The organism is Novosphingobium pentaromativorans US6-1, from assembly GCF_000767465.1.
Taxonomy (GTDB): Bacteria; Pseudomonadota; Alphaproteobacteria; order Sphingomonadales; family Sphingomonadaceae; genus Novosphingobium; species Novosphingobium pentaromativorans.
Map to the genome: position 1 here is coordinate 1 of NZ_CP009294.1, position 57138 is coordinate 57138.

Sequence of the window (57138 nt, forward strand, 5' to 3'; positions counted from 1 at the left end):
ATGGAAAGTGAAGCTGGCCAAATAGCCGAAGCTACTGAAGTGGACGCGGAGGAAGTATCGCCCGGCCGTGCCATGCGCGTCGCTGCAGCTCTGAAGGCGAAGGGCGGAGATGAGTTCGCCAAGCCAGGCAGCATCATTGAAATAAAATTCGTCAAAGGTGAATCGCTCAGTCTTACGGCGTCTCGGTTACTGGCCTTGATGATCTTGACTGCTGGAGGAGATGCTTGGGAGGATCGACCACACCGAATCCGGAAAGCTGACATTCGGCGCGGCCATAAGGGCAATGAGCGGATCACCGACATGCTCCAGGAATTGCACCGAACGCTCTTCGCCGTTGACGACAAATCGTGGCGTGGGAAGAAGGCGACGCTGCTATTCTCGTTGATCTCTCGATCACGCGAGGAAACGGAGGAAGAGGGCGGGGAAGCTGGCTGGATTGAGTGGGAGTTCACGCCCGATGCGCGCAAGCTCATTCAAGCGTCAGAGACCTATGCCGTCCTCAACAGACAGGCAGTGCTTGGGTTTCGTTCGAATTACGCTCTCAAGCTTTATGAACTTGGAGCGCTTCGGTTGCATCGTCGCCAGGCGACGTGGCGAGGCGATATGCAGGCGCTTCGAGCAGCCCTTGGCATTCCCCCCGATGTCTACACCGATTTTGCCCAGCTTCGCCGTAAAGTCCTTGAAAAGGCCAAGTCAGAGATAGACCAGTTGGCGCACTTCCGCGTTGAATGGCGAGAGATACGCCAGGGCAGAACGGTTACCGAGATCGAGTTCCGGTTTGAGCCGAAGGGTGCACCCGAGGTCATTGAAACAGTCGACGAACTGGATCGTCATTCAGCGGGCCGCCAAGCGCGCCGGGATGGAGCAGTTGAACGAATCTCCGTAGGGCAGGGGGCTATTCCGGCGCCGCGGAAGGCTGTCGCACGGAGTAAGCCTACGGAGACCAGCTTTCCGACGGGATCGCTACGTTATGGCGAACATGAGGCCGAGTTCCGCTCGATCGGCCGGCAGTATGGCGGCGGTTGGGATGTGGATATGATCGCCGATGGCTTTCGCTCGCAGATGGGCGAGCGATTGGAAAAGCTTCGTGGGGCGAAGTTGGCCGCTGCGTGGAAGGGGTTTTGCGAGGGCTGGGTTAATCGTCGCGGTCGACCGCAATGACTGGAAATTGCACGCGTGCAATTTCGACATCCCCCACCGAGTCAGGTTGGAGGCGCATAAGGGCAGTTTGAACCCTTTTTGATGCCCCCACTTTCGAAATTTGTGAATTTCTTGACCCAAAAGCGCAAGTGAGTGTAGCACACGCTCAGTTGCGAAAGGTGGGTATGTGTCGAAAGGACTTCAAATTGAGGAAGCGGAGCGCTTGGTGTCGGTCGCAACGCTGGCCAGTCGAACCTCATCGGTGCTCGAAAAATTGCGGGATTCGGCCCGGAGCGCCCGGTCGGATGACCGCCGCGAGCCGACGTTCACGATCGGCAAGGCTGCCGAGCTTGTAGGACGAACCCCAGCTGCGATTCGCGATGCTGAGAAGGACGGTCGGCTTCCCGAGCCTGCCAGGAATGACAACAACAGGCGCGAACGATATACGTTGGCGCAACTCAACGACATGCGGGGCGTCTTCGGAACGAGGCCGTACCGGGCTGTGGGCGACCCTTGCTGTGTCGTAGCGGTTCAAAACTTCAAGGGCGGCGTCGGTAAATCCACCGTGGCGGTCCATTTAGCCCAGTATCTTGCCATTCGAGGCTACCGCGTAGCTCTAGTGGACTGCGACAGTCAGGCATCGGCAACAACGCTTTTCGGCTACGTCCCTGATCTCGATCTTACCGAAGATGACACCCTTTACCCGTTTCTTCGCGAAGGCGAACGATCGTCCCTCGATTATGCACTCCGCAAGACCCATTTCGATGGCCTGGAGCTGATCCCGGCAAATCTTCGTCTGTTCAACTCCGAGTACGAACTTGCAGCGCGGATGGCTCAAGGGAATGCCTCTCTTCTCGACCGATTGAAGGAGGGCATCGAAAGTATCTCGGATCGTTTTGACGTTATCGTGATGGATCCACCACCGGCCCTAGGCGCGATCTCCCTCTCAGTGTTGCGTGCGGCGAATTCGCTGGTTGTGCCGGTGCCGCCAACCGTTATGGATTTCTCATCGACCGCGGCATTCCTCTCGATGTTGGATGAGACGATTGAGCAACTTGCTGACCGTGGGCTCGCGCCAGAACTGAATTTTCTCCGCTTCGTTGCGTCAAAGGTCGACGAGAATAAGTCGATGCAAAAGGAGCTGATACAGCTCATGCGGACGCTGTTCGGGCATACAATGGTCCGAACGCCGCTGAAGGATTCTGCCGAGATCGACAATGCAACCGCGCGTTTGATGACGGTCTATGAGCTCGATGGACCTGCCACCAGTTCGGCTGTGCGTAATCGCTGCCTAAACTATCTTGATGGCGTGAACGCTGAGATCGAAGTCGATATCCGTTCGATGTGGCCCAGCCATCACAAGCGCCTGCGCCAGGAGGCGTTGGCATGAAATCCGGGAATTGCACGCGTGCAATCCGACGTGGAAATCACGTGATTTCTGAAAATTGCACGCGTGCAATTCAGCTAACGGGAGGGTCGCATGAGTAAGAAAAATAGCGGTTTTGCGGCTGATCTGGCCGCAGGCATCGACCTGACCGATGCTGGCGCGGCGCCCCGTCGATCGAGCATCGCATCGAATGTGCTTACCGGGCGTTCGAACCGTTTGGCCGACCTAGCATCCGGAGCGATTGTAAATCGGACCCATGAGTTAGTGGACCCTGCAAGGTGCCGGATGTGGGCAGGTCACAACCGTGATTACGCCCTCCTAAACGAAGAACGGTGTTCGGATCTTATTGAAAGCATCAAGGCACAAGGCCGGCAGGAAATACCAGCGATTGTTCGCCGTTTGTCGGGTGATGAAGAATATGATTTTGAGGTTATCTGTGGCGCCCGGCGACATTGGTCGATCAGCTGGCTCAGGACCCACAATTACCCTGACTTCAAATTTCTTGTCGATGTACGGGAGATCGGTGACGAAGAGGCATTCCGGCTAGCAGACATAGAGAACCGTGCCCGAGACGATCTTACCGACCTTGAAAGGGCGAGGGACTATCTGCGGGCGCTCACAGCCTACTATGACGGCCGCCAAAAAACGATGGCCGAGCGCCTGAAGGTCTCAGAAAGCTGGCTTACGAGGTATCTTGATCTGGCCCGCCTGCCAGAGCAACTTACCAGGGCTTTTGCCGATCCCCAGGAACTCGGCATCCGAAACGCGATCGCTCTCAAAGCACTTCTGAAACCAGATGACCGCCGGGAACGCGCATTCCGAGAGGCCGCGCGTTTGGCCGAGGAGCGCGAGGCAACCGGCCGGTCGATGTCAGTGATCGATGTGATCAAGGCGCTATCACTGGCTGTTGACCCCCCCAAGAAGTCAGGAACCCCCAAGAAGTCAGGAAAGGCCGAAACAGTTGCGAGTCCGAGCGGCAAGCCGGTGCTTCGGATCGAGGGCGCAGATCGAAAGGGCATTCGCCTCACTCTCCTGAGCAAGGGCGGAGCGACGCGCCAAGAGGCGGAAGAAGCTGTGCGCGCGGTCTTGGACCAGTACTGGATGTGAAGTCTGCTGGTTTCGGGGGATCGATCGGCGAGTTCGCATGCTGACTGCTCGGAACGGAGGGGCGGGGGAGGGGTCCTATGCCTGCTAGGACGACGCTGCGCCGCAGGGCGGCTCAGGAGGCTCTGTGAGCGCGTTTGGGGGCCAGGACATGGTCTCCGGGGCGCAGCGTCGCCAGATCGGCCTTCTCGAGCGCCTGGGCGGCTTGTGAGGCGGTGCGGCGGGTCACGCCGAGCGCTCGCGCCAGTTCGGCGCGGGTGAGGGGACCCAACCCACCAATCAGCTGCCACATCGCAGGCGCCTGCGACGAGGCATAGAGGCCAGCGAGGCGTTCCTCGCCTCGCGCAACCATGGCCGTGACGGCCGAGAGGTCCGTTGCCACGTCACCGGCCGCGGCGCCAATTGCACTAGCCAGCAGGGCGGGGAGGGAGCGTTCGGGTTCGGCGCGGAACAGCTCACGCGGGGCGAGCTCGGCGAGCGCAAGCGGCGCCGCGCCCAGGGCGAACAGCTGCGGGCGCATTGCCGCGGCGAGCGAGGCGGCCCAGGCACTCCCGCGCGCGGCGAACCGCTGGAACACGCGGCCCTCGATCAGCACCTCCTCGCTGCCGCCCTCGAGAAAGTCGACTTCGTGCTCACGCAGCTGGCAGAGCCATTCGGTGAGGGCTGTCAGGGGCTCACGCGCCGGCAGCAGGGCATCGAGCCGTTCGAGCGCCCGGTCGGCGGCCGCAAAGGGGCCTGAGAAGCTCTCGCGTGCTGTCGGCTGCCAAAGTTTATGGCAACCGAATTTATGCACTAAGTATCAATGCATTAGCGCGATACCGGGAGCAGCAATTCTGGCAGGCCGGAAATACATGTCGGGCGCTCTGCCAGAATTGATGTCATCGAACGGGTCGATTTTCGGCCGGGGGAGGGCGGGTGATCGAGCGGAAGCCTCAGCCGGCGAAGGCCATCTCAACCGAGGCGCTGGCGACCGGTGCCGAGCTATATCCAATCTTCAGGCGCCATGTTCCGCTCGATGGATCGATATCCGCACGGGTCATTGCGGAAGTTTCAGCCGCGTCAGGCCTCAGCGCGCGCCAGGTGCGGCGTTTGGCGGCGAAATTTCGCGCAAATCCGGTGGCCACGAGTCTGGCCCCGACACCGCGTGGCCCCCGGATTGGCAGCCACCGCATCGCCGATCCGGTAAGAGCGGCAATCGAGCGGCTCACCCACGAAATATTCCTGAAAAAACCGCCGCCATCGGCGGCTTTGGCGGCCCGCGAAATCCACGGATTGCTGCTTGCGGAGGATGGGGAGTTCCGCTTCTCACCGGGCGTGGTCCCGAGCGAGCGCACACTGATCCGCCTGATCGGGGAGATTTCGGAGCCGCAGCGGGCAAAATCGAGCATGGGCTCGAAGCAGCGAAGCGCCCACGAACCGCATCCTGGCGAGTATCGGAGCGAGGGTTTGCTCGATCTGGTCCAGATGGATCACACCCGCGCCGACGTGATTCTGGTCGATAGCACGCATCGCGAGGAACTCGCCCGCCCGTGGATCACGCTGTTGGTGGAGGTTTGGACCCGCGGTATTCTGGGCTTTTATGTGAGTTTTGGGGACCCCTCGATCTTCCGCTGCGGCCGGGCGGTCGCTAATGCCCTGTTGCCCAAGGAACCGCTGCTTGAGGAACTGGGCGTCGATGTTTCCTACCCGATGCACGGGCAATTCCACCGACTACATGCCGACCACGCCGCTCCGCACCGGGCCGAGAGCTTCCGGCGTGCTTGCCTGGCCAATGGTATCGATCCGGACATCCGACCGCGGGGTCCGGCGCACTTTGGCGGGCACATCGAGCGGCTGATCGGCACCATGGTCGGCAGAATGTGCCTGCTGCCGGGTGCGACCGGCGGAAATGTGACCCAGCGTGACGGCTACGATGCAGGGAAGGCGGCGGCGATGACCCTGGCGGAGTTCGAGCGCTGGCTGCTGCTGCAGATTGCCATCTACCACAATACGCCGCACAAGGGGCTGGGTGGACAATGCCCTGCGCAGGCTTGGAAAATAGCGGTTTCGGGCCATCTGCCGCTGGTCCCGGCCTGCCTCGATGTCGAGCATCTCACCCGCCAGTTCCTGCCCGTGCGGCAGCGAACCGTGCAGGCCTATGGTGTGCAGATCCTGCATCGCCGCTATTGGCACCCGGTGCTCGCGCACCGGATTGGCCAGCAGATTACCGTGTATCACGACGAGCGCACGTTGCAGGAGGTTTACGCCGAAATCGACGGACAGTTCGTCGTCCTACCAATGGTGGGCCACTATCCCGACGTCAGCGAGCCCGAATGGGAAGCCGAACGGCAACGCCTGCGGCGCGAAGGGTCAGCGTTCCAGGCTGACGGCGCGCAGGCGGCGACCGCGCGTTATATCGAGGCCGCGCGGCGCGAAGTCGTCGCGGCCCGGCAGCGCACGGCCAGCAGTCGGCAGGAACGCAAGCGCCGGGAGCAGGAAGGGGTATCGCACTCGCCCCAAACGAAAGGCCGGATCGAGAGGGCCGAGGTTCGCTGGCTCCCGGCAGCCGATCTGCCACAGGATGACTGGCTCAAATGGCGCAAATGAGCGGACATTCGGCCTTCTGGATCGATTTCGACGAGGCGCGCCGCGCGGTCGAGACGCTTGTCGAGCTGGCGCATGACGAGCCGGACGAGCGGCCACCCTGCGTCCTGCTGGTCGGCCAGTCGGGCATGGGCAAGACCTCTATCCTGCGTGAGACCCAGCGCCGGATCGCGCTCGCCTTTCCCGAACCCGAGGAATGGGGCGAGGCGCGTTACGAACCGATGCTGCGCACGGTGATCCCTTCGGGTTCGACCGCGCTCAAGATCAACCTGACGCTGCTGTGGAAGCAGGGCTGGCCGATTACCGGCAAGACGCACCGGATCGCCGATCTCAAGGTCGTCGAGCTGTTGCGCCGCCAAAGGACGCGGCTTGTGGGGATCGACAATGTCCATGCGATCCTCACCGCCGGCGGGAGGGCGCGGCGCGACACGCTCGATGCCTTCCGCTTCCTGATGAGCGAGGGCAATGTGCCGATGGTGGTGGCCGGGCTTGACGTTGCGGCGGACATCTTTGCCGAGGATGTCGAACTGGCCTATCGCTCGATCATCGTGCGGCTCAATCCCTGGCCGCCGGGAGAGCCATCGCAGCGGCTGATCCGGGTTCTGGGGCAGGGGATGCAACTGATCGAGCCTGAGCGGCTTGCCTGGGCGGTGCAATGCGAGAAGGAGCGGATTTCCTCCACATTTCTGGCTTGCGAGGCAAGCGCCCTGCTGCCGCGCGGATTGCGCCAGTATGCCTGTGCACGGTGCTGGTACGAGGCGCGGCGGGCGGGGAAGCCCGAATTCATCCGGCGCGAATGGATCCTGCGGGCGAGCTGGCGGTGCCGGGAGCACGGCCTGCCACTGAGCGATATGGGCAAAGTGCCAGGCGAACCGGGCGGTCGGCTATCGTTGGCGCAATTGGCGAGCTTGGTGGTTCTGGCCGAACGCTCGCTTGCGGTGGCGAGGCCATCGCAGAAGACAATCCGGCGCAATTCCGCGGCTCTTGCCGAGTTGGCCCGGCAGTCGGAATGGCAGAGGCACCGGGCCATCGACCATGCCTACCGGGACCGCTTTGCCGCGAATGTGTTCCATTTCAGCGCGGATCGCATCGCCGTGCTGGCCCTGGCGCTTGGTCGGCGCGATGCGGCCCCTCGGCGTTTCGAGACCCTGATTTCGCAAGCTTTGCCCGAGAGGCCCACGCCGGACGGCGGCAGCCTGGCCGATCAGAAACCGCCCTATCGCCTGCAAGCCGCTTTCAGGACCAAACTGCGCTCGCACTGGATCGCTCCTGACTTGCTGAGCCTGCTTTGCGCCTATGGTGCGCTGCGGGCCCGGCAAGGTCGGGAGGCGGTGCTCCAGGCCGCCTAGGAAGCTGTCTCGTGCCGCCAGTCGGGCAGGGCCATGGGGATCGTGATGGCGCAGACAAACGGCGCGAAGGGGCCGTGAGCGCGGGCCAGGTGCCGGGATTCGAGTTGCCGCAGCAGCTTGGCGGCGCCGGCCTTGGTGGCGGGGAGCGCGCGGGCGAGCTGGGCGGGGGTCAGTCCGCCAAGGCCGAACAGCAACATCCAGGCGAGATAGAGCCGCGAGTTCGAACGCTGGTTCGGAAACTCGCGCGCGAAAATGTCGGCCGCGCGCGGCATGCGGGCCACGTCGCAGGCGGTGCCGTGGAGCGCGGCAAGCAGGCTTTCGCGGCCGTCTGTGCGCCGTTCGCCAGCGTCACGATCGGCGCGGAACAGCCGGCGGTGGACGACGCCGACGAAGGGCAGGGGGGTGTCGCTCAACCGGAAGGCTGACCCAAGCGCCACAGCCGCCAGGTTGATCGCCCAGCACGGCGTTCGGGCGGTTGCCGACAGGGCATCGCGCTCATCGCCGCTCGAATAGCGGAACCGGTCGACGAGCGTGAGCAGCCGTTCAAGCGGTGCCTGCGGCAGCTTGGCCTGGTCCAATTCACCCAGCACCGCATCGAGGTCGCCCGTGCTCGCGGCGACGATGGCCTCGGCGTCGGCGGCCTCGCTGGCCATCGGCCGGATGGCGATTTTGCGCACCGTGCGGATCGCCTGGGTGAGCGGCTTTTCGCGGGGGCACAGGGCGCGTTCGAGCAGGGTGAGGAAGGCGTTGCGCTCGGCGGCGCATTCGGCGCCGATCAGGGAGGCCCCGAGTGTGATCGCCCGGTCCTGGCGGTATTGCTCCCAGGCGCGCGAGAGCCAGTGGAGCGCCAGCGAAGCGCGCATTTCTGGGGAATAGAGGGCATGGGACGCGAGCAGGCACTTGGCCAGAGTGTCGATCTGGCCGATACGATAGGCAATGGGGCCGGCGTCGATCGCGCTGCTCAAGCGAATGACCTTCCTTGCTGCGGTTCCGAATTGGCTACCTGCGCCGGGAATCAGGGTCAAATACAAAGTTTACCTAAAGTGCAGTTTGGTATCCTATCTTTCCGACTGTCGAAAACGCGGATTTTCCATAATCGGGACTTATGGTAAAATCGGTGTTGCCGAAAGGGCCGATTTTGTCCAAAAAGACCCGGTGAAACCCACCGGAAACTCCCATGCTCGCCGCAACTGATGGGCCGTTCCCGTCTTCGGTCGAGCTGGTCTTGCGCCGTTACGCGCCGCTGGTCGATGCGCGCGGCGCCAGTTCGGTCGGGTTCGAGGCGGCGGTCGCGGCGATGGCGCCGGCGACCAAGGCGGCGATCACCGCCGACCTCAAGTGCTTCCTCGCCTGGTGCAAGTCGCGCCGGCCCGTCGCCACCGCGGTTCCCGCCGAACCCGAGACGCTCGTCCACTACCTGCGCTGGCTGGCCAAGGGTTCTGATACCCGGACACCGGCAAAGCCCGCGACGCTTGCGCGCCGGATCGCCAGCATTGCCCGGGTGCATCGCATGCTCGGGTTCGGCGATTCCGAGCCGTTGCCCACCCAGGCCGGGATGGTCCGTGATACCTTGAAGGGTATCCGCCGCGACAAGCGGCATCGCCAGCGCCAGGCAGGGCCGCTCCGGCTTGGGGACGCCATGGCCGAAGGGCAGGGGGCTCCCGAAGGCGTGACGGTCAAGGCGCTGCTCGCATCCTGCAGCACCGACATCATCGGTCTGCGCGATGCGGCGCTGATCAGCCTTGCCTATGACGCTGGTCTCAGGGTCTCGGAATTGGTCGGAACCGAGGTTGCTGATCTGCGGCAGGTTGGCGACGGCAGCGGCCGCCTCGAGATCGGGCATTCCAAGACCGACCAGCTGGGGGAGGGGGCTCTGGCCTGGCTGTCGCCAGAGACGATGGGTCATATATCAGCTTGGCTGCTTGCCAGCGGAATTGGCGAAGGCCCGGTGTTTCGGCGGATCAATGTGCTGACCAGTCCGCCGGATCCTGCCGGACAGCAGATCGTGCGGCACTACATTGGCGCCAAGCCGCTCACCCGCCAAGGTGTGGTCGCGATCCTGCGCCGCCGGGTACTGGAGGCGATCGATCTCGGCCATGTCGAGCTCGAGCCAGGCATGGAAGGCGACACCGTCCGGGCCTTGAGTGCTCATTCGTTTCGGGTCGGGTTGACCCAGGACCTGTTCGCGGCCGGGGAGGATGGTGCGGGGATTGCGCTGGCGCTGCGCTGGTCGTCGCAGACAACGGCGCTGCGCTACGCACGCGAGCTTGCTGTGGGCAGCAATGCAGCGGCGCGGGTGCTGGGCAATTTGCGGCGCGGGTCAATTTTGCCCAAGAATGATTGCCAAGCCATCGACGGAGATTGCGCGAGCGGTTGAAAGTGTTCCTCATCCGACTGGGTAAACCCGGATTGTCTTGCCGCAGCGCCGATGTTAACCGACGTGTCATGCCAAGATCGGTTCTTCTCCTGATCGCGATAGCAACCCTGGTGATCTGCAACTTGCACTCGCCTTCGATGCTGCACGCCGAGGAAGCCGGACACGACGATCACGCGACGCTCTTCGCGAGCGATCACCACGATTGGACTTCCGATGCGGTGCCCGATGTCGATCATGGCACTGTGGCGCACGACCATCATGGACCGACAGCCATGACGGTGGCGGCTGCGCGGATGGAAATGCCGGTGCCGGTTCCCTCGGCGCTTCATCATTTGGCCGAAGCGTCCAAACTGGCATCCTGGGCCACCGCGCCGCCAATCGAGCCCCCGGCAGCCTGATCGAAGCCGCTAGGCGTGCGCAATTGCGCGCGCCCATTGCGTTTCGGATCAGGAGAGACTTCATGTCACGATTGTTGGCAGCCGCCCTTTTGGCGGGTGCGCTGTATTTACCGGCAGGGCGGGCCGGCGCTGAGCCGCTGACGCTTGAACAGGCGATCGCGCGCGCCAGTGAAGGTGCGCCGCGATTGCAGGCGGTCGAAGCGGCTGTCGAAGCTGCCCGCGCCAGCCAGACCCAGGCAGGGGTGCGTCCCAATCCCACTGTAACGGTGACCGGTGAGAACATCGCCGGGAGCGGTCGTTACGGCTTCCTGCCCCAAGCCGAGATCACCGCAAGCTATTCCCAGATGCTCGAACGCGGCGGCAAGCGCGACGCGCGCACCGCCTGGGCACAGCGCGACGTTGGCGTCGCGGAAGCCTCGACTCGCGTCACGCGCCTCGATCTCGCCGCACGGGTCGAGCGGGCCTGGTTCGATGTCATCATCGCCGACGAAGTGGTCTGGGCGGCGAAATACCGGCTCAAGACCGAACGCGAAATGCAGGCCGAGGCGCTGCGACGGGTGCGCGGCTACAAGGACCCGCTGTTCGTCGAGACCCGTGCGGCCGCCCGAGTGGCGCAGTCGGAGATCGCGCTGCATGAGGCCAAACGCCGAGAGGTGGCGGCGCGCAATGTGCTGGCATCCTTTTGGGGCGGAAGCGGCGAGGGGCTTGAGGTCGCAGGCGGTGTCTTGACCGAGGTTAAAAGCCCGCTTGCGATTGCGCCATCCGACGAAGCCTTCGAGACAGCCAAGATCGCCCGTGCGCAGGCTGCCGTCACGCTTGAGCAGTCGCGCGGCGTGCAGGATTACACGGTTTCGGGCGGGGTGCGATACCTGCGCGGAACCGGCGATGTCGCGCTCGTCACCGGGATCACCATCCCCATCGGCCGCTTCGATCGAAATCAGGGCAATATCGAACGCGCCCAGGCCGAGCGCCGCCGTCTTGAATTTGAGGCCGAGGCTGACCGGCTCGAGCGGTTGCGGCGGCTCGCCTCGCTGCGCGCCGAGGCCGATGCCTCGCGCCTTCGCGCCGACGCCATCCGCATCGAAGTGCTGCCGAAAGCCGTGCGCACGCTCGATCAGGTGCGCGAGGGCTATCGGCGCGGCGGCTTCACTTTCCGCGACGTTCAGGACGCGGCCGACGCGATCGTAGAGGTCCAGGAACAATGGATCGCCGCCGCCAACCAGTGGCGCGACCTTCAGACAGAAATCGACCGGCTGTCGGGACGCTTCGATGCGTCCGCCCGGGGGGAGACAGAACAATGACCCATTCCAGCAACATGACCCGTATCCTCGCAACCCTCTTGGCGGTGATTCCGCTCGCCGCCTGCGGCGGTGGCGCGGAAAAGCCCGCTGGCGAGCATGGCGAGGCTGCCGGTCCCGAGAAGGGGCAGCACAATGGCCGGATGCTGCGCGACGGCGACTTCGCGCTCGAAATGACGGTGTTCGAGGACGGCGTGCCGCCGATGTTCCGCGTGTTCCCGACCATGGGCGGAGAGAAGCTCGATCCTGCGAAGGTCGATCTGACCGTGACGCTGCGCCGCCTCGACGGCGAGGTGAACGTGTTCAAGTTCAAGCCGAACGGCGAGATGCTGGACGGCCAGGGCACGGTAGTTGAACCGCACAGCTTCGACGTCGAAGTCGTTGCTGTGGTCGCTGGCAAGCGTCACCAGTGGAAATACGCCAATCCCGAAGGCCAGACGAAAATCCCAGCCGAAACCGCCAGGGCCAACGGCGTGGTGATCGAAACGGCCGGTCCGGCGGTGATCGGCGAGACGCGCGAGTTGTATGGCACTGTCCAACTCGCCAGCACCGGCCGTTCGGAAATTCGCGGCCAGTTTCCGGGACGCGTGGTCTCCGTTACCAAGGCAGTGGGAGACTACGTCCAGCGCGGGCAACTGCTGGCGCGCATCGAATCGGGCGAGAGCCTGCAGGTCTATCCGGTCTATTCGACGGTCAGCGGCGTGGTGGCCGAACGCAACGGCAATCCCGGTGACGTGACTTTCGACCGGCCGCTCTATGTCATCACCGACCCGGCCCAGACCACGGTCGTGTTCAACGTCTTCCCGCGCGATCTCGCTCTGGTACGACCCGGCCAACGGGTAAGCGTCGAGACCATGGACGGCCAGGCGGTCGCCGGCGCCAGGCTCGGCGACTACCTTCCCGAAGGCAATGCCGCCGCAGGTACGGCGCTGCTGCGCGCAATCCTGCCCAATCCGGGCGGGCGGTTCCGCCCCGGCATGGCGTTGCGGGGCAAAGTGACCGTGAATGCCGTGACGGTGCCGCTGGCCGTGCGCACCGAAGCGCTCCAGCCGTTCCGCGACTTCACCGTGGTCTATGCGAACTTTGGCGACAAGTACGAGGTCCGGATGCTCGAATTGGGGCGCAAGTCGCCCGAGTGGACCGAGGTGCTCGGCGGACTCAAGCCCGGGACGCGCTATGCCGCCAAGGGTTCCTTCCTGATCCGCGCCGACATCGAGAAGTCCGGCGCGAGCCACGATCACTGATAGGTGGGAAGGAACAGAACCATGCTCGCCAGTATCATCGGCTTTTCAATCCGTCAGCGCTGGATGGTGCTGGCGGTGGTCGCCATGCTCGCAGGTCTTGGCGCGTGGAGCGCGACGCGCCTGCCCATCGACGCCGTTCCCGACATCACCAACGTCCAGGTCCAGATCAACACCGAGGCCGAAGGCTATTCGCCGCTCGAAGCCGAGCAGCGCGTCACCTTCCCGGTGGAGACCGCGATCGCCGGCATTCCCAACCTCGATTATACGCGCTCGGTCTCGCGCTATGGCCTCAGCCAGGTGACTGTGGTGTTCAAGGACGGCACTGACATCTATTTCGCCCGGCAACTTGTCAACGAGCGCATTCAGGCGGTGAAGTCCCAGCTTCCGCCCGGCATCAAACCCGCAATGGGGCCGATCGCCACGGGCCTCGGCGAAATCTTCATGTACTCGGTCGAACCCAAGCCGGGAGCGAAGAAGCCCGACGGCAGCGAGTGGACGCCGATGGACTTGCGCACACTCAACGACTGGGTCGTGCGCCCGCAGATGCGCACCATCCCTGGCGTTGCCGAGGTTAACTCGATCGGCGGTTATGCGCGGCAATATCATGTCACGCCCGACGCCGGGCGGCTCGCCGCGATCGGCCTGTCGCTGACGGACGTGGTCGAGGCGCTGGAAGCCAATAACGCCAATCGCGGCGCCGGCTACGTCGAGCGCGCGGGCGAGCAGATACTGATCCGTCTACCGGGCCGTGCCGAGAACGAGGTCGACATTGCCCAGATCATCGTCGCCACGCGCGGAGGTGTGCCGATCCGCATCGGCGACGTGGCTGAAGTTTTGATCGGCTCCGAACTGCGGACGGGTGCCGCCACCCAGAACGGCAAGGAGATCGTGCTTGGCACCATCTTCATGCTGACCGGCGAGAACCCGCGCATCGTCGCGCAGGCCGCCGCCGAACGGCTCAGCCAAGTCCAGGCATCTCTCCCTTCGGGCGTGATCGCCCAGCCACTGTATGATCGCACTGAACTGGTCGACCGCACCATCGCGACAGTCGAGAAGAACCTTGTCGAAGGCGCAATACTGGTCATCGCCGTGCTGTTCCTCCTGCTCGGCAATATCCGTGCAGCGCTGATCACGGCGGCGGTGATCCCCTTCTCGATGCTGATGACGCTGACAGGCATGGTCCAGGGGCGGGTTTCAGCCAACCTGATGAGCCTAGGCGCGCTCGACTTCGGGCTGATCGTCGACGGAGCGGTGATCATCGTCGAGAACTGCCTCAGCCGACTTGGCGAGGCCCAGCACCGGCTGGGCCGGCTGCTCGACCGCGACGAGCGCTTCGGGCTGGTTGCCAAGGCAAGCGCCGAAGTGATCCGCCCGAGCCTGTTCGGCGTGGTCATCATCACGGTGGTCTATCTGCCGATCTTCGCTCTCACAGGGATCGAGGGCAAGACGTTCCACCCGATGGCGCTCACGGTCGTGCTCGCGCTGACCGCTGCCATGCTCCTCTCTCTCACCTTTGTGCCGGCCGCTGTCGCTCTGTTCGTCACCGGCAAGGTCGAGGAGAAGGAAAATCGCGTCATGGCGTGGCTCAATGCCCGCTATGCTCCGCTGCTCGACTGGGTGATGCCCCGCGGGCGGTTGGTCGTCGGGAGCGCCTTCGCCCTTGTCGCGCTCAGCGCGATTGGCGCGACAAGGCTTGGTTCGGAGTTCAACCCGAACCTTGAGGAAGGCGACATCGCACTTCACGCTCTGCGCATTCCCGGAACCAGCCTCAGCCAGGCGATCTCCATGCAGGAGGGGTTGGAGGATCGCATCCGCAAGTTCCCCGAGGTCGAACGCGTCTTCGCAAAGATCGGCACAGCCGATGTGGCGACGGACCCGATGCCGCCTTCGGTCGCCGACAATTTCCTGATCCTCAAGGATCGCTCCGAGTGGCCCGATCCGAGGAAGCCACGCGAAAAGCTCGTAGAGGAGCTGAACGCTGCGGTTCGTCAGATTCCCGGCAACAACTATGAGTTCACCCAGCCGGTGCAAATGCGCATGAACGAGCTGATCGCCGGCGTGCGCGCCGATGTGGCGATCAAGCTGTTCGGCGACGACCTCGATCAGCTTCTCGAAAGCGGAAAGTCGATCGAAAGTGTGGCCAAGGGCATCGACGGCGCAGAAGACGTCAAGCTTGAGCAGGTTACCGGCCTGCCGGTGCTATCGGTGACGCCCAAGCGCGAAATGCTTGCGCGCTACGGGATCAGTGTCACCTCGGTGCAGGATGCGGTCGCCACGGCTACGGGCGGACGCAAGGCTGGCGAGGTTTTCGAAGGTGATCGACGCTTCGACATTGTGGTGCGGCTGCCGGAGGCGAACCGCACCAACCTTGACGCCCTGGGGCAACTGCCGATCGGTCTGCCAGGAGAAGGCGCGGGCTTTGTGCCCCTTTCGGAACTGGCCGATATCGAAATGTCGGTCGGCCCCAACCAGATCAGCCGCGAGAACGGCAAGCGGCGCGCGGTGATCACCGCCAACGTGCGAGGCCGAGACCTCGGCTCGTTCATCAATGAACTGCGCGAGACGGTCGATGCTGAGGTGACGGTGCCCGAAGGCTATTACGTGGTCTATGGCGGCACCTTCGAGCAGCTTCAGTCGGCAGCGACCCGGTTGCAGATAGTCGTGCCCTTGGCGCTGCTGCTGATCTTTGGCCTGCTGTTCGCGCTGTTCGGTTCGGTTAGGGACGCAGCCGTAGTCTTCTCGGGCGTGCCACTGGCGCTGACCGGAGGTGTCGCCGCCTTGGCCTTCCGCGGGATACCCATGTCGATCTCGGCCGGGGTCGGGTTTATCGCCCTGTCCGGCGTGGCGGTGCTTAACGGTGTGGTCATGCTCTCGTTCATCCGCGACCTTCGGACACGCGGCATGGCACTCGACCTGGCGATCCGCGAAGGCGCGCTGACCCGCCTCAGGCCGGTGATGATGACCGCGCTGGTCGCCTCCCTGGGCTTCGCGCCAATGGCGCTCAACGTTGGAGCCGGCTCCGAAGTACAACGCCCGCTGGCAACCGTGGTGATAGGGGGGATCATCTCCTCGACGATCCTGACGCTGCTGGTCCTGCCCGCGCTTTATCGGATATTCCACCATCCTAAGGAACGACCCGAGACCAGCGCGAAGACTAAAGGCGGGGAACCCAACAGGGCGTCATGACAGACTGTCGCAGGTACACTTATTCAAGTGCCGCAATGCCATTAAATTTGACACGGCAATGATCGACGAGATTTGGTGATTGTCATTAACTCTGGCAGCCGACAACCCCGTCGCAGCGGCATCCTCGGCCGTCTTCGATCCCCTGTTGCAGGACGAGATTGCGGCGGCCCGTTCCTACCGCACCCAGGCCAAGGCCGCCAACACCATTCGTGCCTATGCGAGCGATTGGGCGCAGTTCGAGGGCTGGTGCTGGGAACGAGACCTCGATCCCTTGCCGGCGTGGCCCGAAGCGGTGGCGACCTATCTGGCCGCGCTGGCCATGGCGGGCAAGGCCGACAGCACCATCGCGCGGCATCTCGCGGCGATCGGGTGGAAGCACCGCCAGGAGGGGTTGGTCGCGCCGGTGCAGCGCGACGAGCGGATGGTGATCGCCGACACGCTGGCCGGAATCCGCCGCGAGCAGCGCGCGCGGCCGTCGCGAAAGAAGGCAGCGGTTAGCGCCAAGGACCTCGCGGCGATGATCGCGAGCGCCGATGGCGAGGGGACGCGCTCCATCCGTGACCGGGCGGTGCTGGCGCTGGGGCTGGCTGCGGCGCTGCGGCGGTCGGAGCTGATCGGGCTTGAGTTACGCGATGTTCAGTTCGTGCCCGAGGGGCTGCGGCTGACGATTCGGCATTCGAAGACCGACCAGGAAGGCGAGGGGCAGGTGGCGCGGCTCCAGGCCTGACTGGCGGTTCGAGGCTCGGCGCCGGGGCCGCTGCTCTGGCAGATCGACCCGCAGGGCAGGGTGGTCGACAGGGTAATGTCCGATCGCTCGGTGGCCAGGCTTGTGCAAAAATATGCGGCCAGGGTCGGGCTCGATCCGGCAACGGTTGGGGGGCATTCTTTGCGGGCGGGGCTCCTGACCGAAGCCGCGCGTTCGGGCGCCTCGATAGCCAAGATGCAGGAGGTATCGCGGCAGAAGAAGGTCGAAGTGCTGCTCGGCTACGTGCGTTCAGCTGAATTATTTGGTGACCACGCGGGCAAGGGCTTTTTGTAGTACTCGCAAAGATTTGGAACATCGTTCCAGAATGGGTCAGCTTCGATCTTGCCAGAATCCTCTCATTCCAACCGGATACATTTTCGGGACAGGGTCACATTCGGCAAAATCACTGAAACCGTTGTCTTGGAGCACCTCGATCGGCATATCGGCCAGCAAGCCGACGCTACAATCGTCAGACCCGCGGATCGTGCTCTCTACTCGATTGAAATGAAGCAGGTCAAACGGCTATCGTCAGCTGCATGTTCAATAGCCAGTTTGAGGCGAGTGGTAGTGTTGGCGTCCAAGGCGGTTGCAAGATTCTGGCTGGCCTCCTAGCGTGGCTATTGAGCCAAGGCTTGCCTCCTTCCGAACGCGAAGGTTCGGATAGCATCTGGCTCTGTTGCAAATTCTGACGCGGTCGCCATGGTTTGGTTCGAGGGCTTTCAAGGTCGGTTGCGATGAACGATTTCAAAGGGCGGCATTTTACCGGCGAGGTCATCCTGTGGGCGGTACGCTGGTATTGCCGGTACGGCATCAGCTACCGTGATCTCGAGGAAATGCTAGCCGAGCGTGGCATCAATGTCGATCACACGACCATCTATCGCTGGGTGCAGCGCTACGCGCCGGAGATGGAGAAGCGGTTGCGCTGGTTCTGGCGGCGCGGCTTTGATCCGAGCTGGCGTCTCGATGAGACTTACGTCAAGGTCCGGGGTAAATGGACCTACCTCTACCGGGCGGTCGACAAACGGGGCGACACGATCGACTTCTACCTGTCGTCGACCCGCAGCGCCAAAGCCGCGAAGCGCTTTCTAGGCAAGGCTCTTCGTGGCCTGAAGGACTGGGAAAAGCCGACGAAACTCAACACCGACAAGGCACCCAGCTACGGCGCCGCGATCGCCGAGCTGAAACGAGAAGGGAAGCTCGCCCCGGAAACCGAACACCGGCAGGTGAAATACCTGAACAATGTGCTCGAGGCCGACCATGGCAAGCTCAAGATGCTGATCAAGCCTGTGCGCGGTTTCAAATCGATGCCCACGGCCTACGCTACAATCAAGGGCTTCGAGGTCATGCGCGCCCTACGCAAAGGGCAGGCCCGGCCGTGGTGCCTGCAGCCGGGGTTCAAAGGAGAGGTGCGCCTGATCGAAAGATCATTTGGCATTGGTCCCTCGGCCATGACCGAGGCCATGGACATGCTCAATCAGCATTTCGCCGATGTTGCCTGATCCCAAAAAAGGCGCGGTGTCGTTCGGCGGTCCCAAATGTTTGCAACAGAGCCTAGCATCTTAATTTAGCAGGTTTGCTGGGAATTGAATTGGCTCGTGAAGCACAGGTGGGAAAATTGGGTATACCAAAATCCAAGGGTGATGAGATATCGAGTGTCGATATTTCCGAGAGTGGCAATCAGCGGAAGTCCATTCAGTCCGTAGAAATTGGGGCAAGGGTCCTTCTTGCCCTGTTGAAGGCGGACCCAGGTGGTGCGTTTCTTCGAGATGTTGCGTCCAGCTCAGGGCTTTCGCGCAGTCAGGCACATCGATATTTACTTGCCTTCGTCAACACCGGAATGGTCGAACAGAATGCGTCCAGCGGGCGGTATTCGCTTGGCACGCTCGCTGTACGCCTGGGCCTGGCGGCTATGGCCAGGCTAGACCCCGTACGCATCGCTACCGGATACCTCGAGGGCCTGCTGGATGAGTTGAAAACGACCGGGCTGCTCAGTGTTTGGGGCGACTATGGGCCAACGGTAATTCGCTTGATCGACGGCGGCGTCCCCCTGTTCACGTCAATGCATGTTGGTTCCACCTTGCCTTTGCAAGGCTCCTCCACCGGCACCCTTTTCCTGACCTATTGTCCGCCTGCGCAAACGCGCGATCGCGTTGAGCGGGAGAGGGCCGAGGGGATTGTTGTCGACGATGGGGAATTGGCTGAGCAAATCGAGTCCGTTCGCAAACTCGGATATGCGAGAACTTATGGGTCCGTGGTGCCGGGTCTTGCCGCAGTATCGGTGCCGATTTTCGATTCGCAAAATCGGCTGGTCGCGACAATGAGCGTTCTTGCCCGTTCACAGGACAAGGCTTATTTCAGCAAGGCAAAGATCGGACGCATTTTGCAGCAGGCGCGGCAAGCAAGCGAAGCGATCGGTTGGCCAGGCCCAGCTTGACCCTTTGTATCGATATGCGTAATGCGTTGCACAATAAGGGCGGCGCCTTCCTTTAACTCCTGACAGCGTGTTGCGGGTTCGATCCGGCCCTGTGGCAGCTTCAGGAGAGCACGGTTCAGTGAACCTTCAAAGTCCCACGACGGAAGCCGGCATATGCCGGCGTGAATTCATCGCCATGATGGCGATGATACAGGCGCTCCAGTCGCTGGCCTTCACATCGCTGCTGCCGGCTCTCGGACACATCGCTGCCGATTTTGAGGTTGCCCAATCGAACCAGCGCCAACTGATCATCAGCGTTTTCCTGATCAGTTCGGGATTGAGTTCTCTGATACCCGGAACAATCTCCGATCGCTATGGGCGCAAGCCGGTCCTGCTCGGCTACATGGCGTTGTTCGTAATCGTCAATGCGGTGTCGGCGCTGGTGCGTGACTTCAACGTGCTTCTGGCGCTGCGCGGGATATTGGGGTTCGCATCGTCCGGGCTGACGGTGCTGCCGCTGGCGATCATCCGCGATCGCTATGAAGGTGCCGGCATGGCCAAGCTGCAGGCGGTGGTGGCGATGCTGTTTATGGCGGTGCCGACCTTCGCGCCCAGCCTGGGCTATGCGATTCTCGAGCTCGCGGGATGGCGGGCGATCTTCCTGGTGATCGGTGCTTTGGCGCTGGTGGTGACGGGCTGGTTCCTGCTCAGAATGGAGGAAACCAATCCGAAGCAGAACCGGCAGTCGCAGCGCTCGGGCAATTTGCTGGGCAATGTTGCAACGGTGCTCGGGAACCGGGCGTCGATCGGCTATGTCATTGGCATGTCCTTGATTTTCGGCGGGCACTTCGGGTTCATCAACAGTTCGCAGCAACTGATCGGCGAGCATTTCGGCGCAGGCTCGGCCTATCCGCTGATCTTCGGCTCGATGGCGGCGACCATGGCGCTGGCCAGCCTGGTCAATTCGGCGATCGTCGAGCGCTTTGGCACCCGGCGGATCGGCCATGCCGCAATTTTCTGCCACCTTGCGGCATCGGTGGGACAATTGTTCCTGGCCTCAGCTCCCGGCGAAACCCTGGTCCAGTTTGTCGTCCTCATGTCTCTCAACATGTGCCTGCTGATTACCGTCTTCGTCAATTTCACTGCAATTGCCTTGCAGCCATTCGGGCATATCGCCGGTGCCGCGGCATCGGTTCAGGCATTCTTCCGGCTGGTGCTGGGGGCTGGGCTCGGCGGCCTGATCGGTTATGCCTACGATGGCACACCGCTGCCGCTCGCGATTGCGCTGGTCATGGTCGGGTCGCTGACCTTGGCCCTTGTTCTGTTCAGCGAACGGGGCAAGCTGTTCTAGCGCCTCAATTCGCCGAGCCGATAGGAGCTTGCCTCAGGATGAGGTCAATGGCTCCTCAAGCGTTTCGGGGATGCCGGGCGCCGCAATATCCGAGACCATCCGCACCCCGTCGAATACGATGGGACTGGCGACCCCGGTGCGCTGTGTCCGCCGTCAGCACCAATGGCACAGATTTGAGGTTGTGATTTAAGGAGGATTTGGGCTTCGTCGTAGTGACGAAGGAACGAAGATGAAGCCCAAATCCTCCTATTCAAAATCGCCGTCGAAGGCCCCTGCGGAGCAGGTGGTGAAGGATATCCGGCGGCAGACCCGGCGGCACTTCTCTGCCGAGGACAAGATCCGCATCGTGCTTGAAGGCCTTCGCGGCGAGGACAGCATTGCCGAGCTGTGCCGCAAGGAAGGCATCGCGCAAAGCCTGTACTACACCTGGTCGAAGGAGTTCATGGAAGCGGGCAAGCGCCGCCTGGCGGGCGACACTGCCCGTGCCGCGACCACCGGCGAGGTGCAGGATCTGCGCCGCGAAGCGCGTGCCCTGAAGGAATGCGTGGCCGACCTGACACTCGAAAACCGTCTGCTGAAAAAAAGCATGATCGCGGATGGGGGCGACGACGAATGAGGTATCCCGCATCCGAAAAGCTCGAGATCATCCGGATCGTCGAGCAGTCGCACCTGCCCGCCAAACGCACGCTGGACAAGCTCGGCATCGCCCGCCGGACGTTCTACCGTTGGTATGACCGTTATCTTGGGGGCGGGCCGGAAGCGTTACAGGATCGGCCATCGGCGCCGAGCCGCGTGTGGAACCGCATCGGTGACGACATCCAGAACCAGATCATCGAAATGGCGCTGGAAGCCGACGCGACCAATCTCAGCCCTCGCGAACTGGCGGTGCGCTTCACCGACGAGAAGCGCTACTTCGTATCGGAATCCACGGTTTACCGCCTGCTCAAGGCGCACGATCTGATCACCAGTCCGGCCTATGTCGTGATAAAGGCCGCCGATCAGTTCCACACCAAGACTACCCGCCCGAACGAGATGTGGCAGACCGACTTCACCTACTTCAAGATCATCGGGTGGGGCTGGATGTACCTCTCGACCGTGCTCGACGACTTCTCGCGCTATATCATTGCCTGGAAGTTGTGCACCAACATGCGTGCCGAGGATGTAACCGAAACGCTGGACCTCGCCTTGGCGGCTTCCGGCTGTGACAGCGCCACGGTGCTGCACAAGCCCCGGCTGCTCAGCGATAACGGCCCCAGCTACATCGCCGGCGAACTGGCCGAATATATCGAGGCCAACAAAATGAGCCATGTCCGCGGCGCTCCCATGCACCCGCAAACCCAGGGCAAGATCGAGCGCTGGCACCAGACCCTGAAAAACCGCATCCTGCTGGAGAACTACTTCCTGCCCGGCGACCTCGAAGCCCAGATCGAGGCCTTCGTCGAACATTACAATCACCAGCGCTATCACGAGAGCCTAAATAACGTGACGCCCGCCGACGCCTACTTCGGCAGGGCCCCGGCCATCATCGAACGACGAGAAAGGATCAAGCGACAGACCATCGAATATCGGCGCTTGCAGCACCGCAAGCTCGCCGCCTAACATCAACCCCCAGACGAGGCCCGCACTCCGCTAATCTACGCCGCGAGTTGTGCCGAATGTTCTGACGACGAACAGCTATGTCCTTCGGGGCTTCTCCGCTTCAATCGCAGGCTGCGGCGGCAAGCCGAGACTTATGGCCTTGAGTTCCAGGAATTCGTCGATCCCGTGACGCGATCCCTCGCGCCCCAGTCCCGATTCCTTGACCCCGCCGAAAGGCATGGTTTCCGAAGAAATGATGCCGTTGTTGAAGCCGACCATGCCAACCTCGAGTCTTTCGGCAAGGCGCCAGAACCGGTCCATGTCGCGGGTGAATGCGTAGGCGGCCAGGCCCGAGCGGGTGCTGTTGGCCAGGGTCAGGGCTTCGGCCTCGGTTTCGAAGCGGAAGAGGGGAGCGACCGGTCCGAAGGTCTCTTCCAGCGCCAGCCGCATGTCGGGGTTGGCGCCGGTCAGGACCGTGGGCTGGTGGAACAGCTCGCCGGCTTCATGCCCTTCGCCTCCAGTGACGATTCGGGCGCCGCGCCCCACGGCATCGCCGACATGTTCGCGCACCTTGTGCAATGCTGCGGCGGTGATCAGCGGTCCTTGATCGGTCTCGCCTTCCAGGCCGTTGCCGACGCGGAAAGCCGCGACTCTGGCGGCCAGCGCTTCGGCGAACCGGTCATGGATGCCGTTCTGCACCAGGATGCGGTTGGCGCAGACGCAGGTCTGGCCGGTGTTTCGGAACTTTGAAGCGATCGTGCCCGCCACGGCGACATCGATATCGGCATCGTCGAACACGATCAGCGGAGCGTTGCCGCCCAGCTCCATCGACACCCGCTTGAGCGTCGTCGCGCACTGCGCGGTCAACAGCTTGCCAACCGCGGTGGAGCCGGTGAAGGTGAATTTGGCAACGCCGGGATGGCTGGTCAGGACCGACCCGATCGCCGGCGCATCGCCGGCGATGACATTGAAAGCGCCTGCCGGAACACCCGCCTCGAGCGCCAGCCGGGCCAGCGCGAAGGCCGTGAGCGGGGTGAGTTCGGCGGGTTTGAGCGTAACCGTGCACCCCGCTGCCAGGGCGGGCGCGACCTTGCGCGTGATCATCGCCGCGGGAAAATTCCATGGCGTAATCGCGCCGACCAGGCCCACCGGCTGCTTGAGAACCAGGACCCGGCGATCGCGCTGGGCGGGGATGATCTCGCCATTGATGCGCCGGGCTTCTTCCGCGAACCATTGGATGAAGCTGGCCGCATAGTCGATCTCGCCCAGCGCTTCGGCCAGCGGCTTGCCCTGCTCGGCCGTGAGCAGCATTGCCAGATCGTTGCGGTTTTCGCGAACGAGCGCGAACCATGCGTGCAGAATGGCGGCGCGTTCGGCGGCCGAATGGGCCCGCCATTCCCCGAAGGCTCTGGCGTTGCTTTCGACGGCGCGGTTCGCCTCGACCGCACCCAGGAGGGGGATTTCCGTCAGCGCCATCCCCGTCGCAGGATTGATCACGGCAATCGCCCGCTCGGCAGTGGCTATGGCCTCGCCATCGACGACCGGCAGGCCTTCAGCGAATTCTGGCCGGGACAAGAATGGGTGGGAAACAGGCATGGCGTGAAACCTTTGCGCGCGGGTGGGAAATTCAAGGGATTCAAACGAAACGGGGCGGAACCGCCGGAACGGATCAACCCCGGAATCGATAGAGTGACCTTACGGTTACCCCAAGGAGAGCCGTCAGTACTTGTAGGCGACCTTGAGGAACCATTCGCGCGGCCGCGAATAGGTTGCCTGGGCAACGCCCGATGAGTCCAGCTGGACAAACCCACCTTGAATGTAGCGCTTGTCGCTCAGGTTGGTGACACCAGCGGTTACGGTGAAATGGTCGCTGGCGTCGGTGAATGAGGCACTTGCCCCGAACACGCTATAGGCGGGCTGATAGAGCCTCGGGTCGTTGACAGCGTCCTTGAAGGCGCCGCTCTGGTGATACCAGTCGCCACGCAGCACGAACTTGCCCATCTCGCTCTCGTGAACAGTCGCATTGGCGGCGAGCGTCGCTGTCCATTCGGGAACGAAAGAAAACTTCGAGTTCAAGTTCACCGGAAAGGCATCGGGGTCAATCGAACGGTAAAATGCGTCCAGATAGCCCACACCGTAATCGATCCGCAACCAGTCGGCAGGGGCTGCCTGGCCTTCGATTTCGAAGCCCTTGATCCGGCCCTCGCCACCGTTGCGGACCTTCGGCGCAATGCCTTCATTCACTACGATCTGCATGTCGTTGTAGTCCGACTGGAATACCGCGACATTCATGCGCAGACGCCGGTCGAACAGTTCGGTTTTGAGGCCGACTTCGTAGGACGTGACGAATTCCGGCTTAAAGGACGGGGTGAATTGTTCCGCGAAGGTCCTCTGCGTGAATCCGCCGTTCTTGAAGCCCTTTGAATAGGACGCATAACCCATGATATTGTCGGTGAACTGGTAGTTTACCGACAATGCCGGGGTCCATTCCTTGGAATGAACTGAAACTTCGAACGCCGGAACGGTATGGTTTCCACCCGGGTTGGTAGCGGACGCCACACAAGTCGGATCCGGGAAACCGTCAAACGGACCACCGACGATCAGCTGCGGGACGTTCTGACCAACCAAGCAACGGCTAAACTGGATGAACACGCCATCGGGATAAGGCAAACCAGGAATGCCCGCGGTGAAGTCACGGGTGATTACCGACAACGAGGGATCGTAGCGCTTGGTCTCGTCGGTGTAACGTATGCCCGGCGTAATCGAGAGGCGATCCGTCACCTTGTATGAGAACTGCAAGTATCCGGCATAACTGTCGTTATCGACCAGCCCGCCGCTCAAAAAATCAGCAAATCCAAAGCGCAAAGGCTGAATATCTTTGCCTTTCTCCTTCAGATAATAGGCTCCCATCGTAAACTGCAGCTTATCGTCCAGAATCTTACCCGTTAGCTGGAGCTCTTGAGAGGCCTGCCAAATGCGGACATTGGACGAAAAACCAACCATGTCGATCGGAGACACGTCTAAATCCATGTCTACGGTCGATTTTTGGTCACGATAAGCACTTATCGACTTCAAAGTAACATTACCGAAATCATACTCAAGCGAAAGGTTCGTGCCCCAAAGATCGAAATTCGAACGATTTGGCCCTCCCGCCCAGGTCTCGTCGATGTTGCCTGTCACCCACCGCGAGGAATAGCAGATTGGATTGTCGGTCGGTGCCAGTTGGCCAGGAGCGCCACATTGTCCTGCCCCTTCGCGAAGCTTATTGTACGCAAAAGGGGCGCTGGGGATGCTGACCACGCGCCCATTGATGGTCTGGAACTGCAGCAGATCCGGCGAATCACGGTTCTCAATCAGATAATTGGCGGCCATCTCCTCGCGCCGAATATTGACGTCGGCGGCGAGAAGCGCCTTGAAATTGTCGGTCGGTTCCCACTTGAAAGCGACGCGGCCCGAAAAGCTGTCCTTGTTGCCTTGACGCCCACCATCGAGTAGGCGGCGCTGATAGCCGTCGCGGGTCTCGTAGGAAGCGACCGCGCGCATTGCCAGCGTGTCGCTGATCGGAACATTGACGATGCCCTTGAAATCCGCGCGATTGAAGCGTCCGGTTGCGGCTTCAAGCTTAAGTTCGAAGTCGTTTCCGGGTTCATTCGTGTTGACGAGGATCGCGCCGCCAATCGTGTTCTTGCCGAACAGAGTTCCCTGAGGTCCTCGCAGGATCTGGACATTTGCGATGTCCGCCATTTCAAGCAGACCACCAATCGATCGGGCGACATAGACGCCATCGACATAGATGCCAACACCAGGATCGACGGTGATGTTGTAGTCGGTCTGTCCAACGCCACGGATGAACGCGGTTAGCGTCGCACTCGAACCCGAGATGTTGCCAACCGGCTGGATATTCACGTTAGGTGCGTAGGACGCCACCTGGGCGACGTTAGCGATTTGCCGGTCTTCGATCATGCTGCCGCTCATCGCGGTAACCGCGATCGGCGTTTCCTGCGCATTCTCTTCGCGCTTGCGGGCCGTGACCACGATCTCGTCGAGACCGCCGTCCGAAGTTTCGTCTAGGACAGCCGCGTCGGCTTCCTGAGCATAGGTTGCGGTGGGAGCCAACGCGAGGCTGGCCAATGTCAAGCTCGTGGTAACCGCAAGCACTCGCTTAGCGGTTTCGATTGACGATTTCTTATACATAAATTCCTCTCCCTATTTTTCTAAGTACTCTTCCAAGAACTCCAGGCGGTCGTTGCCCCAGAAGATTTCATCGTCGACAAACATTAATGGCGCGCCGAAGACTCCCCGCTGATAGGCTTGGCTTCGAACCTTCCGGTATTCGTTCTGGCCTAGTGACGAGTCCACGAAGGCAGTCAACGCTTCTGCATCAAGCCCGGCTTCGGCTGCGCAGGCGCGCAGTTCTTCGCGGTCGCTTGGATCGATCCCCTGTCCCCAGATGCGATTGTAAGCAGCGGCGACGAATGCTCCCGCCTTGCCCTGCTCGCGCGCATAGAGCGTGGCGCAGTTCCAGTCCTTGCAGGCAAAGCTGGCCGGAAAACGCAAGGGAGCGTCGTATTTGCGGGCCCACCGGTTGAGGTCCGCCATCATCACCTTGATTTTCGGAACCACCTCGCGATTGGACGGGCCGTAGTTCCCCGCCGCGATCTTCGCCTCGGGGATATCGATCGGCCAATATTCGAGTTCGCAACCGGCCTTGCGGGCGATTTCAGGGAGCTTCAGCTGCGCGAGGTAGCTGAAGGGACTGATGAAGTCGAAATAGAAGTCGATCTTGCGGGTCATCGTGCGGTCCCGAAGCCGACGAGCTTCTCGTAATTGTCCCAGAAGCCGATAATGGCGCCTTCGGTGACAAGATGGTCGGCATCTTCGGCGCGGCCCCCCCCCATGGCGATGAAGGAGGTTGCCTGCTGCTCGCCGGCAATGGCGTTCTGGACGATTTCCACCGCTTCGCCGTCTTCCATCGAAACCAGCCCGGCCGGACCGATCAGGTTGGTCTGCTTGCGCCGGATTGCCTGCATTTCTGCATCGTCGTCGGCGTAACCGAAGTGGGTCCAAACCAGTTCGAACGCTTCGGGACCCTTGGGCACGGTTTGCCTCACTGCGAGCGTGTTCTGAATCTGCTGGAGAACCAGGTTCGGGAACACCGCGAGGATAACCAAGGTAATGCCGTCATCGAATTCCTGGCGGCCCTTGATCAGCGACATGTCCTGAAGCTTGAACTCGGTATCGAAAGTCCTGGATTCGCCATAGGCCTGTTTGTCGGCGGCATCGTCGTTGCTGGCGGCGATGGAATAGAGGAGCGAATGCCGCTTCTCGCTATCCATCAGTGCTTTGCCGGTCTGGGTCGACCGATAGAGACCGAACGTGTTGTGGAACAGGTGCAGAAGGCTGGCGTGATAGGGATCGCGGGTATTCTCGGCATAGAGCTTCCAGTTACCGTGAACGTATTGCCGCTGATCGCCCAGAACCTTGATCGGCTTGTGCATGATCCGTTCGATATGCTCGACAACCAGCGGGCCGAGAAAATCGTCCAGTGGCACCACGCTCTCTGAGAAGCTCGCGAACACGAGCCCGCCAACAATCCCGACGCGCAGCTGCTTGAGCCCGTGCTGCTTCATGTCGAAATCGCCGGGCATTCCGCCCTGGCCCTTGAGGCCGCGGCGGAACGGCACCCCGATCAGATTGCCGGCGAGGTCATAGGCCCATTGGTGGTAAACACATTCGAGATTGGGGCGATTGCCGCGCAGTTCGCGGCACACCAGGGCCCCGCGATGGGCGCAGCGGTTGACCACGACATGAACGGCGCCATCCGCGGCCCTGGTGACGATGACCGGGGTTTCTCCGATAAAGGTCGATTTGAAATCGCCAGCATCGGGCACTTCCGCCTCGAGCGCCACGAAAGACCAGGTCTCGCCCTGGAAGATCGTTTCCTGCTCGCGCGCGTGGTACTCCGGATCGGTGAAAACCCGGTAGGGAACTCGGCGACCAGTTCCGTTTGCGGTTTTCGAGCGGTTCTCGTCTAGCACAGCTGTGTCGGTCATAATCAATAATCCTGGTCGCGGACTAAATCGGGCGAACCATCATCGTGTCGATGAGGTTGGTATCGAAAACGGCGATCTTTGAGCGGAACAAGGGGCGCTCGCCAGACAAGTCGATCTCGTCGATATACTTGCCCGAATTGTAGATTGTGGTGCGTCCGTCAGTGCGGGTCATAAGGACCGCATAGCTGGTGTGCGACTTGGCGAGCGTTCCGGTTGCGGAAACGATTCGGGTCGGACCGAGAATATGTCGGTAGGCATGCACCGGGAAGATGTTGGCCTTGCGCAGCGACACGATGCGATCGGCCAGCATTCCGCGGCTGTCGCAATAAATCGCCGACGTATCCATTTGCCGGTCGAAATTCTCGCGCGCGATCACGGTGTAGACGCAGTCCGAAACAAACAGATCCGGCCACTCTTCCAGCCGGTCGTCGTCGATCAGTTCAGCGTAGAGCGCATTGAGCTCGGTCACGAGTTGCTGCAGCTCGTAGCGCGTAGGGGACTCGAGGAGCATTCAGGCGCTCCCTTCCGGCTGATCGATGCACACCCAGCCGTCGTCGATCGTGACTGAGTAGGTCTTGATCGGAACCTGGCAGGGAAAGGCTTTGGCTGCTCCGGTGGCGATGTCGAAGGAACCACCATGGAACGGGCATTCGATGATTCCGCCGTCCTGGTAGCCATCGGTCAGCATGGCATTGCCATGGGTGCACATATTGTCGGTGACGAATACATCGCCATCGACGTTGTAGACGGCAAGCGCAGGCATTTGCTCCTGGTAAACCGCGACAGGTTCACCATCCTTAACGTCCGCTACTTGGCAAAGGCGCAGTTTGTTCGACATAGCGTCTCGCAATTCCAATCTTGCTTCCGAACTGGCGGTTAATGGAAGGCTCAACCGAGGGGAATATCCATGCCGTAGCCTGCGGCCTCGTTGCCGTGACCGAAGATGTCGCGGGTGTAATATTCCTGCTGGCTCGGGGCCTTGCGGGCACCCCAGCCGAACTCCCACAGCCAGCCCGACGGATTGGCGCAGTAGAAGGTCAGCGCCTGGTCATTCGCGTGCTTGCCGAGCTGGAGCGCGACGTCGATCTTGCGCGCCCGCACAATGTCGTGCGCGAGGCCGAGATCGTCGAGGTCGGTATATTCGAACATCAGGTGGTTGATGCGCTTTTCCATCGGGCCAAGCCCGAAAGCGACCGAATGCTGCCGCTCGTTGCAGTGCATGAAGTACGGCTGCGCCACCATCCCGTTGGGCAGTTGCAAGTGATACTCGACCGACCCGCGCAGCCCCAGCAGTCCGTAGAACGCCGCCGCCGCGGGAACATCGTCCTGACGCAGGATGCAATGCCCGATTCCTTCCGATCCGGTCACGAACTTTCCGTACATGGGGCGCCCAGGATGGAAAGGCTTGTGGGTGTCGACTTGCGGCCCGTAAAAAATTTCGGTGGGGTTCCCACCCGGATCAGCCAGCTTGGCAAGACCGAGCACGCGCCGCTCGCGAGCTTCGGCCTCGCTTGCCACCGTCAAGGAGATTCCGGCGGCGGTCAGCTTTGCCACTATGGCGTCGAATTCCACCGGATCGGCAACGCGCCAGCCCAGATAGGCAAGATCGTCGGAGTCGGAGGCATGCAACACGATGCGATGATGCCACTGGTCCATGCGCAGGTAGAGGCGGTCGCCTTCGCCCTCGTCGACAACCTCCATGCCGGCCACTTCGGCAGCATAACTGCGCCATGCATCGAGGTTCGTGACGGTCAACCCAAGGTAACCGAGTTCCGTGACTGCTGCCATTTGCTTTCTCTCCCAGAGGACGCGGCTCGCATCTCGCGGGACCGTCATCGCCGATTGTCTTGCCGCCGGTCTTGCCGGCCGAGTCGAGGCGATAGTCGATAGTTCTCCATAGTGCAATACGTTGCACCGGGTAATTTGTTGGTGTAGGAATAGCGCAACAGAACGTCGATCCAGCGATTCGCCCGTGATGGGCGGGCGGCGCGGGACCGGATTCGGGAACACCGCCAAGGAGTCCAGTCATTCAGCGGAAGCCGTCCGACCGGCTGCCGCAAAGTGGGAGTGGAGCGTTATGGAAGCCGCAGAAAAGCGTGTCGGACGGATTGCCGATTTGCAAGCGATCAAACAGCGCCTGAAATCGTGGCTCGTGAAAGATCAGGCGAGGGGTATCTACCAGATCGACCGCGCCGCTTTCACTGATGCCGAGCTGTTCGATATCGAGATGAAGTACATTTTCGAGCGCAACTGGATATTCCTCGCTCACGAAAGCCAGGTCGCCAAACCCCACGATTTCCTTACCACCAAGATGGGGCGGATCCCCGTGATCATCACCCGGGACCGGTCTGGGACTGTCCGCGGACTGGTCAACGCCTGCGCCCACCGCGGCGCCAAGGTCTGCCGCGAAAAGGCCGGCAACAGGAAGAATTTCATGTGCCCCTTCCACGGCTGGACCTACTCGTCCGTAGGCGATCTTCTCGACGTCACCGAAGAAGGGGCGGGAGGCTATGCGTCCGGTTTCGACCGCGCCGATTTCGGACTTCCCCGGATCGCACGCCTCGAAATTTACCGCGGGTTCATCTTCGGCAGCCTGTCGGCCGATGTCTTGCCACTCGAGAAATATCTGGCCGGTTCGAAGGCGTTCATCGACCTGTTGGTCGACCAATCCCAGCATGGCGAAATGGAAGTGCTGCCCGGAGCAACCCGGTACCGCTATCGCGGCAACTGGAAGATGCAGGTTGAGAACGGCTTGGACGGGTATCACGTCGGGACGGTCCACGCCAATTACTTCATGACGGTGATGCGGCGGGTCGAAGGTGCCTCCAAGAACGACACTAGGGCGGTCGATATCACCAATATCAATCGGCAGGACGGCGGCTCGTTTTCCTTCCATAACGGACATTCTGTGCTGTGGACAGACTACGCGAATTTCAAGGATCGGCCGAATTTCGAGGTCCTCGATTGGATGGTGGATACCTACGGCGACGAAAAGGCGCTGTGGATGAACAAACGCATCCGGAATCTTCAGCTGTTCCCCAACGTCTTCCTGATGGATCAGACCAGCACCCAGATCAGGATCATCCAGCCGATCTCCGTCGACGAGACCGAAGTCACGACCTATTGCATCGCTCCGGTGGGTGAAAGCGCCTCGGCCCGGGCCCTGAGGATCCGGCAATACGAGGATTTCTTCAATGCCAGCGGCATGGCGACCCCGGACGATCTGACCGAATTCAACAACTGCCAGGCCGGGTATGGCGCAGGCGAAGGTCGGATGAACGACATGTCGCGCGGCTCGACGCGCTGGGAACAAAAGGCCGGGCGTTTCGGCGCCGGCCTTTCGGTGGATGCGGTGATGAGCAGTCCGTCAGTGGCTGACGAGGGACTCTATGTAGCTATCCACGACGAGTGGATCAGCCGGATGAACTCCGCTATCGACCAGGAGACCGCAGAATTTCTTGCCAAGGGCGACTTGGAGCTGGCGCAATGACGGCTACCGATACGCATTGGCTTGCCGTTTACCGCTTTCTCGGACGCGAGGCGGTAGCGCTGGATGATAAGGACTGGGACGCCTGGCTGTCGCTCTACGCGGAAGACGCGGAATACTGGGCTCCGGCCTGGGATGACCGCGAGCGCCTTACCGTTGATCCGCAGCGTGAAATCTCGCTGATCTATTATCACAATCGCGGTGGCCTTGAGGATCGGGTTTTCCGTATTCGCACCGGGCGGTCCTCGGCAAGTACGCCCGGGCCGCGCACTTCGCACGTGTTCACGCTGCTTTCGACGGAAGAAGGCGATGGCCTGGTGCGGGCGCGCACATCCTGGACGGTAACATCCGTGCTCGATGGGGCGGTAACCGTCTACAGCGGATCGGCCTTCTATGATCTCGAGCCTGCCGGCGGGAGTTTTGTGATCAAGCGCAAGAAGACCGTGATCATCAACGACCTCGCGCAGACCATGCTCGATGTCTACAGCATCTGACCGACCCATGGCAGCACCAGAAGAGCGTCCCGTCGTCGGAACCATGATCGGCGATCCTGCGGGGATCGGACCCGAAGTGACGGTCAAGGCCCTGGCGGACGGTTCGGTACACGAGGTGTCGATACCGGTGCTACTTGGCTCGGCAGCGGCGGTGGAGCGTGCGCTCGACATGACCGGGGTGAGGGCCCGGGTGCGCCGGATGCGTTCGTTCGAACAGCCCAGTGACGATGTCGGGGTGATCGACGTGATCGACACTGGAGCCTTGCCGGACGGCGTTTTGCCACTGGGTGTGGATACCGAAGTGGCCGGCCATGCCACCGCGCAATGGCTGGACGAGCTCGACGCGCTGGCCCGGGATGGCTCCTTCGCCGCGACGGTCATGGGACCGATCAGCAGCGGTTCGCTCAAGATGGCCGGAAAACTCGACAAGGTGATCAGCCCCACGCCGGGCGAAAGCTATCTGGTGTTGCTGACCGGTCCTTTGCGGGTGGCGCATCTCACCGATCACATGTCGCTGCGCCAGGTGATCGACGTCATCACCGCCGACCTCGTCGCCAAGGCAATCAGGCAAGTCAATGATGCCATGCGGTCCTGGGGAATCGCGCGTCCGCGGATCGCCGTGGCCGGACTCAACCCGCACGCTATGGGTGACGAGGACCGGCTCGCGATCCTTCCCGGGGTTGAACGGGCGCGGGCAACGGGCATCGCGGTGGAAGGCCCGATTGCGCCGGATTCGGTGTTCCGCCAGTGCATCGAGGGGCGCTTCGACATGGTCCTCGCGATGTTCCACGATCAGGGGCACATTGCCGTAAAGACCTGGGGCTTTTCGGGCAATTGCGTGATCATAATGGGTCCGCCCTATCTGCACATGTCGGTCGCCCACGGCACCGCCTACGATATTGTCGGCACGGGCAAGGCGGACGCCGCGATGATGCTCAGCGCGATGCACATTTGCGGTCAGCTCGCATCCGGACAGGGATTTACAGGAGAAGCACAATGAATGCCATGGCCCCAGTGGGAGCGCCCTCGCTCCCGACAGCGGTGGACTATAGAGTCTACCACGATACGCAGATTTTCGCCGCCGAGCAGCGCAATATCTTCAAGGGACGCACCTGGTGCTACCTTGGGCTTGAGGCCGAGATTCCCAACGCTGGCGACTTTCGCGCAACCCATCTCGGCGAAACGCCGGTGGTGCTCGTGCGCGGACAGGAAGGCAAGATTCATGCCTGGGTAAACCGGTGCGCGCACAAGGGCGCGACGGTGTGCCGTTCGTTGCGCGGCAACCAGGCCGACGGCGCGTTCGTCTGCGTCTACCATCAGTGGGCTTACGATTCAGAAGGCACGCTGGTCGGCGTACCCTTCCGGCGCGGGATGAAGGGCGTAGGAGGGTACGAAAAGGATTTCGATCTGGCCAGTCACTCGCTCGAGAAGCTCCGGGTAGAAAGCTACAAGGGCATGGTGTTCGGCACTTTTTCAGCCGACATCGAGTCGCTTGACGATTTTCTCGGCCCGGTGATGCGCAAGTATATCGACCGCGTTTTCCAGCGCCCGATCAAGGTACTGGGTTACTCCCGGCAATACATGGCGGGCAATTGGAAGCTCTATTCCGAAAACAGCCGCGACAGCTACCACGGCGGCTTGCTGCACCTGTTCTACCCGACTTTCGGAATCTACCGACAAAGTCAGGACAGCGCGGGTGAGCTGGCCGAGCAGGGCTTTCACAATGTCTTTACCTTCTCCAAGCCCAAGGGTGACATCGATTACGGATCGTTCGGCGATGAGGCCAATCGCGAAATGCAAGGGTCCGCCAAACTGCAGGACGAACGCCTGTTGCAATTCCGGCCCGAGATCGAGGACGATGTGGGCTTGCACATCCAGTCGCTGTTTCCGTCGGTCGTGCTGCAGCAGATCCAGAACACGCTGGCGACACGCCAGATTGTGACTCACGGTGTCGATAAGACCGAGCTGGTATGGACTTATTTCGGCTATGCCGACGACGATGAGGAAACGACCCGTCACCGGCTGCGCAACCTGAACCTTGTCGGCCCTTCCGGACTGATTTCGATGGAGGACGGTGAAGCGGTCGAGCTTTGCCAGCAGGGCACGGTCGGGGCCGAAGGCAAGCACAGTTTCATCGAAATGGGGGGCGACGACGTGCGCGGCTATTACGCGCCGCTGGGCATGGACGAAAACGCAGTGCGCGGATTCTGGAAAGGCTATCTGAACCTGATGGGTGATGCACTTGCCGTCAGTGCGGAGGCATCGGCATGAGCATGGTCGATCCTGTTTTGCAAGGCCTCGTCGATTCCTTGAACGCCGCTTACTGTCTGTGTCTGGATGACGGCCGGCTTGAGGAGTGGCCCGAGTTCTTTGTCGATGATTGCCTTTATCAGGTGATCGCCCGCGAAAACGTCGACAACGGGCTGCCCGCCGCAGTCATTTATTGCGACAGCAAGGGCATGCTGGTCGATCGGGTTGTGGCGCTGCGCCAGGCAAATGTTTTTCCGGAGCATTTCAGCCGTCACCTGATTTCGCGAGCGGTCTTGACCGGGATCGACGGGGACACCGTGTCGGCCGAAGCAAGCTATGCCGTGCTGCAGACCCGCAACGACGGTGAGACCCGCATCTACAATGTCGGGAAATATGTCGATCGGCTGCTGATCAAGGACGGTTTGGCCAAGCTGGTGAGCCGAATGTGCGTCTATGACACCCACAGGATCGCGACGCTGCTGGCGACTCCGATCTGACGGCCGAACATCGATTTGGCATCGAAAAGAAATCAAGAGGAGAAACACAATGAAACTGTTCATCAGCCCGGGCGCATGCTCGCTTGCCCCGCACATTGCCCTGCGCGAAACCGGTGCCGATTTCGAAGCAGTCAAGGTCGATCTGGCCGTGCGCAAGACCGAGGCGGGCGAGGATTTCCTCACCGTCAACCCGTCCGGCAAGGTCCCGGCCCTGACCCTGGACAGCGGCGAGACCCTGACCGAGAATCCCGCCATCTTGCTGTACATTGCCGACCAGAACCCCGCGTCGGGCCTGGCACCGGCCGAAGGCAGCCTCGATCGTTACCGGCTGCTGAGCCGTCTCAGCTTCCTCGGTTCCGAATTCCACAAGGCATTCGTGCCGTTGTTCGCCCCCGCCACTTCCGACGAAGCGAAGGCGGCGGCCGCGGAATCGGTCAAGAACCACCTCGCCGCGCTCGATAAGGAATTGGCCGGGCGGGACCATTATGCTGGCAATGCTTTCAGTGTTGCCGACATCTATCTGTACGTGATGCTGGGTTGGCCAGCCTACGTCGGTATCGACATGGCCGCCTACCCCGCGCTCGGCGCCTATGCTGGCAAGATCGCGCAGCGTCCCGCCGTGGGTGCCGCGCTCAAGGCCGAAGGCTTGGCGTGAGCCGGACAGGCCGACTTCCGGCATGATGTGATGGAGTTGAATCATTCTCCATTTGCAAATGCGTTCTGGTTGGTGCAATAACGAGAAACCGGATGAACGCGAGAGTTGTGAGCTTTGCCTGTCGCGATGACAGGCAAGGCAACCGGCAAAAAGCTGTTGACAATTGATCGGGAGAGCCATGACTGCCGTTGCCATCGACATCGCACGCCCGGAGATTGGCAAGTCAGTCACGGTTGACGGCAGCGTCACGAACTACCACGATGTGGGCGATGGCGCACCGGTCCTGCTGATCCACGGATCGGGACCCGGGGTGACCGCCTGGGCGAACTGGCGGCTCAACATGCCCGAGCTCGCGAAGCGCTTCCGCGTCATCGCGCCCGACATGTTCGGGTTTGGCTATTCGGATTCGAAGGGCCGGATCGAAGACAAGCGGGTGTGGGTCGATCAGGTTGCATCCCTGCTGGATGGCCTCGGGATCGACAAGGTCTCGATGGTCGGAAATTCCTTCGGCGGGGGCATAACCCTGGCATTCATGATCGCGCATCCCGATCGGGTCGAGCGGGCGGTGCTGATGGGCCCGGCCGGGCTCGATTTCCCGATCACGCCGGCGCTCGACCTAGTCTGGGGCTACCAGCCTTCGCTGGAGGAAATGCGCGCCTCGCTCAAGTACCTCGCCTGGGACCACAGCCGTCTGACCGAAGACCTTGTCCAGTCGCGTTACGAAGCGAGTGCGCGTCCTGAAGCGCACGAGCCGTATTACGCGACGTTCGGCGGGTTTGACCGGCAGGCCAACATCGCGATGCTGGCAAGCCGCGAGGAAGACGTGGCGGCACTGCAGCACGAAACGCTGATCCTCCACGGCCTGTTCGACCAGGTGATTCCGCTGGATTCGACCGTTCGCCTTGCCAGCCTTTTGCCGCGCGCCGACCTGCACGTTTTCGCGGAATGCGGCCATTGGGTGCAGATCGAACGGATGGCGAGCTTCAACCGCATGGTGACCGAATTTTTCGAGAACGGCCTCAACGCCTGAAGGGACAAGGAGAACTGAAATGGCGCTGACCGGTGTACTTCGCCCTGGCTATGTCCAGCTGCGCGTCCTCGATCTGGATGAAGCGATCCAGCACTATCGTGACCGTATCGGCCTCAACCTGGTGAGCGTCGAAGGAGGCAGGGCTTTCTTCCAGGCCTTCGACGAGTTCGATCGCCACAGCATCATTCTGCGCGAGGCCGATTCTGCCGGACTCGACCGGATGGCATTCAAGGTCGCCAAGGATGCCGATCTCGACCACTTTGCCGAGCGGCTGCTCGACATGGGGGTCCACGTCGATATCATTCCGGCGGGCGAAGATCCCGGCGTTGGCCGAAAAATCCGCTTCAATACGCCAACCGCCCACGTGTTCGATCTTTATGCCGAGATGGAGCTGTCCGAGACCGGACCGGCCGTACGCAATCCGGATGTCTGGATCGCCGAGCCGCGCGGCATGCGCGCGACGCGGTTCGATCACTGCGCCCTCAACGGCGTGGATATCTCGGCGAGCGCAAAGATTTTTGTCGAGGCACTCGATTTCTCAGTGACCGAGGAATTGCTGGATGAGGCTTCGGGCACTCGTCTGGGTATCTTCCTTTCGTGCAGCAACAAGGCCCACGACGTGGCGTTTCTGGGCTATCCCGAGGACGGACGGATCCATCACACGTCGTTCTTCCTCGAATCCTGGCACGACGTCGGCCATGCCGCCGACATCATCAGCCGCTACGACATTTCGCTCGATATCGGCCCGACCCGCCATGGGATCACGCGCGGGCAGACGATCTATTTCTTCGACCCGTCGGGCAACCGCAACGAGACGTTCAGCGGCGGCTACACCTACTATCCCGACAATCCGCGCCGGATGTGGCAGGCCGAGAATGCCGGTAAGGCGATCTTCTATTACGAGAAGGCGCTCAACGACCGCTTCATGACGGTGAACACCTGAGCATGAACGGAGTGGCGACAATCCGGTCGGTGGGACACGATCTTGCCGCCAAGGCGGTGCAGGTCGCGGTGGCGAAAGGCGGCGAGGCGGGCTGTCCCCTCGTCGCCGCAGTGGTTGGCGCCACCGGTGAGCTGGTCGCCCTGTTGCGCGCCACCGGGGCACCGTTCCCATCCTCGCAGATCGCGCAGGACAAGGCCTATACCGCTGCCAGCTTCAAGGTTCCGTCGCCGGACGTCTACAAGATGGTCGCAGGCAATCCCGCGCTGAGCGGGGGTATCGCCGCGAAGCCCGGAATCGCCATGTTCGGCGGCGGACTGCCGATCGCGATCGCCGGCGAAATCGTCGGCGCGATCGGAGTGTCGGGCGGAACCGAAGAACTGGATACGCAGTGCGCAAACGCAGCCCTCATCTCGATCGGGGCGACGCAATATTGAGCGTCCGGCCATCGCGGCATTGAAACAAGACGCTACGGAGAATGGAAGAGCCCATGGCAAATGAGAATACCCCGGCTGTTACCGACACCATCCTGAATTTCATCGGGGGCGCTTATCGCCGTGGAAGCACCGGCAAGACCTTCGACAATTTCGCTCCTGCGACCGGCCTTCGCATTGGTACTGTCCACGAGGCGAGCGAGGCCGATGTGGCCGATGCGGTCGCTTCGGCCAAGGCGGCGCTTAACGGCCCCTGGGGCAAGATGAACACGGCGGAACGGGTCAAGCTCATCTCCGCGGTCGCCACCGAGATCGAGCGCCGCGCGGACGATTTCCTCGCAGCCGAAGTGGCGGATACCGGCAAGCCGCGCCATGTCGCTTCGCATATCGACATTCCGCGCGGTGCCGCGAACTTCCGGATGTTTGCCGACGTCATTTCGACGACCCCGACTGAATCGTTTGCAACGGCAACGCCCGACGGCGGGAAGGCGCTCAACTACGTGGTGCGCAAGCCCAAGGGTGTGATCGCGGTGATCTGCCCGTGGAACTTTCCCCTGCTGCTGATGACCTGGAAGGTCGGACCGGCCCTGGCGTGCGGCAACACGGTTGTGGTCAAGCCATCGGAAGAGACGCCGCGGACCGCGGCGCTGCTGGGCGAAGTCATGAACGCGGTCGGGATGCCCGAGGGTGTCTACAACGTGGTGCATGGTTTCGGGGCGGGTTCGGCCGGGGAATTCTTGACCTCGAACCCCGATATCGATGCGATCACATTCACCGGCGAAACCGGCACCGGCCAGGCGATCATGCAGAAAGCTGCGGTCGGGGTGCGCGACATTTCGTTCGAGCTGGGCGGCAAGAATCCGGCCGTCGTGTTCGCCGACGCCGATCTCGACAAGGTGGTCGAAGGATTGTCGCGTTCGGTATTTCTCAACACCGGGCAGGTCTGCCTTGGGACCGAGCGGGTCTATGTCGAACGGCCGGTTTTCGACGAATTAGTCAAGCGGATGACTGTGGCGGCCACGGCGTTCAAGCCAGGCGCGACCGGCGATCCAGCCTATCTGGGGCCGCTGATCAGCGCCGAGCACCAGGAAAAGGTGCTGGGATACTATGCGCGCGCGGTGGCCGAAGGCGCCACTGTCGTCACCGGGGGCGGGGTTCCCGCGATTTCTGGGGATGAAGCGGGTGGCTTTTATGTCGAGCCGACGCTGTGGACCGGCCTGGCGCACGACAGTTCGGTGATGCGCGAAGAGATTTTCGGCCCGTGCTGCGGGGTCATTCCCTTCGATAGCGAAGACGAGGTGATCGGCCTGGCCAACGATACCGACTACGGGTTGTGCGCGACCATCTGGACTGAAAACCTCTCGCGGGCGCACCGAGTCGCCGCCTCGATGCAGGTTGGCGTCTGCTGGGTCAATTGCTGGTTCCTGCGGGATCTGCGCACCGCATTCGGCGGTTCCGGACATTCCGGTATCGGCCGCGAAGGCGGCGTGCACAGCCTCGAATTCTACACCGAAACCGAAAACGTCTGCGTGAAGCTTTGAGACCATGACGACTGAAACCAAGATCGATCCCATGGCCATCCAGCAGGCGGCCGAGCAATTACGGGGCGCGGCTGCCAGCGGCAAGCCGGTGGCGCCGATCCGCGATCTCATTTCGGCTGGCGGGGTGGATGCCGCCTACGCCGTGCAGGAAATCAACACCCGGCACGCCCTTGACAGCGGACGGCGCCTGGTCGGCCGCAAGATCGGCTTGACCTCGGTGGCGGTCCAGCGCCAGCTTGGCGTCGACCAGCCCGATTACGGCATGCTGTTTTCCGACATGGACGTGCCCGAGGGGATTCCGATCTCGCTCGATCAGGTCATCCAGCCCAAGGTCGAGGCCGAAATCGCGATCGTCGTTGGCCGTGATCTGCCTTATCCCGATCTCACCACCGCCGAGATGATCCGTGCGGTCGAATATGTCGTACCCGCGATCGAGATCGTCGATAGCCGCGTTGCCAACTGGGACATCCGCATCTGGGACACCGTCGCCGACAACGCCTCGAGCGGGCTGTTCGTGCTGGGTGCGGTGCCGCGCAAGCTCGAAGCGCTCGACCTGCGCGAATGCGGCATGGTGATGGAGGTAAAGGGCGAGCCGATCTCCGTGGGGGCGGGGATTGCCTGCCTCGGCAGCCCGATCACCGCATCGCTGTGGCTGGCGCGGGTGATGGCCCGGGTCGGACGCCCGCTGCTTGAAGGCGACGTGATCCTGTCCGGTGCGCTCGGGCCAATGGCCGGGATCGCGCGCGGCGATGTCGTGGAAGCGAGAATCAATGGCGTCGGAACGGTGCGGGCGGCTTTCGCTGCCGAGGTCGGCTGACGCAGATGAACGGAGAGATCGAAGAATGACCAAGATGAAGTGCGCCATTATCGGCTCCGGAAACATTGGTACCGATTTGATGATCAAGCTGCTCAAGGGGTCCGATACCCTTGAACTGGCGGCGGTGGTCGGGATCGACCCGGCCTCGGAAGGCCTCGCCATGGCCCGCGAACGCAGCGTGGCGACAACCCATGAGGGTATTGAAGGGCTGCGCAAGCTGTCGGCCTACCCCGAGATTGGCATCGCATTCGATGCGACTTCGGCCTACGCCCACAAGGAACACGATGCGGCCCTGCAAGCCGACGGCAAGCTGGTTGTCGATCTGACCCCTGCCGCGATCGGGCCGTTTTTTGTCCCGCCGGTCGGCGGAGTGCTCGACAGCGAAATCCGCAATGTCAACATGGTCACCTGCGGCGGTCAGGCGACCATTCCCATTGTCGCCGCGGTTTCGCGGGTGACCCCCGTTCATTACGCTGAAATCGTCGCGTCGGTGTCCTCGCGGTCTGCCGGGCCCGGCACCCGCGCGAACATCGACGAATTCACCCGGACCACCGCGAAGGCGATCGAGATAGTGGGCGGTGCCGGCCGCGGCCGGGCGATCATCATCCTCAATCCCGCCGAACCGCCGATGATCATGCGTGATACGATCTTCACGCTTACCGATCAGGTGGACGAGGAGGCTATCCGCGCCTCGGTTAAGGAAATGGTCGAGACCGTGCAAGCCTATGTGCCCGGCTATCGCCTCAAGCAGGAAGTGCAGTTCGAACCGTTCGGCTCCAACCGGCCGCTGAAGATCCCCGGCTACGGCGAATTCGTCGGCCTGAAGACCAGCGTGTTCCTCGAGGTCGAGGGCGCTGGCGACTATCTTCCGAAGTATTCCGGCAATCTCGACATCATGACCGCCGCCGCCAAGGCAGCGGGTGAGCGTCTGGCCCAACAGCACCTCGAAAAGGTGGCAGCATGACCTTCAACCCCGAAACCGGTAAGCTCTACATCCAGGACGTCACCCTGCGTGACGGCATGCATGCCATTCTTCACATGTATGGCACCGACAGTGTCCGCACCATTGCCAAGGCGCTGGACGATGCCGGCGTCGATGCGATCGAGGTGTCGCACGGCGATGGCCTCAACGGCACCTCGTTCAATTACGGGTTCGGCGCCCATACCGACTGGGAATGGATCGAAGCCGCCGCCGACGTGATCAGGAACTCCGTGCTGACCACATTGCTGGTGCCGGGTATCGGCACGGTCGAGGAACTTCGCCGCGCCTATGCGCTTGGGGTGCGTTCGGTCCGGGTCGCGACCCATTGCACCGAAGCCGACGTCGCCAAGCAGCATATCGGCATTGCCCGAGACCTCGGCATGGATGTCTCGGGCTTTCTGATGATGAGCCACATGATCGATGCCGAGGCGCTGGCACAGCAGGCCCTGCTGATGGAAAGCTATGGGGCGCATTGCGTTTATGTGACCGACAGCGGCGGCGCACTCGACATGGACGGGGTGCGCGATCGCCTGCGGGCCTATGACCGCGTGCTCAAGCCGGAAACACAGCGCGGCATGCACGCCCACCACAACCTCAGCCTTGGCGTCGCCAATTCGATCGTCGCGGCCCAGGAGGGTGCGGTGCGGATCGATGCGAGCCTTGCCGGAATGGGAGCAGGGGCCGGCAACGCGCCGCTCGAGGTGTTCGTCGCCGCCGCCGACCGCAAGGGCTGGAACCATGGCTGCGACGTGATGGCGCTGATGGACGCGGCGGAGGACATCATCCGTCCGCTGCAGGACCGCCCGGTGCGCGTGGATCGCGAAACGCTGAGCCTGGGCTATGCCGGGGTCTATTCGAGCTTCCTGCGCCACGCGGAAAAGGCCGCCGAACAGTATGGGCTGGATACGCGCGAAATCCTGATCGAACTGGGCAAGCGCCGGATGGTCGGGGGGCAGGAAGACATGATCGTCGATGTCGCGCTCGATCTCGTTTCCACACGCGCGGCATAGGCACATCGCAATGGACAAACTTGAGCGATACGCAGAAATCCTCGACAGCGCCGCCTTGCACGCGCGTGCCACTCCGCAGCTCACCCATACCGATCCCGATCTGAGCGTCGCGGATGCCTACCGGGTCCAGCAGCTGTCGGTCGATCGGCGGCTGGCGCGGGGCGAACGCCGCATCGGGGTCAAGATGGGGCTGACTAGCCGCGCCAAGATGCTGCAGGTCGGGGTCGACGAGGTCGCCTGGGGGCGATTGACCGATGCCATGCTGATCGAGGAGGGCACGGCCATGTCGCGGGCGCGTTTTGTCCATCCGCGGGTCGAGCCTGAAGTCGCCTTCCTGATGAAGGCGCCGCTGGCCGGAAAAGTGACGGCGGCGGCCGCGCTGGCGGCGGTCGAGGCGATTGCCCCAGCCATGGAAATCATCGACAGCCGCTATGAGAACTTCAAGTTCGCGCTGTCCGATGTCATCGCCGACAACACCTCGTCGTCCGGGCTGGTGATCGGTTCCTGGAACAATCCGGCGATGGATTTCTCGAACCTCGGCGTTTACCTCGAAATCGACGGGGAAGTCACGCAAATCGGCTCGACCGCCGCGATTCTCGGCCACCCCCTGCGCTCGCTGGTCGCGGCAGCCAGGCTTGTTTCCGAAGCTGGTGAGGAGATTTCGGCCGGAGACATCGTGATGGCGGGCGGGATTACCGCCGCGCCCAATCTCGCGCCTGGCCAGACGGTGCGCACGACCGTCCAGGGGCTGGGTTCGGTCATGTTCCAGGTGGAGGCCTGAATGCCGATCATCGAGGTCAATATGCTCGAAGGGAGGACTCCCGACGATAAGGAGCGGTTGATCCAGGCTTTGACCGCTGCCGCCATCGAATCGATCGGCGCTCCGCGCGAATCGGTTCGCGTCATCCTGCGCGAGATTCCACCGGGTCATTTCGCGGTGGGTGGAGAGTCCTTCGCTGCCAAAGCAGCCGCGAAGGCAGCTGGACATGGCTAGAACCGTGACCGGCCTCTATCAAATCCGCGTGGTCGGCGGCGGCGAGTTTACCTGCGGCGGGGACGAGCGGGTCCTCCTCGCAATGGAACGTTGTGGTGCCGGCGATATCGGGGTTGGTTGCCGGGGCGGCGGCTGCGGAATTTGCCGGGTGAAGGTAGTCGAAGGCGATTATCGGACCGGCAAGATGAGTGCGGCGAAGGTGTCGGATAGCGATCTCCAGGCAGGTTATGCCCTGGCTTGCCGTCTGTTTCCGGCCGGAAACCTGGTCATTGCAGTAGAATAGTTTTGGAAGGAGATTTGAAATGGCTACCCAACTGAAGAGCACGGAAAACGAATACGGCATCAAGCCGGAATACGGACACTTCATTGGCGGTGAATGGGTTTCGGGCGACAGCGGCAAGACGATCGACCTGATCAACCCGGCGACCGGGGCGGTGCTCACCAAGATCCAGGCCGGCAACGCCAAGGACATCCAGCGCGCGGTCGCAGCGGCCAAGGCCGCCTTCCCGAAGTGGTCGGAAAGCTCGCCCGCCGAACGTCAGGAAATCCTGATCGAGGTCGCCCGCCGGCTCAAGGCACGCCACCAGCACTACGCCACGCTCGAAACCCTGAACAACGGCAAGCCGATCCGCGAATCGATGCACTTCGACATGCCGCAGGCGATCGGCCAGTTCGAAGTGTTCGCCGGCGCGGCCTATGGTCTGCACGGCCAGGCGCTGGACTTTCCCGACGCGATCGGCATCGTTCACCGCGAGCCGCTGGGGGTCTGTGCGCAGATCATTCCGTGGAACGTTCCGATCCTGATGATGGCCTGCAAGATCGCGCCAGCCCTGGCTTCAGGCAACACGGTGGTGCTCAAGCCCGCGGAAACCGTCTGCCTTTCGGTTATCGAATTCTTCGTCGAAATGGCCGACCTTCTGCCCCCGGGCGTAATCAACGTCGTGACCGGTTACGGCGCCGACGTCGGTGAAGCGCTGGTGACCCACGAGGATGTCCGCAAGGTCGCGTTCACCGGTTCGGTGGCGACGGCTCGCCGGATCATCCAGTATGCTTCCTCGAACATCATTCCCCAGACTCTGGAATTGGGCGGCAAGTCGGCGCACATCGTTTGCGCGGATGCCGATATCGATGCGGCAGTGGAGAGCGCCACGATGTCGACGGTGCTGAACAAGGGTGAGGTCTGCCTGGCCGGTTCGCGGCTGTTCCTGCACCAATCGATCCAGGACGAGTTCCTCGCCAAGTTCAAGGAAGCTCTTGAAGGCATCCGGCAGGGGGATCCGCTCGACTTCGGCACCCAACTCGGCGCGCAGGCTTCGCAGATGCAGATGGACAAGGTCCAGAGCTATCTCCAGCTGGCCACCGAGGAAGGCGCGACCGTCCTTACCGGCGGCAGCCGGAACGATAGCTTGGCCGACGGGCATTTCATCAAGCCCACGGTCTTCACCAATGTCAGCAACTCGATGCGCATCGCTCGCGAGGAAATCTTCGGCCCTGTCACCAGCGTGCTGACCTGGAACGACGAAGACGATATGATGGCGCTGGCGAATGACACGACCTATGGCCTGGCCGGCGGCGTCTGGACCAAGGACATCGCCCGCGCGCACCGGATTGCCCGCAAGCTCGAAACCGGAACGGTGTGGATCAACCGTTACTACAACCTCAAGCCCAACATGCCGCTGGGCGGATACAAGCAGAGCGGTTTCGGTCGTGAATTCAGCCATGAGGTGCTGAACCACTACACGCAGACCAAGTCGGTTATCGTCAATCTGCAGGAAGGGCGCGTGGGGATGTTCGACCAGTAAGGTTGTCCAACCCGTACAATCGGTTTGAAGAGGAGAGAGGCATTGTCTGCAAGGCTTGAAGGACAGGTTGCGCTGCTGACCGGCGGCGCAACCGGAATTGGTGCGGCGGTGGTCGCCCGCTACATCGAAGAAGGGGCCAGGGTCGGCGTGCTCGTCCGCGACGACGATCAGGCCCAGCTGGTGCGTTCGCGCCACGGTGACAAGGTCACCGTGGTCGCGGGCGACGTCCGTTCCTTTGCAGACAATGCCCGGGCCGTTGCCGAGACTGTCGCGGCATTTGGCAAGCTGGATGTCTTTGTCGGCAATGTCGGGATCTGGGATTTCATGGTGCCACTCGAGCAGCAGGATCCCAAGATTCTGGAAAAGACATTCGACGAAATCTTTGACGTCAACCTGAAGGGGTATTTCTTCGGTGCGCGCGCCGCTCTCCCCGAACTGAGGAAAACCAAAGGCAGCATCGTTTTTACCGCCTCGACGTCGAGCTACTACACTGGCGGCGGCGGGACGCTGTATGTCGCATCGAAGCACGCGGTGCTTGGCCTGATCCGGCAGCTGGCCTGGGAACTGACACCCGATATCAGGGTCAATGGCGTCGCGCCGGGCGGCACCCGAACTCCGTTCAGCGGCACCAAGACTGGCGGGTTTTCCGAAACCAAGATGGAGGAGATGCCTGGCCTGGACGGAATGATCGCGGGCATGACGCCACTGGCGCGGATCGCCGAGCCGGACGATCATGCAGGTCTCTACGCGCTTTTGGCTTCGCGCCGCGATTCCGCATACATGACCGGAACGGTCCTGCTCAGCGACGGCGGCGTCGGCATCGGCAAGCGTCCCGACGCCTGATCCGCCGGTTCGGCCAGACGGCAAACACCGCAGGAACGACACCCTGTATCCGAATGTGGAGGATCGAGAACCATGGCCGAAAAATTCGAGTTCAAGGAACTGCTGAACGTGGCGGGTGTGATCGGCGCCGCGCGGTGGAAGCCAACCCATGTGGGACCAACGATTGCACCGCCGGAACTGGTCGAATTCGGCGGCGATATCACTCGGGATCGGGCCGAACGCATGATGGGCCATGCCGAAGCAGGCGGGCTTGCGATCTATGGCATCGGCCAGCTCAGCTACCAGCGGGCGCCGGTCGACAAGACAGTCGTCTACCCGATCGATGCCTATTATGCGCATGGCCAGTACACCTCGGTGATCGCAACCATCAACCGGGTTGCCGTGCTGCTGGACAACAAGGCAAAAGTGGATGTTCAGGACATGGTGCGAAAGATGATCCTGGTCGATAACTGAGAGCTGGGTTTGCCCGATCGACTTCGGTCTGGCTCTGCGTACTTGCTTGGCCATGAATGGCGTAAAATGGAAGTCGCGGCATCCCCGAAAAGGGATGCGGCCTAGACTAAGTTGCAAGGGGGTAATCAGAGAGAAAAATTCCCATTCGGGTGCAACTGTCGGTTGGGGGTCGCGCGGTCTGACCAACGCGATCTTTGCCAGCGCGCCCGATCACGAGCGCCAGAATGGCCGAACGCTCTACACATAATTTGAGTATGATAAAGGCTCTGACTCTGGCGGGCCGAGCGGGACGGTTCGAGTTGGCGCATGGCGGCACACTGTTCCTTGATGAAATCTCGATGCTGTCCCCGCTGGCTCAGAGCAAGGTTCTCCGGGTCAAGCAGGAGTGCGGATACGAGATAGAGGGCGATATGAGGGCCACGAGGGGGCAATGTCAGGGAAATCGAACGATGGTTGAACGTGCGATTTTGCTGGTGAACGATGGCGAGGCGATCGACCTTTGGCACCTGTTCCTCGGCTCGGGTCGCGCGTGCATCAGGGCCGACCTGGCCTTGACCAACGATGGACGGGTGTCGGGCGCCGAGGTCGGTAAAGAACAGGATCAGTCGATCAGTCACTTGGTCGGACTGTTGCGACAGAACGGGGAAGGGCTGGAAACATTTGAATGCACGATCGTCGAAGCAGCGCTTGAGGCTGCACAGGGCAATGTCGCGCAGGTAGCTCGAGACCTTGGCATGACTCGCCGGCAACCTGCATCGCGCCTGGAAAAGATCGGGCGGTAGAGAGTGCCTCATCATCCATCACTTGCAACGAGTTGTATAATATGCAAAGATAGACAGTCACCGCGGCTGCCCTGAACAGCCCTGACGTGGCAAACAGAAATTTGGGAGAGAACTAAGTGCGCTCGATTGCTATAGTTGGTGCAAACCTGGCCGGTGGGCGCGCAGTCGAAGCCCTGCGGCAGGCAGGGTTCGACGGGCGGATCACCTTGATCGGCGAAGAACCGTGGCGTCCTTATGAACGGCCGCCGCTCTCCAAGGAAGTGCTGTGGGAACCGGCAAATGTTCCGGACAATTTCTTCCTGCAGGACGAGGCCTGGTACGACGATAACCGTATCGACATGCGCCTGGGCACCCGAGCCGAAGCAATCGACCTTGCGAGCGGCGGGGTCCGCCTGTCAGGGGGCGAGCTGGTTCAGGCGGACCGGATCCTGCTCGCCACGGGCGGTCACGCCCGCAAGCTCAACCTTGCCGGGGCCGATTGCGAGAACGTCCATTATCTGCGCACACGAGACGATGCGACCCGCATGGCGCTCGACCTGCGCGAAGGTGCCAGCATCGTGATCGTCGGCATGGGCGTAATCGGCGCCGAAGTCGCCGCCAGTGCGGTAAAACTCGGCTGCAAGGTCACCGTCGTCGAGCCGATGCCAGTGCCGATGGAAAGAGCGCTCGGCCGGCGCTTTGGGCAATGGCTGGGCGAGGAGCATCGCAGGCGGGGAGTAGCGACCCATTTCAACTGCGGCGTGACCGGCTTCAGGTTTGCCGGCAACCGTGTCAGCGCGGTCGTGGCAGACGATGGCACCGTGATTCCGTGCGATGCCGTGATCGTGGGGGTGGGGATCGTGCCGGCCACCTCGCTGGCCCGCGATGCCGGGATCGAGGTCAACAACGGGATCATCGTCGACCGTCGATGCCAGACCAGCAACCCGGCGGTATTCGCGGCGGGCGACGTGGCCGAGCAGGACGGGTTTTTCGGCGGACGGTTCAGGCAGGAAACCTACCAGAACGCTGCCGACCAGGCGCAGGCGGGCGCCCTGGCGATGCTGGGGCAGGAGGTCTCCTACTGCAAGCCGATGTGGTACTGGAGCGATCAGTTCGATCTCAACATCCAGTTCTGCGGGCAAATTCCCGTAGAAGCCGATATCGCAATTCGCGGCGAGATGGACAGCAACACCTTCGTCGCCTTCTTCCTGGCCGGTGAAACGATCGAAGGCGTACTGACGGTCAACCGCGCGCCCGACATGGGGGTGGGCAAGCGGCTCGTCGAAAGGCGAGCCCGCGCCAGCGCCGCAAGCCTGGCAGACGCCAATGTTTCCTTGCGGGACTTGCTCAAGCAGGCGGGCTGATTTCCGGCGGCGCGGTCAGCCGATGCCGCCCCCAGCCACGTACAGCGTCTGGCCTGTGACATAGGACGCATCGTCGGAGGCGAAAAAGCAGATCGCCGCGGCCAGTTCTTCGGGCTCGCCAAAGCGGGCCATCGGCGTATCGCGCAGCGTCTGCTCCATCACTTGGCCGAACCCCAGGCGATCCGCGTCGGTGGGCGCAGCCGGATTGCGCGGGGTGACTCTGGTCACGTTGACCCCGCCCGGCGCGACGCAGTTGACGCGGATGCCGCTGGCTTCGAGTTCAAGCGAAAGCGCAGCGGTCAGCGCAGCGACCCCGCCCTTGGCAGCGGCGTAAGGCACGCGATTGACCCCGCGTGTCGCAACCGAGCCGATGTTGACGATCGCGCCGCGCCCTGCCGCCAGCATGTGGGGCAGCACTGCGTGGCAGCACCACAGGGTCGGCCACAGCGACCGGTTGATTTCCGCGGTGATTTCCTGCGGGGCGTAGTCCCAGTAGGGCTTGGCCCAGATCGTACCGCCGACGTTGTGGACGGCGACGTCGATTCGCCCGAAGCGGTCGATGACCGACTGATACAACTCGACCGCGCCCTCGCAATGCTCCAGGTCCACCGCGACAGCCAGAGCATTGCTGCCTTCTGCCTGAAGCTGTGCGGCCGAAACCTCAGCCGCCTCCGCTGCGCGGTCGGCGATGACCACGCTTGCGCCTTCCTCGGCCAGGCGCCTTGCGGTCGCTAGGCCAATACCTTGCGCTCCGCCTGTGACCACGGCCACCTTGTCATGGAATCGCTTCGACAGAGTCTCGTCCACACAACCTCCCTTGCGTCCGTCCTGGCGCCGCCAGATCTATTCGATTTTCGGAAAATTCGGCCAGTAGCGGCGAGAATCCGATATTAGGACTTGAAGTGGCATAAGGAAAAGCATTACACAATGGGGAACGTCCCGCTTTAGGCGGGGCTATTTCCAATGGGAGAGCATGAGCCATGGCAAAGACTTTGTTGAGCGCCACCGATGTCAAGGGCGCTTGGGCAATCATTCCGACCCCGTCCAAGGCTAACGCGTCGGACTGGCGTGCGACCAAAACCGTCGATCTCGATGAAACCGCTCGCGTGGTCAACGGGCTGATCGATGCCGGGATCAACGGCATCCTGAGCATGGGAACGCTTGGTGAAGCGGCGACCATGACCCTTGACGAAAAGCTGGATTTCATGCGTGCGCTGGTCGACGCGGCGGCCGGCCGGGTTCCGGTCTTCGTCGGCACGACCTGCATCAACACCCGCGATACGGTGGCGCTGACGCGCCAGGCGCTTGAACTGGGCGCCGACGGCACAATGCTCGGCGTGCCGATGTGGTGCGCGCCGAGCCTCGACGTCGCTGTCCAGTTCTACAAGGACGTTGCCGAGGCCGTGCCGGAAATGAACATCGCGATCTACGCGAACCCGGAAGCCTTCAAATTCGATTTCCCGCGGCCGTTCTGGGCTCAGGTGGCTGAAATTCCTCAGGTCGTGACCGCCAAATATATCGGCGTCGCCAACCTCTTGCCCGACCTGGCCGCGATCCGCGGTCGGATCAAGCTGCTGCCGATCGACTTCGACTATTACGGAGCGGCGCGGATGGATGATTCGGTCGATGCCTTCTGGTCGAGCGGCGCGGTCTGCCACCCGCTGGTAACCACGACCCTGCGCGACCTGGTCGTCCAGGCTCGCGCAAGCGGCGACTGGAGCGCGGCCAAGGCGTTCATGGGCCGCCTCGGCCCGACCGCGGCACCCTTGTTCCCGAACGGCAGCTTCAAGGAATTCTCGACCTACAATATTGCGCTGGAAAAGGCGCGGATGGACGCCGGTGGCTGGATGAAGGCTGGGCCGGTGCGTCCGCCATACCATCTCTGTCCGGAGCCCTATCTGGCAGGCGCGCGCAAGTCCGGTCAGATGTGGGCCGAACTGGGCAAGGCGCTCGAAGCTGAAGATTTGGGGGCTGCCGCTTAGAAGGTTCGCGATGACCGAAACGGGGTTGACCTGGCCCAAGAACTTCAACGAGGTTCCGAAAGCGGCGTTCACCCGCAAGGACATCTACGCGGAGGAGATCAAGCGCATCTTTTTCGGGCAGGAATGGCACCCGGTCGCGCATGAAAGCGAATTGCCCAATCCAGGCGATTTCAAAACCTTCCGCTTGGCTGGCGTCCCGCTGCTGATTGCCCGCGATATTGAAGGGCTGGTACGGGTGTTTTACAACGCCTGTTCGCATCGCGGCAACCAGCTCGAAACCGCGGTGATGGGGAACAAGACCGAATTCGAATGCCCCTATCACCGCTGGCTTTTCGATTCGAAGGGCGATCTGGTCGGTTGCCCCAACCATCGCGATTTCCTGCCCGGCTTCGACAAGTCCGACTATCCCTTGGCGCAGCCCCGGTTCGACAGTTTCTACGGCCTGATTTTCGTGACCCTTTCGGCTGAAACCGAAACGTTGACGGAATTCCTCGGCGATTCGCAGAACACCTTGCGCGAACTGCTGGGAGGGGACGGCAGGCTCAAGCTGCTGGGCTATCAGAAGGTGCGCTACGACAGCAACTGGAAGTCCTATACCGACAATGATGGCTACCATGCGCCATTGCTCCACCAGGCATTCAAGATGCTCAATTGGCAAGGCGGTAAGGGACGCCAGTTCGCCGCGACGAAACACGTGCACATCTGTTTCGAATCGGCGCTGTCGGTGGTCAGTGGCCCCACAGTGCTCAAGGACGCTTCGCTGATCGCCTTCAAGGGGCAGGATCCCTCGGTCGGGTCGCGCATCGTTTCGCTCTTCCCGACCTTCGTTTCGACCAAGCATCTCGATGTGATCAATCTGCGCTTCGCGACCCCGATCGACGAAGAGACGGTTGAAGTCCACTACGCCTATTTCGCACACCAGGACGATGATGAGGACATGGTCAGCCATCGCCTACGGCAAAGTTCCAACCTGCTGGGCCCCTGCGGCCTGATCAGCATGGAGGACGCGTCGGTCTTCCATCGCATCCACATCGGCAATCACACCCCTGGCAATGCTATTTTCCAGAAGGGAGTGCACGACCAGTCGAAGCTGGAGTCGGAATTCCTCCAGAACGACGAGAGCGGCAATCTTCCCCGTTGGGAATATTACCGGTCGGTGATGGGTTTCGAGAGGGCCGAGGCATGACGCAGACCGACACTGCGATCGAGGCCGCGCTCGACGCTCTTCTGCTAGCGGACTCCAGCGCGCTTGACGGCAAGGACATGGAGGGCTGGCTCGCCAACTATTCCGAGGAAGACGAGGCCTCCTATATCTGCCGTGCCGCCGAAAATTCGGAAAATGGTCTCGCCCTGGGTTTCATGTACGATGATTGCCGATCCCGGCTCGAGGATCGCGTCACTTTCGTGAACGATATCTGGGTCGATACGTTCCAGGACTATCGCACCCGTCACTTCGTCCAGCGCGTCGCGTATCAACGCGCCGATGCCTCTACTATCTCGATGCGATCGAATTTCTCGGTCTTCATGACGCCCACCGATAGCGGCATCACCCAAGTCCTGGCTGCGGGTCAATATCTGGATACCATCCGTTTGGAAAAAGCCGGTGCGTTGAAGCTGCTGTCCAGACGGGCCGAGCTCGATACGTCCGTCCTGCCCCGGTATCTGGTATATCCGATTTGATATCGGCTGCTGAGCATTGCTGAAATTGCCAGCCAGGGCCGGACTTCTCTGAAAGATCGCAAAGCAATGATAATCGACGCCCATGCTCACCTTGTCGCGCCTGCGGCGCTCTACGCGCACAGGAGCAATCTTGTGGTTTCAGGGGGGCAATATGGCAGCAGCTATCGTGCACAGGTGTCCGAGCGTCTGCTGGAAGAGAGCGCGGACCAGAACGTCAGGATCATGGATGCGGTGGGGACCGACCTGCAGTTGCTTTCTCCTCGACCATTCCTGACCTTGAATGGAACTGCCCGGTGGAATGACATCGTCGACTGGACATGTGACACAAACGACATGATTGCCCGGACAGTTCGGATGCATCCGAATCGCTTCCGGGGAGTGGGAGCCTTGCCGCAGCAAGTTGATCGGCCGGTCACCTCGTTGTTCGATGAAATCGAGCGAGTGCTGGATGAGCTTGGTTTCGTGGGCGTCTTGCTGAACCCTGACCCCAGTGAGGGGATGAACGGGTCGCCTCCGCTCGGCGATCCCTATTGGTACCCGCTGTACGAGAAATTGTGTGAGTTGGATCTTGCCGCCCATATCCATTCGGGACAATGCTGCAACGGGCGCGAGACCTATGATGAGCATTTCATTGCGGAAGAGGGACTGGCGATTACCTCGATCTACCGGGCCGACGTGTTCGACCGGTTCCCCGACCTCAAGTTGATGATTAGCCATGGCGGCGGTCCCATTCCCTACCAGATCGGACGGTGGCGCTCGCATCGGGAAATGGCCCGGGCCCAGGGGCGTATCGCTGCCGATGCACCCCAATTCGATGAAATTCTACGAAAATTCTGGTTTGACACGGTTCTTCATAACCCGGATTCGCTCGCGCTTCTGTTCAAGACCGTGGGACACGACCGATGCTGTTTCGGAACGGAAAGGCCCGGATCGGGAGACGGCATCGATCCTGTTTCAGGGCGTCACTACGACGATCTCAAGCCCGTGATCGAGGCGCTTCCTTCACTTGACCAGGCTGCTCTAAACGGTGTTTTCGAAGGCAATGCCCGTCGATTGTTTTCCCGTCTCGACGTTTGATTGCGTGCCTGGCGACGATGCAGATTTTCGGCGACTTCCGGTAATTCAACAGGTCGCTCTCAAGGATTGGGGATCGTGACACGACGCAGCATCGAAGTTGAAGGCCTTCACCATTCCGGCAATCCGATCCCTGCCGCGAGCCGGGTGGACCGTCTTGTCGTGACAGGTGGGGTCTACGGTTTGGATCCGGCAACCGGTGAAGTGGCGGAAGACGCTGGCGATCAAGTCCGCCTGACATTCTGGCACCTGGACCGGATCTTGGCAGCAGCCGGCGCGCGTTTCGACGATGTTGCCAAACTGACCTTCTATGTGAAGACGAAAGAGCTTAGACCGGCAATCAACGAATTGTGGCTCACGCACTTTCCCGATCCTTCGTCGCGGCCGGCTCGGCATATGCTGGTTTACGATGACCTCCCGGGCAACATCCTGGTGCAGTGCGAAGCGATAGCGATGGTGCCGGACAATGCCTGAAGACATCTCACCAACGTCTTATTTGGCAGCTACTCAGCGTGTCGCCGCCCTTGACACCTGCACCATTTCAGACGCACTCGACAAACTCGGTCTCCGCGGAACCGTCCCAGGTCTCGTCCGGTTGACCGCAAACAGGCAGCGCATTTCCGGCAGGGTTGTGACCGTGAAACTCGGACCGGCTATCGAAGGACTACCCAAACGGCACCTGGGGGCCTCTGCCATCATGGCGGCACAACCGGGTGAGATCGTGGTCGTCGAGCATCGCGGAAGGACCGATGCCTCTGGCTGGGGTGGCCTGCTGAGCCGGGCCGCGGCACGGAAAGGCATTGCCGGCGTGATCGTCGACGGCGCTTGTCGCGATCTGGATGAAAGCAGCGAGCTTGGTTTCCCAGTCTTCGGTAGCGCAGTTGTTCCGCTTACAGCGCGCGGTCGGGTCGCGGAGCATGACTGGGGCTGCCGAGTCACAATCGGCAGCATAGTGGTCAACCCCGGGGACTGGGTTGTGGCGGATGGAAGCGGCGTCGTGTTCTTCGACCAACAACATGTGGACGAAGTTCTGGCAGAGGCAGAGCGAATCCTTGGCCGTGAAACCGCCATGATCGCTGCGCTTGAGCAAGGCGCTCCAATTGATCACGTGATGGGTGCGAACTACGAAGAAATGCTGAAATAGGCAGGGAAAGAGATGAGCGAGGAAACACTCGTTAGGCGGCTGAATGCAGTGGGTGTAACCGCCTTGTCCGATGCGCTGGATCGTCTGGCGATCAGCGGCCAGGCGATTGGAATCCTGCCGGTAGCACGGGGGATGAAGTTTGCGGGACCAGCCTTCACGGTTCAGATGCTTCCGGTCGGACTGACCCAGGGAATAGTCGGAGACTATATCGACGACGTGCCCGAAGGGGCAGTGGTAGCAATCGACAACGGCGGTAAATTGGATCAGACCGTCTGGGGCGATATCTTGACCCGTGTGGCGCACAAGAAGGGCGTCGCAGGCACGGTGATCGATGGTGTCTGCCGAGACAGCGATTGCTGTGTTTTGCTGAAATACCCTGTATTCTCCCGCAGCGTCACAATGCGGACTGCCAAAGACAGATCCACCGCGCATGCTTATGGTGTGCCGCTTCAACTTGTAGAGGTGCGGATCGAGCCCGGCGATTGGCTGGTTGGGGATTCCGATGGGGTCGTCGCGATTCCGGCGGGCCGGGTCGAGGAAGTCGTTGCGATCGCCGAAGAAGTAGAAATCGCCGAAAAAGCGATCCTCGCCGCCGTTGATGCGGGAATGCGCCTGGACGAAGCCCGGCGCGCCGGTGGGTATCACTCGCTTCAGTCGCGTGCGGTTTGATGCCTCCGAACAGGCCTCATTCCAGACCGAGTGGCGGCCGCCGTTCCGGTCGCGGCAAATGGCGTAATGGGATAATATTTGCACATTATACAACGATGAGATATGGGGCGACGAGCTAGTCATCTGAATCTAAAGTTCGCCGCATAATGTACGTTCTGCGGTTTGGCAGAAGCGCTTGACGGAGGCGAGGATCTCGTCGGCCGACTTGGTCCACCGGTATGGCTTCGGGTTCTCATTGTGGCGTTCAATGAAGGTGCGGATGTCCTGCTCCAGCTCGCTGGTGGAGGTATGGACACCGCGCTTCAACTGCTTGCGGGTGAGCTCTGCAAACCAACGTTCGACCTGGTTGATCCAGGATGCCGAGGTCGGCGTGAAATGGACGTGGTAATGCGGCCGACGAGCGAGCCATGTCCGAACCAGCGCGGTTTTGTGGGTGGCGTAATTGTCCATGATGATGTGGACATCGAGGTCGGGCGGCACCTGCGCGTCGATCTGCTTGAGAAAGTCGAGAAACTCGGCGGCGCGGTGCCGCTTGTAGCATTTCCCGATGACAAAGCCCGAGGCGATATCAAGCGCGGCGAAGAGTGAGGTCGTGCCATGGCGGACGTAGCTGTGCGTGCGACGCTCGGGCATGCCGGGCATCATCGGCAGGACCGGCTGCTCGCGATCGAGTGCTTGGATCTGGCTCTTCTCGTCCACGCTGAGCACCAATGCGCGGTTGGGCGGCGACAGATATAGGCCAACGATATCACGGACCTTGTCGACGAACAGCGGATCGCTGGACAGCTTGAACGTCTCCGAGCGATGCGGCTGCAATCCAAAGGCCGCCCAGATTCGGCGGATCGTGGTATGTGAAAAGCCGGTCGCGCCTGCCATCGAACGGATTGACCAGTGGGTCGCGTCATCTGGCTTCGAGCGCAGTGTCCGCTCGATCACGGCTGCCACCTGATCATCCGCGATCGTCCGGGGTCTGCCTGGTCGAGCTTCGTCCAGCAGCCCCTCGATACGATCCTTGAGAAAGCGCCTGCGCCACTTGCCGACTGTGTGCTCGTGCACGCCCAACTCAGCCGCCACGACCTTGCTCTGGATGCCGTCTGCACATCGTAAGATGATCCGGCATCGTTCCGACATCGAACGGGACACTCGCCGTCGGCGCACCTGCCGCTCCAGATATTCCCGTTCCTCCGCTTCCAGAACCACTGGTTTCGTCGGTCTGCCGATAGCGTTGGCCATACTGCGCTCCTCTCGCGCAGGCAGCATACAATGAAGCTTATTTCAGTTCCAGATGACTAGACGCCTTCCGCTTTCAAAATCTGCTGCCGTTCGAACTCGACGGGTGACAGCATCCCGTTCCTGACCTGCTTGCGCACCGGGTTGTAGAACATCTCGACGTAATCGAACACGTCCTGTCGGGCTTCTTCGCGGTTTTTGTAGGTGCGGCGGCGGATGCGTTCGCGCTTGAGCGAGGAGAAGAAGCTCTCGGCGACGGCATTGTCATGGCAGTTGCCGCGTCGGCTCATCGAGTGCTCAAGATTGTGAGCCCGGATGAACGCAGCCCAGTCCATGCTGGTGAACTGCGAGCCCTGGTCTGAGTGGATCAGCACCCGCTGCTTCGGTTTGCGCCGCCATACAGCCATGTGCAGCGCCTGCAGCACCACATCGGTGGTTTGCCGGCTTTGCATCGACCACCCCACCACCCGGCGGGAGTAGAGATCGATCACGACGGCCAGATAGGCAAAGCCCTCCATGGTGCGGATGTAGGTAATGTCCGTCACCCAGGCCCGGTCTGGCGCAGCCACGTCGAACTGGCGATCCAGAGTGTTGTCGACCGCCAGCGATGGCTTGCCGCCATAGCTGCCCGGCCGGCGCTTGTAGCCGATCTGCGCCTTGATACCCGCCAGTCTGGTCAGGCGGGCGATACGGTTCGGGCAGGATGTCTCTCCCCGATCGAGCACATCGTGCAGCTTGCGGTAGCCATAGACCTTGCCGCTGTCGTTCCAGGCTTGCCGCAGCAACTCCGTCTGCCGAG

General features: G+C 61.7%; 55 protein-coding genes and 1 pseudogene (1 of these 56 only partly in view). 44 read left to right on the forward strand and 12 right to left on the reverse strand.

What is annotated here, in order from left to right:
• The first annotated feature begins 72 nt into the window (after nucleotides 1–72).
• From JI59_RS23545 to JI59_RS23555, 3 genes are all read left to right on the forward strand, one after another.
• Nucleotides 73–1161 (forward strand): replication initiation protein, encoded by a 1089-nt coding sequence (locus tag JI59_RS23545; protein WP_039859089.1) that lies wholly within the window; start codon nucleotides 73–75, stop codon nucleotides 1159–1161.
• Between the two features lie 166 nt (nucleotides 1162–1327).
• Entirely contained in the window at nucleotides 1328–2530 is a 1203-nt protein-coding gene (locus JI59_RS23550) for an AAA family ATPase (protein ID WP_007015945.1), read from the forward strand.
• A gap of 90 nt (nucleotides 2531–2620) precedes the next feature.
• The gene (locus JI59_RS23555) at nucleotides 2621–3634 is read left to right on the forward strand and encodes a ParB/RepB/Spo0J family partition protein (RefSeq protein WP_039859043.1); all 1014 of its coding nucleotides are present in this window, start codon (nucleotides 2621–2623) and stop codon (nucleotides 3632–3634) included.
• Nucleotides 3635–3746: 112 nt separating this feature from the next.
• Here JI59_RS23555 and JI59_RS23560 read toward each other — a convergent pair whose 3' ends face one another.
• Complete coding sequence (locus JI59_RS23560) at nucleotides 3747–4424, reverse strand: helix-turn-helix domain-containing protein (protein WP_007015947.1); 678 nt, start codon at nucleotides 4422–4424, stop codon at nucleotides 3747–3749.
• Between the two features lie 323 nt (nucleotides 4425–4747).
• Between JI59_RS23560 and JI59_RS23565 the strand changes: the two genes are divergently transcribed.
• On the forward strand, nucleotides 4748–6217 hold the full coding sequence (locus JI59_RS23565; protein ID WP_238532681.1) for a Mu transposase C-terminal domain-containing protein: 1470 nt from the start codon (nucleotides 4748–4750) through the stop codon (nucleotides 6215–6217).
• On the forward strand, nucleotides 6214–7563 hold the full coding sequence (locus tag JI59_RS27885) for a TniB family NTP-binding protein (RefSeq protein WP_007015949.1): 1350 nt from the start codon (nucleotides 6214–6216) through the stop codon (nucleotides 7561–7563). The genes JI59_RS23565 and JI59_RS27885 overlap by 4 nt, the downstream gene beginning before the upstream one ends.
• On the opposite strand, the gene JI59_RS23575 is transcribed toward JI59_RS27885, so the two are convergent.
• The gene (locus tag JI59_RS23575) at nucleotides 7560–8528 is read right to left on the reverse strand and encodes a hypothetical protein (RefSeq protein ID WP_041565072.1); all 969 of its coding nucleotides are present in this window, start codon (nucleotides 8526–8528) and stop codon (nucleotides 7560–7562) included. The genes JI59_RS27885 and JI59_RS23575 overlap by 4 nt on opposite strands.
• Before the next feature lie 212 nt (nucleotides 8529–8740).
• Between JI59_RS23575 and JI59_RS23580 the strand changes: the two genes are divergently transcribed.
• The 11 genes from JI59_RS23580 (at nucleotide 8741) to JI59_RS23635 (ending at nucleotide 22174) form a co-directional block, all read left to right on the forward strand.
• Nucleotides 8741–9940 carry a tyrosine-type recombinase/integrase gene (locus tag JI59_RS23580; protein WP_007015951.1) on the forward strand — a complete coding sequence of 400 codons (1200 nt, stop codon included), beginning with the start codon at nucleotides 8741–8743 and terminating at the stop codon, nucleotides 9938–9940.
• A gap of 68 nt (nucleotides 9941–10008) precedes the next feature.
• On the forward strand, nucleotides 10009–10338 hold the full coding sequence (locus JI59_RS23585; RefSeq protein ID WP_007015952.1) for a hypothetical protein: 330 nt from the start codon (nucleotides 10009–10011) through the stop codon (nucleotides 10336–10338).
• Nucleotides 10339–10400: 62 nt separating this feature from the next.
• Nucleotides 10401–11639, forward strand: a complete 1239-nt coding sequence (locus JI59_RS23590; protein WP_007015953.1) for a TolC family protein — start codon at nucleotides 10401–10403, stop codon at nucleotides 11637–11639.
• Entirely contained in the window at nucleotides 11636–12880 is a 1245-nt protein-coding gene (locus JI59_RS23595) for an efflux RND transporter periplasmic adaptor subunit (protein ID WP_007015954.1), read from the forward strand. The genes JI59_RS23590 and JI59_RS23595 overlap by 4 nt, the downstream gene beginning before the upstream one ends.
• A 21-nt stretch (nucleotides 12881–12901) precedes the next feature.
• Complete coding sequence (locus tag JI59_RS23600; RefSeq protein WP_007015955.1) at nucleotides 12902–16066, forward strand: efflux RND transporter permease subunit; 3165 nt, start codon at nucleotides 12902–12904, stop codon at nucleotides 16064–16066.
• A gap of 79 nt (nucleotides 16067–16145) precedes the next feature.
• Nucleotides 16146–16793: a site-specific integrase gene (locus JI59_RS23605; protein ID WP_007015956.1), complete on the forward strand. Its 648-nt coding sequence runs from the start codon at nucleotides 16146–16148 to the stop codon at nucleotides 16791–16793.
• A gap of 75 nt (nucleotides 16794–16868) precedes the next feature.
• Entirely contained in the window at nucleotides 16869–17105 is a 237-nt protein-coding gene (locus JI59_RS27890) for a site-specific integrase (protein ID WP_007015957.1), read from the forward strand.
• A gap of 440 nt (nucleotides 17106–17545) precedes the next feature.
• A complete protein-coding gene (locus tag JI59_RS23615; protein ID WP_007015959.1) occupies nucleotides 17546–18310 on the forward strand; it encodes an IS6 family transposase in 765 nt (254 codons plus the stop codon).
• A 74-nt stretch (nucleotides 18311–18384) separates the two neighbouring features.
• Entirely contained in the window at nucleotides 18385–19245 is an 861-nt protein-coding gene (locus tag JI59_RS23620) for an IclR family transcriptional regulator (protein WP_007015960.1), read from the forward strand.
• A 118-nt stretch (nucleotides 19246–19363) separates the two neighbouring features.
• Nucleotides 19364–20575, forward strand: coding sequence for an MFS transporter (locus JI59_RS23625; RefSeq protein ID WP_238532670.1), 1212 nt, complete (start codon nucleotides 19364–19366; stop codon nucleotides 20573–20575).
• 229 nt (nucleotides 20576–20804) lie between these two features.
• Nucleotides 20805–22174, forward strand: a protein-coding gene (locus JI59_RS23635) for an IS3 family transposase (RefSeq protein WP_148650901.1) whose coding sequence is annotated in 2 segments (ribosomal slippage) — nucleotides 20805–21152 and nucleotides 21155–22174 — 1368 coding nt in all. Because the reading frame shifts where the segments join, the coding sequence is not laid out codon by codon here.
• A gap of 75 nt (nucleotides 22175–22249) precedes the next feature.
• Here the strand turns inward: JI59_RS23635 and JI59_RS23640 are convergent.
• From JI59_RS23640 to bphC, 7 genes are all read right to left on the reverse strand, one after another.
• On the reverse strand, nucleotides 22250–23749 hold the full coding sequence (locus JI59_RS23640; protein ID WP_007015965.1) for an NAD-dependent succinate-semialdehyde dehydrogenase: 1500 nt from the start codon (nucleotides 23747–23749) through the stop codon (nucleotides 22250–22252).
• Nucleotides 23750–23872: 123 nt separating this feature from the next.
• A complete protein-coding gene (locus JI59_RS23645; RefSeq protein ID WP_007015966.1) occupies nucleotides 23873–26347 on the reverse strand; it encodes a TonB-dependent receptor in 2475 nt (824 codons plus the stop codon).
• A 12-nt stretch (nucleotides 26348–26359) separates the two neighbouring features.
• Nucleotides 26360–26947: a 2-hydroxychromene-2-carboxylate isomerase gene (locus JI59_RS23650; RefSeq protein WP_007015967.1), complete on the reverse strand. Its 588-nt coding sequence runs from the start codon at nucleotides 26945–26947 to the stop codon at nucleotides 26360–26362.
• A complete protein-coding gene (locus JI59_RS23655) occupies nucleotides 26944–28206 on the reverse strand; it encodes an aromatic ring-hydroxylating dioxygenase subunit alpha (protein ID WP_007015968.1) in 1263 nt (420 codons plus the stop codon). The genes JI59_RS23650 and JI59_RS23655 overlap by 4 nt, the downstream gene beginning before the upstream one ends.
• A gap of 22 nt (nucleotides 28207–28228) precedes the next feature.
• The gene (locus tag JI59_RS23660; RefSeq protein WP_007015969.1) at nucleotides 28229–28717 is read right to left on the reverse strand and encodes an aromatic-ring-hydroxylating dioxygenase subunit beta; all 489 of its coding nucleotides are present in this window, start codon (nucleotides 28715–28717) and stop codon (nucleotides 28229–28231) included.
• On the reverse strand, nucleotides 28718–29044 hold the full coding sequence (locus JI59_RS23665; RefSeq protein WP_037485736.1) for a non-heme iron oxygenase ferredoxin subunit: 327 nt from the start codon (nucleotides 29042–29044) through the stop codon (nucleotides 28718–28720).
• A gap of 50 nt (nucleotides 29045–29094) precedes the next feature.
• A complete protein-coding gene (gene bphC, locus JI59_RS23670) occupies nucleotides 29095–29994 on the reverse strand; it encodes a biphenyl-2,3-diol 1,2-dioxygenase (protein ID WP_007015971.1) in 900 nt (299 codons plus the stop codon).
• A gap of 289 nt (nucleotides 29995–30283) precedes the next feature.
• Here bphC and JI59_RS23675 point away from each other — a divergent pair, with 289 nt between their 5' ends.
• From JI59_RS23675 to JI59_RS23775, 21 genes are all read left to right on the forward strand, one after another.
• Complete coding sequence (locus JI59_RS23675; protein ID WP_007015972.1) at nucleotides 30284–31696, forward strand: SRPBCC family protein; 1413 nt, start codon at nucleotides 30284–30286, stop codon at nucleotides 31694–31696.
• On the forward strand, nucleotides 31693–32187 hold the full coding sequence (locus tag JI59_RS23680; RefSeq protein ID WP_007015973.1) for an aromatic-ring-hydroxylating dioxygenase subunit beta: 495 nt from the start codon (nucleotides 31693–31695) through the stop codon (nucleotides 32185–32187). Before JI59_RS23675 ends, JI59_RS23680 begins: the two co-directional genes overlap by 4 nt.
• A complete protein-coding gene (locus JI59_RS23685; protein WP_047824522.1) occupies nucleotides 32171–33187 on the forward strand; it encodes a PdxA family dehydrogenase in 1017 nt (338 codons plus the stop codon). Before JI59_RS23680 ends, JI59_RS23685 begins: the two co-directional genes overlap by 17 nt.
• Nucleotides 33184–34458, forward strand: a complete 1275-nt coding sequence (locus tag JI59_RS23690) for an aromatic ring-hydroxylating dioxygenase subunit alpha (protein ID WP_007015975.1) — start codon at nucleotides 33184–33186, stop codon at nucleotides 34456–34458. The genes JI59_RS23685 and JI59_RS23690 overlap by 4 nt, the downstream gene beginning before the upstream one ends.
• A complete protein-coding gene (locus JI59_RS23695) occupies nucleotides 34455–34934 on the forward strand; it encodes an aromatic-ring-hydroxylating dioxygenase subunit beta (protein ID WP_007015976.1) in 480 nt (159 codons plus the stop codon). Before JI59_RS23690 ends, JI59_RS23695 begins: the two co-directional genes overlap by 4 nt.
• A gap of 49 nt (nucleotides 34935–34983) precedes the next feature.
• Nucleotides 34984–35589 (forward strand): glutathione transferase GstA, encoded by a 606-nt coding sequence (gene gstA / locus JI59_RS23700; protein WP_007015977.1) that lies wholly within the window; start codon nucleotides 34984–34986, stop codon nucleotides 35587–35589.
• A gap of 178 nt (nucleotides 35590–35767) precedes the next feature.
• Complete coding sequence (locus tag JI59_RS23705; protein WP_007015978.1) at nucleotides 35768–36619, forward strand: alpha/beta fold hydrolase; 852 nt, start codon at nucleotides 35768–35770, stop codon at nucleotides 36617–36619.
• Between the two features lie 19 nt (nucleotides 36620–36638).
• Nucleotides 36639–37562, forward strand: coding sequence for a catechol 2,3-dioxygenase (locus JI59_RS23710; RefSeq protein ID WP_007015979.1), 924 nt, complete (start codon nucleotides 36639–36641; stop codon nucleotides 37560–37562).
• A 2-nt stretch (nucleotides 37563–37564) separates the two neighbouring features.
• Nucleotides 37565–37996, forward strand: coding sequence for a GlcG/HbpS family heme-binding protein (locus JI59_RS23715; RefSeq protein WP_007015980.1), 432 nt, complete (start codon nucleotides 37565–37567; stop codon nucleotides 37994–37996).
• Between the two features lie 53 nt (nucleotides 37997–38049).
• Entirely contained in the window at nucleotides 38050–39534 is a 1485-nt protein-coding gene (locus tag JI59_RS23720) for a 2-hydroxymuconic semialdehyde dehydrogenase (protein ID WP_037485729.1), read from the forward strand.
• Between the two features lie 4 nt (nucleotides 39535–39538).
• Nucleotides 39539–40351 carry a 2-keto-4-pentenoate hydratase gene (locus JI59_RS23725; RefSeq protein ID WP_007015982.1) on the forward strand — a complete coding sequence of 271 codons (813 nt, stop codon included), beginning with the start codon at nucleotides 39539–39541 and terminating at the stop codon, nucleotides 40349–40351.
• A gap of 25 nt (nucleotides 40352–40376) precedes the next feature.
• A complete protein-coding gene (locus JI59_RS23730; protein WP_007015983.1) occupies nucleotides 40377–41315 on the forward strand; it encodes an acetaldehyde dehydrogenase (acetylating) in 939 nt (312 codons plus the stop codon).
• Entirely contained in the window at nucleotides 41312–42343 is a 1032-nt protein-coding gene (dmpG, locus tag JI59_RS23735; protein WP_007015984.1) for a 4-hydroxy-2-oxovalerate aldolase, read from the forward strand. The genes JI59_RS23730 and dmpG overlap by 4 nt, the downstream gene beginning before the upstream one ends.
• A 10-nt stretch (nucleotides 42344–42353) precedes the next feature.
• Entirely contained in the window at nucleotides 42354–43124 is a 771-nt protein-coding gene (locus JI59_RS23740; RefSeq protein WP_007015985.1) for a 2-keto-4-pentenoate hydratase, read from the forward strand.
• Complete coding sequence (locus JI59_RS23745; protein ID WP_007015986.1) at nucleotides 43125–43337, forward strand: 2-hydroxymuconate tautomerase; 213 nt, start codon at nucleotides 43125–43127, stop codon at nucleotides 43335–43337.
• A gap of 4 nt (nucleotides 43338–43341) precedes the next feature.
• The gene (locus JI59_RS23750; protein ID WP_007015987.1) at nucleotides 43342–43620 is read left to right on the forward strand and encodes a 2Fe-2S iron-sulfur cluster-binding protein; all 279 of its coding nucleotides are present in this window, start codon (nucleotides 43342–43344) and stop codon (nucleotides 43618–43620) included.
• Nucleotides 43621–43639: 19 nt separating this feature from the next.
• Nucleotides 43640–45139: an aldehyde dehydrogenase family protein gene (locus tag JI59_RS23755; RefSeq protein ID WP_007015988.1), complete on the forward strand. Its 1500-nt coding sequence runs from the start codon at nucleotides 43640–43642 to the stop codon at nucleotides 45137–45139.
• Nucleotides 45140–45181: 42 nt separating this feature from the next.
• The gene (gene hcaB, locus JI59_RS23760; protein WP_007015989.1) at nucleotides 45182–45982 is read left to right on the forward strand and encodes a 3-(cis-5,6-dihydroxycyclohexa-1,3-dien-1-yl)propanoate dehydrogenase; all 801 of its coding nucleotides are present in this window, start codon (nucleotides 45182–45184) and stop codon (nucleotides 45980–45982) included.
• Nucleotides 45983–46054: 72 nt separating this feature from the next.
• Complete coding sequence (locus tag JI59_RS23765) at nucleotides 46055–46435, forward strand: hypothetical protein (RefSeq protein ID WP_007015990.1); 381 nt, start codon at nucleotides 46055–46057, stop codon at nucleotides 46433–46435.
• A 224-nt stretch (nucleotides 46436–46659) separates the two neighbouring features.
• Complete coding sequence (locus JI59_RS27900; protein ID WP_138921581.1) at nucleotides 46660–47217, forward strand: helix-turn-helix domain-containing protein; 558 nt, start codon at nucleotides 46660–46662, stop codon at nucleotides 47215–47217.
• Between the two features lie 116 nt (nucleotides 47218–47333).
• Nucleotides 47334–48560, forward strand: coding sequence for an NAD(P)/FAD-dependent oxidoreductase (locus JI59_RS23775; RefSeq protein ID WP_007015992.1), 1227 nt, complete (start codon nucleotides 47334–47336; stop codon nucleotides 48558–48560).
• A gap of 15 nt (nucleotides 48561–48575) precedes the next feature.
• Here the strand turns inward: JI59_RS23775 and JI59_RS23780 are convergent, their stop codons facing one another.
• Entirely contained in the window at nucleotides 48576–49367 is a 792-nt protein-coding gene (locus JI59_RS23780) for a 1,6-dihydroxycyclohexa-2,4-diene-1-carboxylate dehydrogenase (protein WP_007015993.1), read from the reverse strand.
• A gap of 173 nt (nucleotides 49368–49540) precedes the next feature.
• Here JI59_RS23780 and JI59_RS23785 point away from each other — a divergent pair, with 173 nt between their 5' ends.
• The 7 genes from JI59_RS23785 (at nucleotide 49541) to JI59_RS23815 (ending at nucleotide 55109) form a co-directional block, all read left to right on the forward strand.
• Nucleotides 49541–50542 (forward strand): dihydrodipicolinate synthase family protein, encoded by a 1002-nt coding sequence (locus JI59_RS23785; protein ID WP_007015994.1) that lies wholly within the window; start codon nucleotides 49541–49543, stop codon nucleotides 50540–50542.
• Between the two features lie 10 nt (nucleotides 50543–50552).
• A complete protein-coding gene (locus tag JI59_RS23790; RefSeq protein ID WP_007015995.1) occupies nucleotides 50553–51728 on the forward strand; it encodes an aromatic ring-hydroxylating oxygenase subunit alpha in 1176 nt (391 codons plus the stop codon).
• The gene (locus tag JI59_RS23795) at nucleotides 51725–52222 is read left to right on the forward strand and encodes an aromatic-ring-hydroxylating dioxygenase subunit beta (protein ID WP_007015996.1); all 498 of its coding nucleotides are present in this window, start codon (nucleotides 51725–51727) and stop codon (nucleotides 52220–52222) included. Before JI59_RS23790 ends, JI59_RS23795 begins: the two co-directional genes overlap by 4 nt.
• A gap of 66 nt (nucleotides 52223–52288) precedes the next feature.
• On the forward strand, nucleotides 52289–53299 hold the full coding sequence (locus JI59_RS23800) for an amidohydrolase family protein (protein WP_007015997.1): 1011 nt from the start codon (nucleotides 52289–52291) through the stop codon (nucleotides 53297–53299).
• Nucleotides 53300–53374: 75 nt separating this feature from the next.
• A complete protein-coding gene (locus tag JI59_RS23805; RefSeq protein ID WP_037485723.1) occupies nucleotides 53375–53770 on the forward strand; it encodes a RidA family protein in 396 nt (131 codons plus the stop codon).
• The gene (locus JI59_RS26495) at nucleotides 53763–54440 is read left to right on the forward strand and encodes an RraA family protein (protein ID WP_007015999.1); all 678 of its coding nucleotides are present in this window, start codon (nucleotides 53763–53765) and stop codon (nucleotides 54438–54440) included. The genes JI59_RS23805 and JI59_RS26495 overlap by 8 nt, the downstream gene beginning before the upstream one ends.
• 12 nt (nucleotides 54441–54452) lie before the next feature.
• Nucleotides 54453–55109 carry an RraA family protein gene (locus tag JI59_RS23815; RefSeq protein ID WP_007016000.1) on the forward strand — a complete coding sequence of 219 codons (657 nt, stop codon included), beginning with the start codon at nucleotides 54453–54455 and terminating at the stop codon, nucleotides 55107–55109.
• 129 nt (nucleotides 55110–55238) lie between these two features.
• Here JI59_RS23815 and JI59_RS23820 read toward each other — a convergent pair whose 3' ends face one another.
• Nucleotides 55239–56342: an IS630 family transposase gene (locus JI59_RS23820; RefSeq protein WP_007016001.1), complete on the reverse strand. Its 1104-nt coding sequence runs from the start codon at nucleotides 56340–56342 to the stop codon at nucleotides 55239–55241.
• A 56-nt stretch (nucleotides 56343–56398) separates the two neighbouring features.
• Nucleotides 56399–57138 (reverse strand): annotated as a pseudogene (locus JI59_RS23825) (IS3 family transposase) (its annotated part continues 163 nt past the right edge of the window); the annotation flags it as partial.

Excerpts from the sequence above, each read along its gene's own strand:
- JI59_RS23545 (WP_039859089.1), top strand. The coding sequence starts at position 73 with ATGCGCGTCGCTGCAGCTCTGAAGGCGAAGGGCGGAGATGAGTTCGCC.
- JI59_RS23555 (WP_039859043.1), top strand. The coding sequence starts at position 2,621 with ATGAGTAAGAAAAATAGCGGTTTTGCGGCTGATCTGGCCGCAGGCATC.
- JI59_RS27885 (WP_007015949.1), top strand. The coding sequence starts at position 6,214 with ATGAGCGGACATTCGGCCTTCTGGATCGATTTCGACGAGGCGCGCCGC.
- JI59_RS23580 (WP_007015951.1), top strand. The coding sequence starts at position 8,741 with ATGCTCGCCGCAACTGATGGGCCGTTCCCGTCTTCGGTCGAGCTGGTC.
- JI59_RS23585 (WP_007015952.1), top strand. The coding sequence starts at position 10,009 with ATGCCAAGATCGGTTCTTCTCCTGATCGCGATAGCAACCCTGGTGATC.
- JI59_RS23590 (WP_007015953.1), top strand. The coding sequence starts at position 10,401 with ATGTCACGATTGTTGGCAGCCGCCCTTTTGGCGGGTGCGCTGTATTTA.
- JI59_RS23595 (WP_007015954.1), top strand. The coding sequence starts at position 11,636 with ATGACCCATTCCAGCAACATGACCCGTATCCTCGCAACCCTCTTGGCG.
- JI59_RS23600 (WP_007015955.1), top strand. The coding sequence starts at position 12,902 with ATGCTCGCCAGTATCATCGGCTTTTCAATCCGTCAGCGCTGGATGGTG.
- JI59_RS27890 (WP_007015957.1), top strand. The coding sequence starts at position 16,869 with ATGTCCGATCGCTCGGTGGCCAGGCTTGTGCAAAAATATGCGGCCAGG.
- JI59_RS23615 (WP_007015959.1), top strand. The coding sequence starts at position 17,546 with ATGAACGATTTCAAAGGGCGGCATTTTACCGGCGAGGTCATCCTGTGG.
- JI59_RS23640 (WP_007015965.1), bottom strand. The coding sequence starts at position 23,749 with ATGCCTGTTTCCCACCCATTCTTGTCCCGGCCAGAATTCGCTGAAGGC.
- JI59_RS23645 (WP_007015966.1), bottom strand. The coding sequence starts at position 26,347 with ATGTATAAGAAATCGTCAATCGAAACCGCTAAGCGAGTGCTTGCGGTT.
- JI59_RS23650 (WP_007015967.1), bottom strand. The coding sequence starts at position 26,947 with ATGACCCGCAAGATCGACTTCTATTTCGACTTCATCAGTCCCTTCAGC.
- JI59_RS23655 (WP_007015968.1), bottom strand. The coding sequence starts at position 28,206 with ATGACCGACACAGCTGTGCTAGACGAGAACCGCTCGAAAACCGCAAAC.
- JI59_RS23660 (WP_007015969.1), bottom strand. The coding sequence starts at position 28,717 with ATGCTCCTCGAGTCCCCTACGCGCTACGAGCTGCAGCAACTCGTGACC.
- JI59_RS23665 (WP_037485736.1), bottom strand. The coding sequence starts at position 29,044 with ATGTCGAACAAACTGCGCCTTTGCCAAGTAGCGGACGTTAAGGATGGT.
- bphC (WP_007015971.1), bottom strand. The coding sequence starts at position 29,994 with ATGGCAGCAGTCACGGAACTCGGTTACCTTGGGTTGACCGTCACGAAC.
- JI59_RS23675 (WP_007015972.1), top strand. The coding sequence starts at position 30,284 with ATGGAAGCCGCAGAAAAGCGTGTCGGACGGATTGCCGATTTGCAAGCG.
- JI59_RS23680 (WP_007015973.1), top strand. The coding sequence starts at position 31,693 with ATGACGGCTACCGATACGCATTGGCTTGCCGTTTACCGCTTTCTCGGA.
- JI59_RS23685 (WP_047824522.1), top strand. The coding sequence starts at position 32,171 with ATGTCTACAGCATCTGACCGACCCATGGCAGCACCAGAAGAGCGTCCC.
- JI59_RS23690 (WP_007015975.1), top strand. The coding sequence starts at position 33,184 with ATGAATGCCATGGCCCCAGTGGGAGCGCCCTCGCTCCCGACAGCGGTG.
- JI59_RS23695 (WP_007015976.1), top strand. The coding sequence starts at position 34,455 with ATGAGCATGGTCGATCCTGTTTTGCAAGGCCTCGTCGATTCCTTGAAC.
- gstA (WP_007015977.1), top strand. The coding sequence starts at position 34,984 with ATGAAACTGTTCATCAGCCCGGGCGCATGCTCGCTTGCCCCGCACATT.
- JI59_RS23705 (WP_007015978.1), top strand. The coding sequence starts at position 35,768 with ATGACTGCCGTTGCCATCGACATCGCACGCCCGGAGATTGGCAAGTCA.
- JI59_RS23710 (WP_007015979.1), top strand. The coding sequence starts at position 36,639 with ATGGCGCTGACCGGTGTACTTCGCCCTGGCTATGTCCAGCTGCGCGTC.
- JI59_RS23715 (WP_007015980.1), top strand. The coding sequence starts at position 37,565 with ATGAACGGAGTGGCGACAATCCGGTCGGTGGGACACGATCTTGCCGCC.
- JI59_RS23720 (WP_037485729.1), top strand. The coding sequence starts at position 38,050 with ATGGCAAATGAGAATACCCCGGCTGTTACCGACACCATCCTGAATTTC.
- JI59_RS23725 (WP_007015982.1), top strand. The coding sequence starts at position 39,539 with ATGACGACTGAAACCAAGATCGATCCCATGGCCATCCAGCAGGCGGCC.
- JI59_RS23730 (WP_007015983.1), top strand. The coding sequence starts at position 40,377 with ATGACCAAGATGAAGTGCGCCATTATCGGCTCCGGAAACATTGGTACC.
- dmpG (WP_007015984.1), top strand. The coding sequence starts at position 41,312 with ATGACCTTCAACCCCGAAACCGGTAAGCTCTACATCCAGGACGTCACC.
- JI59_RS23740 (WP_007015985.1), top strand. The coding sequence starts at position 42,354 with ATGGACAAACTTGAGCGATACGCAGAAATCCTCGACAGCGCCGCCTTG.
- JI59_RS23745 (WP_007015986.1), top strand. The coding sequence starts at position 43,125 with ATGCCGATCATCGAGGTCAATATGCTCGAAGGGAGGACTCCCGACGAT.
- JI59_RS23755 (WP_007015988.1), top strand. The coding sequence starts at position 43,640 with ATGGCTACCCAACTGAAGAGCACGGAAAACGAATACGGCATCAAGCCG.
- JI59_RS23765 (WP_007015990.1), top strand. The coding sequence starts at position 46,055 with ATGGCCGAAAAATTCGAGTTCAAGGAACTGCTGAACGTGGCGGGTGTG.
- JI59_RS27900 (WP_138921581.1), top strand. The coding sequence starts at position 46,660 with ATGGCCGAACGCTCTACACATAATTTGAGTATGATAAAGGCTCTGACT.
- JI59_RS23785 (WP_007015994.1), top strand. The coding sequence starts at position 49,541 with ATGGCAAAGACTTTGTTGAGCGCCACCGATGTCAAGGGCGCTTGGGCA.
- JI59_RS23790 (WP_007015995.1), top strand. The coding sequence starts at position 50,553 with ATGACCGAAACGGGGTTGACCTGGCCCAAGAACTTCAACGAGGTTCCG.
- JI59_RS23795 (WP_007015996.1), top strand. The coding sequence starts at position 51,725 with ATGACGCAGACCGACACTGCGATCGAGGCCGCGCTCGACGCTCTTCTG.
- JI59_RS23800 (WP_007015997.1), top strand. The coding sequence starts at position 52,289 with ATGATAATCGACGCCCATGCTCACCTTGTCGCGCCTGCGGCGCTCTAC.
- JI59_RS26495 (WP_007015999.1), top strand. The coding sequence starts at position 53,763 with ATGCCTGAAGACATCTCACCAACGTCTTATTTGGCAGCTACTCAGCGT.
- JI59_RS23815 (WP_007016000.1), top strand. The coding sequence starts at position 54,453 with ATGAGCGAGGAAACACTCGTTAGGCGGCTGAATGCAGTGGGTGTAACC.
- JI59_RS23820 (WP_007016001.1), bottom strand. The coding sequence starts at position 56,342 with ATGGCCAACGCTATCGGCAGACCGACGAAACCAGTGGTTCTGGAAGCG.